The organism is Caballeronia sp. SEWSISQ10-4 2 (assembly GCF_030464885.1).
Classification (GTDB): Bacteria; Pseudomonadota; Gammaproteobacteria; order Burkholderiales; family Burkholderiaceae; genus Caballeronia.
In genome coordinates this window covers 1-55,954 of sequence record NZ_JALPRJ010000052.1, presented here as the reverse complement: position 1 = coordinate 55,954, position 55,954 = coordinate 1, and the positions used below count along the sequence as shown (strand labels likewise).

Annotated in this window: 58 protein-coding genes and 1 pseudogene (1 of these 59 cut by a window edge); 28 read left to right on the top strand and 31 right to left on the bottom strand. The window is 61.7% G+C overall.

Going from position 1 to position 55,954, the window contains the following annotated elements; genetic code table 11:
• The 7 genes from M0D69_RS29500 to M0D69_RS29470 form a co-directional block, all read right to left on the bottom strand.
• Positions 1-848, bottom strand: partial view of a hypothetical protein gene (locus M0D69_RS29500; RefSeq protein ID WP_301785393.1) — the 5' portion only. The gene continues 208 nt to the left of window position 1, outside the view; 848 of the gene's 1,056 nt are visible here — the first part of the coding sequence; it begins with the start codon at positions 846-848; its stop codon lies off the left edge, out of view.
• Positions 848-1,489: a hypothetical protein gene (locus M0D69_RS29495; protein ID WP_301785392.1), complete on the bottom strand. Its 642-nt coding sequence runs from the start codon at positions 1,487-1,489 to the stop codon at positions 848-850. The genes M0D69_RS29500 and M0D69_RS29495 overlap by 1 nt, the downstream gene beginning before the upstream one ends.
• Before the next feature lie 402 nt (positions 1,490-1,891).
• Positions 1,892-2,419, bottom strand: a complete 528-nt coding sequence (locus M0D69_RS29490; RefSeq protein ID WP_301785391.1) for a hypothetical protein — start codon at positions 2,417-2,419, stop codon at positions 1,892-1,894.
• 5 nt (positions 2,420-2,424) lie between these two features.
• Complete coding sequence (locus M0D69_RS29485) at positions 2,425-2,781, bottom strand: hypothetical protein (protein WP_301785390.1); 357 nt, start codon at positions 2,779-2,781, stop codon at positions 2,425-2,427.
• The gene (locus M0D69_RS29480) at positions 2,778-3,515 is read right to left on the bottom strand and encodes a TIGR04255 family protein (protein WP_301785389.1); all 738 of its coding nucleotides are present in this window, start codon (positions 3,513-3,515) and stop codon (positions 2,778-2,780) included. The genes M0D69_RS29485 and M0D69_RS29480 overlap by 4 nt, the downstream gene beginning before the upstream one ends.
• A gap of 64 nt (positions 3,516-3,579) precedes the next feature.
• Positions 3,580-3,804, bottom strand: coding sequence for a CopG family transcriptional regulator (locus M0D69_RS29475; RefSeq protein ID WP_301785388.1), 225 nt, complete (start codon positions 3,802-3,804; stop codon positions 3,580-3,582).
• Positions 3,805-4,054: 250 nt separating this feature from the next.
• On the bottom strand, positions 4,055-4,273 hold the full coding sequence (locus M0D69_RS29470) for a hypothetical protein (RefSeq protein ID WP_301785387.1): 219 nt from the start codon (positions 4,271-4,273) through the stop codon (positions 4,055-4,057).
• 206 nt (positions 4,274-4,479) lie between these two features.
• Here M0D69_RS29470 and M0D69_RS29465 point away from each other — a divergent pair, with 206 nt between their 5' ends.
• The gene (locus tag M0D69_RS29465) at positions 4,480-4,854 is read left to right on the top strand and encodes a helix-turn-helix transcriptional regulator (protein WP_301785386.1); all 375 of its coding nucleotides are present in this window, start codon (positions 4,480-4,482) and stop codon (positions 4,852-4,854) included.
• 62 nt (positions 4,855-4,916) lie between these two features.
• A complete protein-coding gene (locus M0D69_RS29460) occupies positions 4,917-6,119 on the top strand; it encodes a type II toxin-antitoxin system HipA family toxin (RefSeq protein WP_301785385.1) in 1,203 nt (400 codons plus the stop codon).
• A gap of 21 nt (positions 6,120-6,140) precedes the next feature.
• On the opposite strand, the gene M0D69_RS29455 is transcribed toward M0D69_RS29460, so the two are convergent.
• Positions 6,141-7,226, bottom strand: coding sequence for an aromatic ring-hydroxylating dioxygenase subunit alpha (locus M0D69_RS29455; RefSeq protein ID WP_301785384.1), 1,086 nt, complete (start codon positions 7,224-7,226; stop codon positions 6,141-6,143).
• A gap of 46 nt (positions 7,227-7,272) precedes the next feature.
• On the opposite strand from M0D69_RS29455, the gene M0D69_RS29450 reads away from it, so the two are divergent.
• Entirely contained in the window at positions 7,273-7,515 is a 243-nt protein-coding gene (locus M0D69_RS29450) for a hypothetical protein (protein WP_301785383.1), read from the top strand.
• Entirely contained in the window at positions 7,499-8,590 is a 1,092-nt protein-coding gene (locus tag M0D69_RS29445) for a GGDEF domain-containing protein (protein WP_301785382.1), read from the top strand. Before M0D69_RS29450 ends, M0D69_RS29445 begins: the two co-directional genes overlap by 17 nt.
• Before the next feature lie 21 nt (positions 8,591-8,611).
• Here M0D69_RS29445 and M0D69_RS29440 read toward each other — a convergent pair whose 3' ends face one another.
• From M0D69_RS29440 to flhF, 3 genes are read right to left on the bottom strand one after another with little or no spacing between them, the layout of a single operon-like run.
• Positions 8,612-9,343, bottom strand: coding sequence for an RNA polymerase sigma factor FliA (locus M0D69_RS29440; protein ID WP_047895160.1), 732 nt, complete (start codon positions 9,341-9,343; stop codon positions 8,612-8,614).
• 30 nt (positions 9,344-9,373) lie between these two features.
• A complete protein-coding gene (locus tag M0D69_RS29435) occupies positions 9,374-10,306 on the bottom strand; it encodes a MinD/ParA family protein (protein WP_301785381.1) in 933 nt (310 codons plus the stop codon).
• Positions 10,299-11,996: a flagellar biosynthesis protein FlhF gene (gene flhF, locus M0D69_RS29430; protein ID WP_301785380.1), complete on the bottom strand. Its 1,698-nt coding sequence runs from the start codon at positions 11,994-11,996 to the stop codon at positions 10,299-10,301. The genes M0D69_RS29435 and flhF overlap by 8 nt, the downstream gene beginning before the upstream one ends.
• A gap of 547 nt (positions 11,997-12,543) precedes the next feature.
• Here flhF and M0D69_RS29425 point away from each other — a divergent pair.
• The 3 genes and pseudogenes from M0D69_RS29425 to M0D69_RS43885 form a co-directional block, all read left to right on the top strand.
• Entirely contained in the window at positions 12,544-13,212 is a 669-nt protein-coding gene (locus M0D69_RS29425) for a cysteine hydrolase family protein (protein ID WP_301785379.1), read from the top strand.
• A gap of 17 nt (positions 13,213-13,229) precedes the next feature.
• Positions 13,230-13,739 carry a hypothetical protein gene (locus M0D69_RS29420; protein WP_301785378.1) on the top strand — a complete coding sequence of 170 codons (510 nt, stop codon included), beginning with the start codon at positions 13,230-13,232 and terminating at the stop codon, positions 13,737-13,739.
• A 3-nt stretch (positions 13,740-13,742) separates the two neighbouring features.
• A pseudogene (locus M0D69_RS43885) lies at positions 13,743-14,063 on the top strand (DUF2877 domain-containing protein); the annotation flags it as partial.
• Positions 14,064-14,120: 57 nt separating this feature from the next.
• Here the strand turns inward: M0D69_RS43885 and flhA are convergent.
• The 5 genes from flhA to flgA all read right to left on the bottom strand — a co-directional run bounded on the left by flhA (position 14,121) and on the right by flgA (position 20,327).
• The gene (gene flhA / locus M0D69_RS29415; RefSeq protein ID WP_301785377.1) at positions 14,121-16,223 is read right to left on the bottom strand and encodes a flagellar biosynthesis protein FlhA; all 2,103 of its coding nucleotides are present in this window, start codon (positions 16,221-16,223) and stop codon (positions 14,121-14,123) included.
• Positions 16,220-17,440, bottom strand: coding sequence for a flagellar biosynthesis protein FlhB (gene flhB, locus M0D69_RS29410; protein WP_301785376.1), 1,221 nt, complete (start codon positions 17,438-17,440; stop codon positions 16,220-16,222). The genes flhA and flhB overlap by 4 nt, the downstream gene beginning before the upstream one ends.
• Positions 17,441-17,700: 260 nt before the next feature.
• Complete coding sequence (locus tag M0D69_RS29405; protein ID WP_301785375.1) at positions 17,701-18,144, bottom strand: flagella synthesis protein FlgN; 444 nt, start codon at positions 18,142-18,144, stop codon at positions 17,701-17,703.
• Positions 18,145-18,304: 160 nt separating this feature from the next.
• Complete coding sequence (gene flgM, locus M0D69_RS29400; protein WP_301785374.1) at positions 18,305-18,634, bottom strand: flagellar biosynthesis anti-sigma factor FlgM; 330 nt, start codon at positions 18,632-18,634, stop codon at positions 18,305-18,307.
• 190 nt (positions 18,635-18,824) lie between these two features.
• Positions 18,825-20,327, bottom strand: a complete 1,503-nt coding sequence (flgA, locus tag M0D69_RS29395; RefSeq protein WP_301785373.1) for a flagellar basal body P-ring formation chaperone FlgA — start codon at positions 20,325-20,327, stop codon at positions 18,825-18,827.
• 306 nt (positions 20,328-20,633) lie between these two features.
• On the opposite strand from flgA, the gene flgB reads away from it, so the two are divergent.
• The 13 genes from flgB to M0D69_RS29330 all read left to right on the top strand — a co-directional run bounded on the left by flgB (position 20,634) and on the right by M0D69_RS29330 (position 34,126).
• Positions 20,634-21,125 (top strand): flagellar basal body rod protein FlgB, encoded by a 492-nt coding sequence (flgB, locus tag M0D69_RS29390; protein ID WP_301785372.1) that lies wholly within the window; start codon positions 20,634-20,636, stop codon positions 21,123-21,125.
• Positions 21,126-21,165: 40 nt separating this feature from the next.
• The gene (gene flgC / locus M0D69_RS29385; RefSeq protein ID WP_301785371.1) at positions 21,166-21,591 is read left to right on the top strand and encodes a flagellar basal body rod protein FlgC; all 426 of its coding nucleotides are present in this window, start codon (positions 21,166-21,168) and stop codon (positions 21,589-21,591) included.
• A 10-nt stretch (positions 21,592-21,601) separates the two neighbouring features.
• Complete coding sequence (locus M0D69_RS29380) at positions 21,602-22,336, top strand: flagellar hook assembly protein FlgD (RefSeq protein ID WP_301785370.1); 735 nt, start codon at positions 21,602-21,604, stop codon at positions 22,334-22,336.
• Positions 22,337-22,378: 42 nt separating this feature from the next.
• Complete coding sequence (flgE, locus tag M0D69_RS29375; RefSeq protein ID WP_301785369.1) at positions 22,379-23,638, top strand: flagellar hook protein FlgE; 1,260 nt, start codon at positions 22,379-22,381, stop codon at positions 23,636-23,638.
• A gap of 34 nt (positions 23,639-23,672) precedes the next feature.
• Entirely contained in the window at positions 23,673-24,428 is a 756-nt protein-coding gene (flgF, locus tag M0D69_RS29370) for a flagellar basal-body rod protein FlgF (protein WP_301785368.1), read from the top strand.
• Between the two features lie 24 nt (positions 24,429-24,452).
• Positions 24,453-25,241, top strand: a complete 789-nt coding sequence (flgG, locus tag M0D69_RS29365; RefSeq protein ID WP_301785366.1) for a flagellar basal-body rod protein FlgG — start codon at positions 24,453-24,455, stop codon at positions 25,239-25,241.
• Between the two features lie 46 nt (positions 25,242-25,287).
• Positions 25,288-25,971 (top strand): flagellar basal body L-ring protein FlgH, encoded by a 684-nt coding sequence (locus M0D69_RS29360; protein ID WP_301785365.1) that lies wholly within the window; start codon positions 25,288-25,290, stop codon positions 25,969-25,971.
• A 2-nt stretch (positions 25,972-25,973) separates the two neighbouring features.
• Complete coding sequence (locus M0D69_RS29355) at positions 25,974-27,092, top strand: flagellar basal body P-ring protein FlgI (RefSeq protein ID WP_301785364.1); 1,119 nt, start codon at positions 25,974-25,976, stop codon at positions 27,090-27,092.
• 13 nt (positions 27,093-27,105) lie between these two features.
• Complete coding sequence (flgJ, locus tag M0D69_RS29350; RefSeq protein WP_301785363.1) at positions 27,106-28,122, top strand: flagellar assembly peptidoglycan hydrolase FlgJ; 1,017 nt, start codon at positions 27,106-27,108, stop codon at positions 28,120-28,122.
• 392 nt (positions 28,123-28,514) lie between these two features.
• Positions 28,515-29,270, top strand: a complete 756-nt coding sequence (locus M0D69_RS29345) for a flagellar brake protein (protein WP_301785362.1) — start codon at positions 28,515-28,517, stop codon at positions 29,268-29,270.
• Between the two features lie 298 nt (positions 29,271-29,568).
• The gene (gene flgK, locus M0D69_RS29340) at positions 29,569-31,518 is read left to right on the top strand and encodes a flagellar hook-associated protein FlgK (protein ID WP_301785361.1); all 1,950 of its coding nucleotides are present in this window, start codon (positions 29,569-29,571) and stop codon (positions 31,516-31,518) included.
• Between the two features lie 10 nt (positions 31,519-31,528).
• The gene (flgL, locus tag M0D69_RS29335; protein ID WP_301785360.1) at positions 31,529-32,803 is read left to right on the top strand and encodes a flagellar hook-associated protein FlgL; all 1,275 of its coding nucleotides are present in this window, start codon (positions 31,529-31,531) and stop codon (positions 32,801-32,803) included.
• A gap of 207 nt (positions 32,804-33,010) precedes the next feature.
• The gene (locus M0D69_RS29330) at positions 33,011-34,126 is read left to right on the top strand and encodes a Fic family protein (RefSeq protein WP_301785359.1); all 1,116 of its coding nucleotides are present in this window, start codon (positions 33,011-33,013) and stop codon (positions 34,124-34,126) included.
• 16 nt (positions 34,127-34,142) lie between these two features.
• Here M0D69_RS29330 and fliR read toward each other — a convergent pair whose 3' ends face one another.
• The 13 genes from fliR to fliF all read right to left on the bottom strand — a co-directional run bounded on the left by fliR (position 34,143) and on the right by fliF (position 46,246).
• Positions 34,143-34,934, bottom strand: a complete 792-nt coding sequence (gene fliR, locus M0D69_RS29325) for a flagellar biosynthetic protein FliR (protein ID WP_301785358.1) — start codon at positions 34,932-34,934, stop codon at positions 34,143-34,145.
• 2 nt (positions 34,935-34,936) lie between these two features.
• Positions 34,937-35,206, bottom strand: coding sequence for a flagellar biosynthesis protein FliQ (gene fliQ / locus M0D69_RS29320; protein WP_062084878.1), 270 nt, complete (start codon positions 35,204-35,206; stop codon positions 34,937-34,939).
• A 22-nt stretch (positions 35,207-35,228) separates the two neighbouring features.
• Entirely contained in the window at positions 35,229-36,005 is a 777-nt protein-coding gene (gene fliP, locus M0D69_RS29315) for a flagellar type III secretion system pore protein FliP (RefSeq protein ID WP_301785357.1), read from the bottom strand.
• The gene (gene fliO / locus M0D69_RS29310) at positions 36,005-36,523 is read right to left on the bottom strand and encodes a flagellar biosynthetic protein FliO (RefSeq protein ID WP_301785356.1); all 519 of its coding nucleotides are present in this window, start codon (positions 36,521-36,523) and stop codon (positions 36,005-36,007) included. The genes fliP and fliO overlap by 1 nt, the downstream gene beginning before the upstream one ends.
• Complete coding sequence (gene fliN / locus M0D69_RS29305) at positions 36,520-36,957, bottom strand: flagellar motor switch protein FliN (protein ID WP_301785355.1); 438 nt, start codon at positions 36,955-36,957, stop codon at positions 36,520-36,522. The genes fliO and fliN overlap by 4 nt, the downstream gene beginning before the upstream one ends.
• Positions 36,950-37,948: a flagellar motor switch protein FliM gene (fliM, locus tag M0D69_RS29300; RefSeq protein WP_301785354.1), complete on the bottom strand. Its 999-nt coding sequence runs from the start codon at positions 37,946-37,948 to the stop codon at positions 36,950-36,952. The genes fliN and fliM overlap by 8 nt, the downstream gene beginning before the upstream one ends.
• 92 nt (positions 37,949-38,040) lie before the next feature.
• Positions 38,041-38,532: a flagellar basal body-associated protein FliL gene (fliL, locus tag M0D69_RS29295; RefSeq protein ID WP_301785353.1), complete on the bottom strand. Its 492-nt coding sequence runs from the start codon at positions 38,530-38,532 to the stop codon at positions 38,041-38,043.
• Between the two features lie 612 nt (positions 38,533-39,144).
• The gene (locus M0D69_RS29290) at positions 39,145-40,683 is read right to left on the bottom strand and encodes a flagellar hook-length control protein FliK (protein ID WP_301785352.1); all 1,539 of its coding nucleotides are present in this window, start codon (positions 40,681-40,683) and stop codon (positions 39,145-39,147) included.
• A gap of 114 nt (positions 40,684-40,797) precedes the next feature.
• Complete coding sequence (gene fliJ / locus M0D69_RS29285) at positions 40,798-41,247, bottom strand: flagellar export protein FliJ (protein WP_301785351.1); 450 nt, start codon at positions 41,245-41,247, stop codon at positions 40,798-40,800.
• A 24-nt stretch (positions 41,248-41,271) separates the two neighbouring features.
• A complete protein-coding gene (gene fliI, locus M0D69_RS29280) occupies positions 41,272-42,819 on the bottom strand; it encodes a flagellar protein export ATPase FliI (RefSeq protein ID WP_301785350.1) in 1,548 nt (515 codons plus the stop codon).
• Positions 42,813-43,487, bottom strand: coding sequence for a flagellar assembly protein FliH (gene fliH, locus M0D69_RS29275; protein ID WP_301785349.1), 675 nt, complete (start codon positions 43,485-43,487; stop codon positions 42,813-42,815). The genes fliI and fliH overlap by 7 nt, the downstream gene beginning before the upstream one ends.
• A complete protein-coding gene (gene fliG, locus M0D69_RS29270; RefSeq protein WP_301785348.1) occupies positions 43,480-44,475 on the bottom strand; it encodes a flagellar motor switch protein FliG in 996 nt (331 codons plus the stop codon). Before fliG ends, fliH begins: the two co-directional genes overlap by 8 nt.
• Positions 44,465-46,246 carry a flagellar basal-body MS-ring/collar protein FliF gene (gene fliF, locus M0D69_RS29265; RefSeq protein ID WP_301785347.1) on the bottom strand — a complete coding sequence of 594 codons (1,782 nt, stop codon included), beginning with the start codon at positions 46,244-46,246 and terminating at the stop codon, positions 44,465-44,467. The genes fliG and fliF overlap by 11 nt, the downstream gene beginning before the upstream one ends.
• 334 nt (positions 46,247-46,580) lie before the next feature.
• On the opposite strand from fliF, the gene fliE reads away from it, so the two are divergent.
• The 5 genes from fliE to M0D69_RS29240 all read left to right on the top strand — a co-directional run bounded on the left by fliE (position 46,581) and on the right by M0D69_RS29240 (position 49,774).
• Positions 46,581-46,931: a flagellar hook-basal body complex protein FliE gene (gene fliE, locus M0D69_RS29260; RefSeq protein ID WP_047895124.1), complete on the top strand. Its 351-nt coding sequence runs from the start codon at positions 46,581-46,583 to the stop codon at positions 46,929-46,931.
• 305 nt (positions 46,932-47,236) lie between these two features.
• A complete protein-coding gene (fliS, locus tag M0D69_RS29255; RefSeq protein WP_122175545.1) occupies positions 47,237-47,650 on the top strand; it encodes a flagellar export chaperone FliS in 414 nt (137 codons plus the stop codon).
• A gap of 24 nt (positions 47,651-47,674) precedes the next feature.
• A complete protein-coding gene (locus M0D69_RS29250; RefSeq protein WP_301785346.1) occupies positions 47,675-48,007 on the top strand; it encodes a flagellar protein FliT in 333 nt (110 codons plus the stop codon).
• Between the two features lie 79 nt (positions 48,008-48,086).
• The gene (locus tag M0D69_RS29245; RefSeq protein WP_301785345.1) at positions 48,087-49,436 is read left to right on the top strand and encodes a flagellar hook-length control protein FliK; all 1,350 of its coding nucleotides are present in this window, start codon (positions 48,087-48,089) and stop codon (positions 49,434-49,436) included.
• Positions 49,433-49,774 (top strand): EscU/YscU/HrcU family type III secretion system export apparatus switch protein, encoded by a 342-nt coding sequence (locus tag M0D69_RS29240; RefSeq protein WP_301785344.1) that lies wholly within the window; start codon positions 49,433-49,435, stop codon positions 49,772-49,774. Before M0D69_RS29245 ends, M0D69_RS29240 begins: the two co-directional genes overlap by 4 nt.
• A 33-nt stretch (positions 49,775-49,807) precedes the next feature.
• Here the strand turns inward: M0D69_RS29240 and M0D69_RS29235 are convergent, their stop codons facing one another.
• The gene (locus M0D69_RS29235; protein ID WP_301785343.1) at positions 49,808-51,499 is read right to left on the bottom strand and encodes an isovaleryl-CoA dehydrogenase; all 1,692 of its coding nucleotides are present in this window, start codon (positions 51,497-51,499) and stop codon (positions 49,808-49,810) included.
• A 239-nt stretch (positions 51,500-51,738) separates the two neighbouring features.
• On the opposite strand from M0D69_RS29235, the gene M0D69_RS29230 reads away from it, so the two are divergent.
• The gene (locus M0D69_RS29230; protein WP_301785342.1) at positions 51,739-53,379 is read left to right on the top strand and encodes an OmpA family protein; all 1,641 of its coding nucleotides are present in this window, start codon (positions 51,739-51,741) and stop codon (positions 53,377-53,379) included.
• A 125-nt stretch (positions 53,380-53,504) separates the two neighbouring features.
• On the opposite strand, the gene M0D69_RS29225 is transcribed toward M0D69_RS29230, so the two are convergent.
• Complete coding sequence (locus M0D69_RS29225) at positions 53,505-54,458, bottom strand: LysR family transcriptional regulator (protein WP_301785341.1); 954 nt, start codon at positions 54,456-54,458, stop codon at positions 53,505-53,507.
• A 121-nt stretch (positions 54,459-54,579) separates the two neighbouring features.
• On the opposite strand from M0D69_RS29225, the gene M0D69_RS29220 reads away from it, so the two are divergent.
• Positions 54,580-55,047: a CidA/LrgA family protein gene (locus tag M0D69_RS29220; RefSeq protein ID WP_301785340.1), complete on the top strand. Its 468-nt coding sequence runs from the start codon at positions 54,580-54,582 to the stop codon at positions 55,045-55,047.
• A gap of 25 nt (positions 55,048-55,072) precedes the next feature.
• The gene (locus M0D69_RS29215; protein WP_301785339.1) at positions 55,073-55,795 is read left to right on the top strand and encodes an LrgB family protein; all 723 of its coding nucleotides are present in this window, start codon (positions 55,073-55,075) and stop codon (positions 55,793-55,795) included.
• Positions 55,796-55,954: the final 159 nt, after the last annotated feature.

The following is a 55,954-nucleotide window of genomic DNA, read 5'->3' as shown; positions in this document are numbered from 1 at the left end:
TAGGTTTCGCGGGCGCAGGGTGTCTCGTAAACGAATACGATCGTCGTAGGCGACCACGATTCGATGTCGTAGTCCACCTCGTCGACCGTGAGGAGGTTGGTCCCTTTCCCGGTGATTTCCGCGCGCGCCTCCACGCAGCGGTTGTCCGCTTTGGTGCATGTGATCTTGGATGCCTGGAGCGGATCGCCCAGCTTTGAACCCTCTCCCAGCGGCCCATCTCGCGTCCAACTCCCTTCGGCAATAACCGTGTCGCCTTGGTCTATCACCATCGCCTTTACTGGACTGGGGCTTACTGGCACCAGCGTATCCACGTAGAGGCCCATCAGGTAGGTCAGGCCGAATAGAGCCGCGCAGACGCTCACCAGACCTCCGGCGACGACGAAGACCTTTCTGGGTCGGGACATTGATTTCCAGGGAAGGACGACGGGTAAGCCTATCGCCAGCGCACGACCAAGGCCGATGAGCACATAAGCGAAAATCCATGCGAACGGAAGCGGAGCCAGCGCAACTATCGCGGCGTTGGCGGTATCCCCCTCCATCGACATAGCAACGTTATCTGACTTCTCTTTGTCGCACTCGGATAGATCCGCGCTGTGGGCCAGGTTCTTGCTATCGGCGCAGACGTTGTATGCAAATGAGGCGGAACTCTGGGCACTCTGGAGATCCCTGTTGTGCGTGTGAACTGCCGCACCTATTGCCCAAGCGATCGACAAGACAATGCCGACCTTCTGCCAAGTCGCAAGCCTTCCCATAGCACCCCTGACGTTTGCCCGATTCTTCTGGCGGAAATGATACTTCAATGCTGCGCGGCCAGACTCAGACCCTTGCCGGGGCAGCAAGATGGCCATTAACGTTCGACATTAGGAGTTAGACCCAGCGTTTCGATGAATTGCTCCGGGTCGTGCAAGGGCGGACGCTGTTCGATGTGCGGTAAGTATCGCGATGAGTCTGGTCCCCAGTCGAAGTACAACCCTACGCCAGGTCTATCCAGTTGGGCGGCAAGGTCCGGCGTGACTTCGAGCGGCTGGGAGAAAAGCAGCTTATGCGCCTTGTCACCCACGAGGCGAGTGTGCACGCCAAGCTGATAATGTCCCGCCAACCACTTGAAGTGGCTTCCGTCTTCCGGCATGAGGAAATGATGATTGGCGGCGACGCCAGTCTCGCCGACGAAGAGGCCACTACCTCTAACAAGTTTGTTGGTCTCGCCATGCACCCAGATATTGAAGTTCTGGTGGGTTTCGGATCGCGAAAGCGAGATATGCATACTCTCAATGATTCGCCCGCGCTTCGAGGTGGCGAAGAGCAATGTCCGCAGATAGATCTTTGGATTTCCGTCGCGGCCGCCTGGACGTGGCATGTCGGGGCCGAAATATATGACCGTTGGCTGAGTCATTCGCACTGTGCCGCGGCGAAACAACGTCAACCACGCCGTGATCGCAGAGACGGCAAGGGCCAAGACTGAGACTGTGAGCGCGATAGGGTCGGTCATGCGGAGTCCAACTTAGTATTAGAGGGAGTTTCCACCGAATAAAGTGAGACTCGCCGCCGCATGGTCTGTGCAAACAAGGCCAGCTTACTCGACCAGCGGGCATTTTATCCCACTAAGCGGGCTAGACCCGGCGACGAACTCTCGTTGCCGACCGCACCTCGCGTTCACGCAATTCTCTGAGACGTCAATGGATTCCAAAAATTTTCCGCGCCGCGCGCGAGATGACCCCGTCTTCGTTCTGTCGCAGTCCCCTCCCCGCCTGCGGGCTGCTCTTTACTCGCCGGTTTTAATGCGCTGTGGAAAGATGCAAATGTGCCACCTAGCGGGCCGAAAGGCCAATCTAGGCACACTGAAAAGTGTTGCAATTTGATGCGCGTCCGGTGGCCTTTGCCGCTGGATACGCTACTTGAATTGGGGAATTTGCGAGGGCAAGCCGACACGCATAAAGTACCGCGCGAAGGCTTGTGAAAAATGCTCGAGGAAAGGGGAATCGAGACGCCATCTCGTGCCTGCGCTATCTGCTCTTTTGGCCAGATAGCCCGTCGGCAGGCTAAAAATTTGGCCAAAGTCGACCACCAGCGCTCCTTGGTTTTCGCTAGGATCAGCGGGGGAACCTAGAAGATGCAGACCCTCTATTCTGCCTTTGCGAACTTCTTCCCAGCGCCCTTTGTTTTTGAAGGCTGGATTTTGTTCCTCGAATTCGGCGAGGGTGTACGCAGGGCACATGGCGACCAGTTCGACCTTGCCATTCTCTAAGTCGCAGCTCTGCGTCACGATGATCAGATTTGCTTCTCCGACGGGCACGGTTTCGCCTGAGCCTTCGCCACCCGAACCGAAGTCATCCCCGAATTGGGGCACAAGACATTTTTCTAGCAAATCGCCTTGCGCCAATGTCGGCCCCTTGATTTCAATCCAAAACGGCTTAGTCATCGGCGCTACTCGTCCAACAAGAACGTTCGCGGTTTGATCTTACCGATGTGCTTGAAAGTGGCCGTCACGGAGAACGCCGGCTTTACGTGAACATGGTTGTACGAAACCATTTCCTCCGCCTCGCTCTCAGCCGCCAGGTGTTCGCCCAACTGCGCCAGCTCAAGGGCAACCGCCAGAACCTGCTCAGATTCGCGGCTATGACCTTGCGTTGTCGCACCGCGACTGAAGAAACTGCGTACCACCTTACGGACTTTTGCAGCTTCTGGGCCTTGCGCGGGTGCCGTTTTACGAACCGCCCTGGTGTGCGTGGGCGTCGGAGCGGCACGGCCTGATTCTGCACCTTGAACATAACATGTCGTCATTTGAATAATCTCCTGGCTTCTTCAGTGATGCTTGCCTCAAATACTCTGTTCTTCGCTTGCCGCAGTTGCTCCAACAACGCCCATAGCTGGTCCTCGTCGACCGGTAAGTCAACCGTTCGAAAAATGTCTATGTCGAGCACGATCGAAACAACGTCAGGTTTGGCGGGCTCGATGATCGTTTGGTTAATAATCGCTTCACATTTGATTTCCGTGAGCGGAATCATCAGGTGCATAAAATAGCCCGAAAGACCCTCCGGCAGGTCCGGCGAGAGTTGAGGCGCCGTTCGCAAGTAGTCGCCAAAGCTTTTCAGAGGCAGCGGGATGTCGATTCGGTTGACGTAACGGACAGCCACCCGCGTGATCGCAGTGGGCTTTGCCACAGTGCAATACTTGTCCCATAAACGACGCGCTTCGCTACAAAATTCAGCCCAATGCGGGTAGGGCGCCAACCTGCTAAAAGTGTAGCCAGTGGTCCGCGCCTGGTAAATCTGCTTGCCGTCCGGACTGCGATAGAGATGCCCCAAAGGTTGCGCCGACGCGGTAGCAACCGGCGCCATTTCCGGGCTGAAAAACAATGCCCCGGTGGCGGCGTTCAACTTCTCAGACGACGGATACTTAGCTTCTTCGCCTAAATGAGTCTGCCCAAGCGTGTCAACAGTGACAGGCGTAGCAACCTGAATGTCGATGACTGCCTCCGTAATCGGGGCATTGGGATAACGATCGTCAGATGTCATGCGCTTCGCTATCGGCCATGGCGGTTGTATCGGGTTGACGATACCAAGCATTGGCACGTTGCCATCACTTACGATCCATGTCGGACGGATCAAGAGAGCTGCTTGCAACTGACCAACGGCTCGCCACATATTGTTCTGCCGCGTCCCGGACGATCCATGCCAAAGATACCTTCTTCTCTTTGGCGATTCGTTCAAGGTTAGCGTAAAGGTCAATGGGGAAGCTCACCGATGCCCGCAATGTCTTAGGCTCGATTTTCGCCTTGCCTTGTCGCTTGACTTCGGTCGCCACTATTTACCCCGGCCCGATGGATGCACCACGTTACACCACAGTGATGCAAAGGACCAGTAGTTTGTCCATTTCTCGAGCCCCTCGTTCCATACCAGGAAGCCGCGGTTGTAGGCGGCCTGCAGCGCCGAATGAGTACAACTACGAGCGGCACGAGCTGCGATGCGCGGTAGGTAAGCCCCGAGTCTACTGCAGCTAAATTACACCCAGGGTGATCCGTTTTGATCTGGATTTGCCTTGTGCAGCCTTGGTTTTACACTTCGCAAGTTGTGTAAGGCATTGATTTTAAAGGGGACTGCTGGCGCTTGTACTTCTCCGAAGGCAGGGGTTGCTGGTTCGATCCCAGCCGGGCGCACCAAGAATTCTGATTTTCTGCTGCAATCATCCGCTGCTTACGAAGCAAACCCCAGAGGTCGGCAATAGCGTCGACATACCCTTCTGCGTAAGAAAGCACTGCTGCGTTCGCTTTCATCGATGTCGCTCAATACGCTCGCTTCGTAAACCCCCCATGGCTTCCCCGAGAGTTAGTTTTCTGTACGATATCTTAGTCAAATAGCGTCTTAGAGTCTTGAATATCGGACAAACAACGCTTCTGTCGCCGCGATATGAGTACTCCAAAAATTGCAATAACGTCCGATACTTTTGACAAAAAGTGCCATTCCGCCTAATCTATCGGACATGCCTCGCACCTTTCAACACCCATTTCCCGCCGTAGAAAAGCAGCTCCGTGCGCTAGCCGAGCGGTTAAAGCTCGCCCGCCTCAGGCGCGGGATATCGACTTCGCTGTTCGCCGAACGACTAGGCGTGTCACGCGATACGCTAAACCGTCTGGAAAAGGGCGATGGAAACATCGCGATAAGCACCTACATGCGCGCGCTTCGAGTCCTCGGGCTGGACGCAGACATGGATGCCGTCGCACGCGACGACGAACTCGGCCGCAAGCTGCAAGACTTGAACCTCCCCGTTCGCATTTCGCGTCCCAAAGGCACGCGCGCGAAGGAGTCTGCCGCGCCTAAAAAAGCGGCATCGAAAACGCCTTCAGCGGAACCGTAATGAGCGCCAGAAAGACGCGAGAGTCATTTGAAGTGTTTTTGGACAGCTCGGAGCTCGGTGGTTTGGATCAGATCGGCACGCTCTACCGGCAGGCCGAGCGCACGGACTTGCCCGCACCCTTTGCCTACACGCAAGCGTGGTTGGACAGCCGCAAGGCGTTCATGCTGGATCCGCGCCTGGAGCTTTATTCCGACGAGCAATATCCGCCGAACAAGGCTGTGACGTTCGGCATCTTCATGGACTCTGCCCCAGACCGTTGGGGCCGCGTATTGATGGAGCGCCGTGAAGCCGTTCAAGCCGATAAGCACGACCGGCCGATGCGCACATTGCAAGAAATTGACTTCCTGCTGGGTGTCCACGATTTGACGCGCGTCGGGGCCTTGCGCTTTCGGGACGAGAACAAAGTCTTCCAGGACGATAGTGCCAACGCAGCGCCGCCGGTCACGGATTTGGGAACGTTGGCGAGCATTGCGATTCGCATCGAAGACGTCGGTATTGAAAAAATGCCGGAGTACGAACAATGGCTGGCAATGCTGATTGCTCCAGGTACGTCGCTCGGCGGTGCACGGCCTAAAGCCAACTTTACCAATCTGGGAAACGAGCTATGGATCGCCAAGTTCCCGGCCAAGGACGACCGCTATGACGTCGGTGCCTGGGAATATCTGGTTCATGGTCTGGCGAGGAGCGCGGGCATCTGGGTACCCAAATCGGAGTTGAAGTATGTGGGCACCGGCTATGCAACGTTTTGCGTCGAGCGCTTTGACCGGAGCAAAGGCAGCCGGCGGATGTACGCGTCTGCCATGACCATGCTGGAGCGCCGGGATGGCGACACGAACGCAGGGTATCCGGATCTGGCCGAATTCCTGTCAGACGGTGGCGCACAGGGACATATAGGTGGCGATCTGGAACAGCTGTTCAGGCGGCTGGTGTTCAACGTGCTGATTGGAAATCGCGACGACCATCTGCGCAATCACGGATTTATACGAGAGCCTACCGGCTGGCGGTTGTCCCCCGCGTTCGATATGAACCCGAACGCAAGCAAGCTGGAGCATACGTTGAGCATTGACGGGAAAAGCGCTGCGCCTGATATGAACGCTGTACTCGATACGGCGGCGTTCTATCGGCTGACCGAAGGTGAGGCCGAACAGGTCATAGCGGACATCCGGAAAGTGGTCGCAACATGGCGCGACGAGGCGGCCCGACTGAAATTATCGCGTCAGGAAATACAGCGTATGGAACCGGTCTTTGCCCGCTTCAATCATTAGCGCACGTTACAAGCGGCCGACTCACTGTGCCCGAACCGTCCCATACCCAAACCCGCACCCCATCAAATACCTCCGATACCCCACCGACAGCCGATCACAAACCTGATGCAATTCAGCATTCGGATCGAGCGGCAGCCGCTTGGGCCATTGCGACTCCACAATCGGTGTGTCCTGCATCAATATCCGCATATTGAAGTCGTACAGCTCCTGATCGGAGTGCGTGAGTTCATCCTCGAACACCGACACGAGCCACGCGCGGGTTTCCGTTTCACTCACCGGCGACGCCACGAGCAACAAATGCAACGCACCTTCACCGCGCTGCGCCACCTTCGACAAACTCACCACCAACGGCCGTTTCACGCGATACACATATTCAATATCCACTCCTTCCTGTCCCGGCAATCCCGCCGGTTGCCAGAAACGGCACTGCCGCGCCTCCAGCCCGCCATCCGTTTCAATCACTTCGTAATCCTGCACTTCCGCATGCGATGCATCGCCGAGAATACCGGTGTGCACGAACGGGAAGTGCGCCATATCGAGGAAATTTTCGACCACGCGCGGCGCCGATGAACGCACCGTCTGAGCCGCGAGATTGATCCTGCGCGCGCCGGGCGTGTCGTACTCCGGAAAGAAATCGAGTGGACGAGAAGGTTCGCCGAGACACGTCCACACCGCGCCGTATTTCTCCTCCGCGCGATACGTCCGCGCGCATGCGCGCTTCGTGCGGCGTATCGACGGATTGGCGGGAATGTGGATGCACTGGCCGTCGGCGTCGTAGCGCCAGCCGTGATAAGGACACGCCAGCAAACCGTCCGTCACCGTGCCCAACGATAATTGCGCCCCGCGATGCGGACAGACATCGCGCCAGACGTGGACATCGGTGGAAATATCGGGACCGCCCGCATCATCGTCAGCCTCCGATGCATTGCGCCAGACCACCAGCCGTTCACCCGCCACGACAAACCCGCGCGACTGCCCGGCGGGCACATCGGCGCTATTACATACAGGCAGCCATTCGCCAAGCAAAGCAGCATCGGGCGCGGCGCCAGAAGTGCCGAGCGTGTCACTCACGTCGTTATAGGAAGAAGCAGGTTCGAAGGGTCGCATCGAGTGGCAATAAGCACGCGTAGTAAATGACGATTAAAAAGACAACATGAAACGCTACCTCTGCGCCACGCCGAAACGCAAGCCGCCAAAACTCCGCGCCGCGCTGAACCCGCTGAATATCAATCTGCCACCCAGCCGCCGGATAGTGCGGTTTTCAGCCACTTTTCGACGACGCAGTACGATTGCAATTCTGCGCTACGCAGTCACTGCAGAAAACGCGGCATCGATCGGGACTTCAGGATTCACTGGAATCACTATCAGGGAGACTCAGAATGGGGCAGGCGAATGACCCCGTGCAGCGGCCGCGCGGTTATGTGTGGTCCCATAATCTCGACCCGGAAAAAGAGCAGGCGACGCTGAGAGTCATACTGGGCGGCCTCGCACTGGCCGTCTATGGCGCGCTGGCGTGGTCCGGCTCAACACCCGCCGTCATCGCCAGCTTCCACGCGCTCACGCTCTATCTGATCTACGGCGTCGCGACCCGGTTAATCATCAGCAGAATGCAACGGCAGTCGAACCTGCGCCTTGCGTTCACGACCGTCGCGGATCAAGCGCTCCTCGCGGTCACCCTCGGCGCCGGCGGAGCATTCGCGCTGCCCATGCTCTGGGCCGTCTTCCTTTTTCTGATCGGCGCAGGCGGACGCTACGGCAAGCGCGCGCTGGCGCTGTCGTGTGGAACGGCTCTCGTCGGGATCGTCGCGTTGTCTGTCTTGCAACCGTGGTGGATGCTCAACCGCCCAGCGGCGCTCGGGATCGGCTTGAGCGTGCTCGGGGCGTCGGTGTATCTCGGCGTGCTGATCGGCCGGCTCGGCAGCGCGAACCGCGACCTCGCGCTCAAGGCGGGCACCGACCCGCTCACGGGTCTGAGCAACCGCTACATGCTGGAGCAGACTATCGGCCGGGCGGTGATGGCGATATCGACGGGACAGGAAGGCGCGACCGCGCTGCTGCTGATCGATCTCGACGGTTTCAAGGAGGTCAACGATACCTTCGGCCACGAAGTCGGCGACCTCGTGCTGCAAACGTTCGCGGCGCTGCTCGCGAGAAGGATGCGGACCACCGACACGGTCGCGCGGCTCGGCGGCGATGAATTCGTCGTGCTGGCGCGTCACGTGACGGGAGCCGGCGCCGTGCAGACGGTGGCAAACAGCGTGCACGCGGTGCTGGCGGAAATGACGTCGGTGCAGGACCGGGTGGTGAATGTATCGGCGAGTATTGGCGCGTGCCTGATTTCGCCGGACCTGACGCCGGGTTATACGGATATTGCCGTGCTGATGCGCGCAGCCGATCGCGCGATGTATCGCGCGAAGGCGCTCGGCAAAGGCCAGACAGTCTTCGCCGAAAGCGCGGATTTCGATACCTGATCCGCTCTCACGCGCAGGACTTCAAGCTTCCACGCCCGACCACGCTTGCTCCCGCAACTTCGCCCGCAGCCGCGCGACGGCCTGGCTATGCAACTGGCACACGCGCGATTCGCTGACTTCCATCACGGCGCCGATTTCCCGCAGATTCAAGCCCTTCTCGTAATACAGGCTCATCAGCAGCTTTTCACGCTCGGGCAATTTATCGATGGCATCCACCAGCGCCGAGCGCAAGCTGCCATCAAGCAGCGCAGAAAGCGGATCGGCTTTGTCGACGCAATAACGGTCGAGAAACGGCTCGTCATCGGAAGAACGGTCGAAGTCTTCGTAGTAGATCAACTGGCTGCCATGCAGATCCTGCAGCATGGTCTGATATTCACCGAGCGGCATGTTGAGATGCTCGGCAATTTCCTGTTCGCTGGCCGATCGACCGAGATGCTGCTCGACCTTGTGCACCGCCGATTCCACTTCGCGCGACGTCTTGCGCATGCTGCGCGGCAGCCAGTCGTTGGCGCGCAACTCGTCGAGCATCGCGCCGCGAATCCGCTGGCTGGCGTAGGTCTCGAATTGAGCGCCCTGATCTTCCTTATAGCGGCTCGCCGCATCCAGCAAGCCGATCATGCCGGCCTGGATCAGGTCGTCGAGATCGACGCTCGCGGGCATCTTCGCGACGAGCTGCAGTCCGAGCCGGCGCACCAGCGGCGCGTAGCGGGTAAGAACCTCGGACTGTGACAGTTTTCCCTGGGCGTTATACATCGCATTCACCTTGTTCCTTCTCTTGCGGCATCACACGGACGCGGGGCTGCTCATCGCAAGCTGCATCAATGGCGTTTCGGTGCGGCGTACCGCGCCGGAGTTGATCGAACGCTCCATCCCGTGCTGCGTTTCCATTCGCACGGGTTGCACGGGCCATTCAAATTGCGACGCTTGCGGCATCGGCCAGTACTGCAATTCGGCGGCAATCTGCCGATAATCGCGGGCGGCGGCCGTCGCCGGAAAGGCTTCTACCGCGCAGCGCGACAGCTCGTGTGCGCGCGCCACGCGCGGATCTTCGGCCACGCAACCTGCCGGCATGAGCTGCACCGCGAGGTAGCGGCTTGCGACGCCCGCGAGGTTATCGAAGGCGAGTTGCGCATCGGCGCCGTTCTTCACGTGATTCACGACAATCCGGAACCGCCCGATGGCATGCGCGTAATGCAGACGCTTGATGCAGGCGTACGCCTCGGTGATCGCGGCGGGTGCTACGCGCGTCACGATCACGAAGTCGTGCGCCTGCGCTGCCAGTGAAGACAGCGCGCCGCTGCGATCCAGTTGGGTATCGATCAGGACGACGTCGGCGGGACCGTCGAGCAACACCCGGCAATGCGCGGCGTCCTGGCTGATGCGTTCGTCACGAGGCGCGGCGATGACCGAAAAGCCGAACGGCGTACGCGTGACCGCATCCTGCAAAAAGCGCTTGCCGGACAACACGGCGGCCAGTGCGCCGGTGGCGGGCACCTTGGCGAGCCGGCTCGCCGACATCTCGTTCTGGCGTTCATCGATGACCAGCACGTCCTTGCCTTGCGCGGCGAGGGCGGCGGCCAGATTCACGACCGTCGACGTATTGCCGGTTCCCCCTAATCCACCTGCCGGGGCGCCGCACACCGCAACGACCCTAGAGCCGTTGCGTGTCAGCAGACGGCGCAAGCCTTCAGCCTGATCGGACACGAACTTATCCAAAGTGAACCTCATGCAGTTCGGTGGAAGCGCGCGCGGAGAGCGCGGACAGGAGCGGCGGCACGTCGTCGTCTTGCGGCACGAATGGCGAGCCGTCGCGCGGGATACAGAACGCGCTTTTAATCAGGAAGCGCTTGGTCGCGACGTACAGGTTTTCCGGGACCTTCTGACCCGTCGATACGTAATGCACCGGCAGCTTGTAGCGGATCACGGTGTCGAGCACGCCGCCCAGATTCGTGGCTTCGTCGAGCTTGGTCAGGATGCAGCCCGCGAGCGGCGGCTGGTCGGGCGTGCTCTGGTATGCCTGCACGACTTCGTTCAAGGTATCGCCATGGCTGGTTGCGTTCAGCAGCAGCAGGCGCTGCACCGGATGGCCGGCGCCGCACAACATCGCGATATGGTCGGAGACGGTACGGTCGCGCTGGCTCATGCCGATGGTGTCGATCAGCACGATATGTTTATTGCGCAGCTCGGAGAGCGCGAGTTGCAGGTCGGCCGCGTCTTTCACCGCATGCACCGATACCCCGAGGATCTTGCCGAAAATGCGCAGTTGTTCGTGCGCGCCGATCCGGTAGCTGTCGGTGGTGAGCAGCGCGACCTTGCTGGCGCCGAAGCGCATCACGCAGCGTGCGGCGAGCTTGGCGGTGGTCGTGGTCTTGCCCACGCCCGTCGGGCCCATCAGCGCGAATACGCCGCCGCGGCTCATCATCGATTCTTCGCTGTCCATGACGGGCAGGTTGTTCTCGAGCACTTGCTGAACCCACTGCATCGACGCTTCTGCGTGTTCGATCTCCGGCATGTTGTCGATCACCATGCGGACCAGTTGCGCCGAGAAACCGGCGGCGAACAAGCGTTTGGTCAGCGCGGCGTGATTGGGGCTGCGGCGCTGGCGATCGCCCCACAGCAAGCCGGCGAAGTGCTCTTCCATCATGCCGCGCATCGACGAAAGTTCATGCATGACGGTGTCGTTCACGACTTGCTCCATGCGTACGCGGATGGCTTCAGTGACCGCCGCCGCAGCCGACGCCGGCAGGCCCGCGAATGCGCCTTCCTGCATCGAGCTGGCGCTCTGCGCTGCCGGCGGCTGGGTTTGCGTTTGCAGTTGCGCGATTTTTTGTTCCGCGCGGCGGGCAGCAGCCTGGGCCGCATCGCGGGTCCATCCGGGAGCGTCTGCCGGGTCTTGCGGCGTGACGGGCACGGGATTGCCCATTCCCTTCGCAATTGCCGTCGATGCGCTCAGCGCACGTTGCGGCGCACCCTCGGCCGCCGATTGCGCGACCCGGCGCGCATGTTCGATCAGCCAGGGATTCGATTCGGCCATCGTGCGCGAGGCGTCGTCCGGCTGTTCTTCGGGCTGCAAGTCGTCCAGCGGCTCGGGATTGGCGCCGAACACTGACGAAAAGACATCGCCGCTGGCGTACGGGTTGGCATTCGAATAAGACTGTGAATGAGGCTGTGAAGCCGACTGCGCAGGCACCTGGTTTCCGGCCGATGCCCTCAGCTTCATCTCGCGATGCTGAGCGGCTGCTTTCGGGGAGATTTTCGCGAGATCGCCGTCCGCGACCGCCACGATCTCGACGCTACCGTCTTCCGTTACCCGGTTCGACAACACCACCGCATCGGGGCCCAGTGCCTCACGGACGAGCCGGAACGCGTCGCGACTCGTGGCACCGATGAATTTGCGGATGTTCATTTACCCCCCGATGAGCTCGCGCTCACGTTGATCTGTTGCGGTTGACCGGTTGCGTCACGTCTTGGGCGACGTACCGTTTTCCTGTGAATGAATTATTGCAAGGGACGTTGGCGGGCCATCGGCTGATAAGAGCCGGGAAAGCGGGGTAATTCGCGAGATCGATGCTGGAGGCGGAGGGCGGGTTCCCTCGTTGATGCAAACATCAGATGATTGTGTTACCGAGTATTTCTGGATGATGCGACGGTAAGAAAAGACTTCTTGAGGCGTTTCAACTCTCGCCTCGTTATCCGGTTTCAGAGTCCGGCCGATTATTTCGTATTCCGCTTTATTGTTGGGAAAAGGGGGCGGCAAATCATGAGTAATTAATTTGTTTGAGTTTTAGAAATGATTTTCACGCTATACGAAAATGAATGAACAATGCGTGGATCGATGAAATATCTGTCGTGCATGGAGAGGAGGATTCATATAATAATTCGAAGAAAAATCAAATAATTTGCAATATTGAAATGAACGTTTCACGTTCAGAAATTAATCAAGGAATATCAGAATGCTTCAGAAATTGTTTCGCGCGGACCCATTTTCGTTACCGTTCGATGCGCAAACGACCGCACTGGTCATAATCGATATGCAACGCGATTTTGTTGAGCCGGGGGGATTGGGGGAGGCATTGGGAAACAACGTCTCGCTGGTGCGCGGCGCAATTGTTTCAAGCTGGAAGGTGTTGAAAGCAGCGCGTGATGGGAAGCTGCTGGTCATTCACACACGCGAGGGTTACCGAGCCGATCTGGCGGATTGTCCGCCTTCGAAACTGACGCGCGGCGGCAAGACATTCATCGGTGCCGATGGTCCCATGGGCCGCGTTCTGATTCGCGGCGAAGCGGGCCACGACATCATTCCCGAGCTTTACCCGGCGCTGGGCGAACCCATTATCGATAAACCCGGCAAGGGCGCGTTCCATGAAACCGACTTGCAGTTGATTCTGCAAAACCATTCGATCAGGACGCTCATTGTCTACGGCGTGTGCACTGAAGACAGTGTGACCACGACCGTTCGCGAAGCCAATGACCGGGGTTACGAATGCATTATCCCGGCGGATTGTGTCGGTTCGTATTTCCCCGAATTCCAGAAGTCCTCAATCGACATGATCAAGGCGCAGGGCGCGATGTCCGGTTGGGTAAGCGACGCCGCAGCTATTGTCGACGGCTTGCGCGGCTGACGCCGCCTGGACCTGGCATGCGACTTATCACTTTCACCGTGTGCTCGATCGGGTATCTGGCGGAACATGGGCCGCGCGAGACGCTGCGCTTCTGGGTCCACAGCCGCTTTCCGCATGCGTTGAATCTGTCATCGGCAGGCGGCGAGTGGCTGACCTTGCTCAGTCCGCGTTGTCAGAACCTGCCGACGGCCATTCGGCTCGAAACCCCTCCCGGCTGGGATTGGAGTCATCAGTCGTACTCGCGGCAGCCCATCACGCTGGAGAACAACGAGTTGCGCGGCGCGCTATGGCGCGCGGATCTGAGTCGCGCGCCATGCTGGCGGCCGGGGGCGCGAAGAATACATGATGGCCATGCGTTGAACGCTGTGCTGGCGGCTTATCCGGCGCTGGCCAGTCAGTTGTCGCAGTATTGCCTGCTGCGGGAGGTGCGCAGCAGTTTGCAGTTGCTGCCTGGCGGGCCATCGATCGGACGCGTGCCTCGCCTAAATTCTGGCGATGCGAGCGTGGCGCTGGAAGGAGGGGTATAGGAGCTGATTGGATACGGCTCGGGACAGACGCCCGCCGGCGACGATTACCTGTTTGGTTATCTCGCGGCCTTGTGGCCCTGGCAGCATAGGGAGCCTGTAGCCGCGCACCTGAAGCTATTGCGCCCGGCGATAAAAAATCAGCTTCACCGGACCACGGCCATGGGGCGCCATTATCTGAGCCTTGCGTTGCAGGGACACTATTCGCAATCCATCGATCATTTGACGACCATGCTGATCAGCGGAAAGCCGCCGGCGGATGTGGCGTTTGCGGCAATCGGCGTCATGCAGTCCGGATCGTCATCCGGCGCCGAGTGTCTTGCCGGCTTTTTGCACGGGATCAGGACGCTCGAGAAAGTGGCGCAGGAGGAAATGAGCTGCGCTTTACCCTTGCGCGCCAATCAGGTTCACGACCTTGATGTTTCTCGTGTCCGGGACTTCCGCGTAGGACAGCACCTTCAACTGCGGCAAGCTTCTTCTCAGGAACCGGGCGAGCATCGCTCGCAACGAGTGCTGGACCAGAAGCACCGGCGGCAATCCTATGTTCTGCTGACGCGTGATCGCGCTTTGCGTCGAGTTCAATAGTGTCTGCGCCAAGCCGGGTTCCAGTCCGGGATTCGCACCGGTTGCCAACGCCTGCGACAACACCCGCTCCAGCGCCGGGTCCAGTCCCATCACCTGCAACTCTCCGCTGCCCGGATACCACTGCTGCGTAATCGCCCGGCCCAGGGACAAACGCACCGCCGCCGTCAGGTCGTGCGCATCCGCAATCTTTGGCGCATGTTCTTGCAACGCGTCCAGGATCGTGCGCATATCGCGGATCGGAACGCCTTCCTCGAGCAAGTTCTGCAGAACCTTCTGCAAGGTGGTCAGCGCCAGCGTCTTCGGCACCAGATCGTCGATCAACGAAGGCGTGTCCTTCCCGACGCGCTCCAGCAACGCCTGCACTTCCTGGCGGCCCAGCAATTCCGCGGCGTGCGTGACCACCAGATGGTTGAGGTGGGTCGCCACCACGGTGCTTGCATCGACAACGGTGTAGCCATACACCTGCGCCTGTTCACGCAAGTTCGTATCGATCCACACGGCCGGCAAGCCAAACGCCGGATCTTGTGTCGGATTTCCCGGCAAGGCCGCCGAGACCTGGCCCGGGTTGATCGCAAGCCACTGGCCAGGGAATGCTTCCCCAACGCCCACTTCCACACCCTTCAGCGCGATCCGATAACCGTTCGGACGCAATTCCAGGTTGTCGCGGATATGGATCACCGGCGGCAAGAAACCAATTTCCTGCGCGAACTTCTTGCGAATACCCTTGATCCGTTTCAACAACTCGCCGTCGGCATTGCGGTCAACCAGCGGTATCAGCCGATACCCCACCTCGAGCCCCAACGGATCAATCATCGCGACGTCGTCCCAGCTCGCTTCCGTATTTTCGATGGGTGCAGCAGCAGCGGGCACGAGGTCGGTCACCGCGCCAGCCTTCTTCTTCGCCTGGATGCGCTGGTTCATCGAACGCGCGGCGTACACCAGGCCGCCGCCCAGCAGCAAGAACGCAAAATGCGGCATGCCGGGAATCAACCCCATGATCCCGATGATCACGCCCGTAATCATCAACACGCGCGGATTGTTGAATAACTGCCCGGTCAACTGCGTGCCGATGTCCTCTTCCGTCGCCACCCGCGACACGATCACGCCCGCAGCCGTCGAAATGATCAGCGAGGGAATCTGCGCGACGAGGCCATCGCCGATGGTCAGCAACGTGTAGTTCGTGGCGGCGTGCGCGAAGTCCATGTCGTGCTGGAGCATCCCGACAATCAAGCCGCCCACGATGTTGATCACCATGATCATCAAGCCGGCGATGGCGTCGCCGCGCACGAACTTGCTCGCGCCGTCCATGGAGCCGTAGAACTCGGCTTCCTGCGCGACCTGCAAGCGACGCTTGCGGGCCTGATCTTCGTTGATGAGGCCGGCGTTCAGGTCGGCATCGATGGCCATCTGCTTGCCCGGCATGGCGTCGAGGGTGAAGCGTGCGCCCACTTCGGCGATCCGCCCCGCGCCCTTGGTGATCACCATGAAGTTGATGATCATCAGGATCACGAACACAACGATACCAACCGCGAAATTTCCGCCCACCAGGAAATGGCCGAACGATTCGATCACCTGCCCGGCGGCGTCGGGACCGGTGTGGCCTTCGAGCAGCACGATCCGCGTGGAGGCCACATTCAGCGACAAACGCAGCAGCGTGGAGAACAGCAGCACGCTTGGGAACGCGGCGAAGTCGAGCGGTTTCTGCGTGTACATGCTGACCAGCAGCACCATCACGGACAGCGCGATGTTGAACGTGAACAGCAAGTCGAGCAAAAAGGCCGGCAACGGCAAGATCATCATGCCGAGGATCATGCAGATCAGCACCGGCCCGGCGAGAGCCCGCAAATTCTGCGATCCCAGTGCGTCGGGGCGCTTGGAGAAAAATCCGGCGCGCGCGTTCATGCTGTGCTTCCTTTCATCGGGTCATTTCCGGGTGGTTCTTTCGCGAGTGCTTCGGCGGCTTCCTGATCGGCTTCGGCTTCCGGGACGCTGCCTTTGTCGAGTTCGGGAGGAACCTCGAGGTTCTCGGGTTCGTCCGGCTTCGTACCGCCGTCTTTCTTGAACTTGCGCAACTGATACACCCACGCCAGCACCTGCGCGACGGCGCCATACAGCGCGCCCGGAATCTCGCGGTCGATGTCCACGTTGTGATACAGCGCCCGTGCAAGCGGCGGCGCTTCGAGCAGCGGCACGTTGTGTTCACGCGCCAGTTCGCGAATACGCGTGGCGACGAGATTCACGCCTTTCGCGACAACCTTCGGCGCGCGCATTTCGCCATCGGCATATTTCAGCGCAACGGCGAAGTGGGTCGGGTTGGTAACGATCACGTCGGCGGTCGGCACGGCGGTCATCATCCGGCGACGCGCCGCGGCGCGCTGCTGCGCACGAATGCGGGCCTTCACCGCCGGATCACCATCGCTTTCACGATGCTCGCGTTTCACCTCTTCCTTGCTCATGCGCAGCTTCTTGGCATGCGTCCAGAGCTGGTAGGGGACATCGAGCGCGGCGACGACAAACAATCCGGCGATCGCCATGCCGCAGCACACGATGAGCAGATGCATGGCGTCGGCGAGCGCGAGGGAAAGTGGCTTCGTGACGAGGCCGAGTACTTCGTCCTTGCGGCTCCACATTGCCCGGCCGGCGAGTCCGCCGACCACGAGCGTCTTGAGGATCGACATGCCGAGCGCAATCGGCCCTTGCGACGAGAAGATCTTGCCAAGACCGCTGATGGGGTTCAGGCGGCTGAAATTGGGCGCCATCGGTTTGGTGCTGAGCAGCCAGCCGCCGAGCGCCATTGGCGCGCAGATGGCGGCCAGGCCCGTTAATGCGAGCACCGGAAGCAAGGCCATGAAACCTTCCTTGCCGGCAGCGGCTGCGCCAATCAGCATCTGGTTGGTATCGAGGACGGTGTTGTGATTGAACGTGAACGCGCCGCGCAAGATGGCCTGCATATGCTGGCTGATAGGACCGGACAGGCCCCAGATGCCAAAGAATCCCGCCGCCAGCAATGCAAACGACGTGAGTTCCCGCGAGCGCGCGACCTGACCTTCCTCCCGCGCCTTTTCGATGCGCTTGGGAGTGGCTGATTCGGTCTTTTCGACGTCGCTCTCTTCTGCCACTTCGCTTCACTCCGGTCCTGCGGGACTTCGGGGGTTGTAGTCCGATCGCTGCGGGGCTTCATAGAAGCCCTGACGCATTGATCCAGTGGAGCGATTATTGCGAAAAGCAGCAAGCGGCCATCGCTTGATCAGGGCGGAGAAACGGCGGTAATTCGGGCGATGGGGCGTGCACGACGCCCCGTGCGGCGGCGCGAAACGAAAAACGCGCCGGTCCTTGGGCAGGAACCGGCGCGCAGTACAGCGCATTTGCATTGACGAATCTACACCCCGTAAATCCCCGGCACGCGGCCATCGGGACCATAGAAGGCCGACTTGGGCGGCGCCAGGGTGAGCGCGGCGAGCGCATTGCGGTTGTATTCCATGCGCGAGCGGATCAGCACGCCAATGTCGTTATTGCCCCGCCGCGCACGCCCCGCCGCCGCCAGCAATTCCTGCCAATGAGCGCTCAACGCTTCGTTGCCGGTGACGGCTTGCTCCATGCCGACAAAACCCTTCGGCAAGCCGAGCGCACCAAGTTGCTCGTCGCGCTGGCGTTCCAGTGCGGCAAGCTGCTCAGTCAAGGCAGTTTTTCGTTCGATGATCGAAGGCAGCGTATCGAGCGGCGAGGCCGCCGTGAGCGCTTTCCCTTCGTGGGCAAGAAGTGACTCGAACGCCTGAACGGCAGCGGTTTCGTCGATCACAGTGGCAAGCAGGGCGTCTTTCATGGGCGACTCGCTAAAAACACCGGCCCGCTTTCATAGCGGTACCAAGGTCGAAAAAAGCCGCCCGGCGCTGCATCGTTGAAACGATGCGTCTATCTGAAACTTATTGTCCACGTGTCGCTGGCTCGCTCCGGGCGTCGCCTGCGATACGTAGCCGTTATGTTCAGCCGCCGGCCGGCGGGGTACGCGTTTGCATCAATTCATGTGCGCTGCTGAGCATGCCGTTGGCGACCGCGCCCGAATCGACCTTGTAGCTGCCGTCGTTCAGCGCGGCCTTGATCGACGCGACTTTCGCCGTATCGATGTCCGAGGTGCCCGACGTGCGCAAATCCGTCGATAACGCCGACAAGCTCACCGTCGAATGCGGACTGCCGGTGCTGGCAGTGCTGCTTCCGGTCGTGCTGGTGCCTTGCGCGTCGGCTTGCGCCGTGCGCTGCTGTGCAGCTTCTTGCAAAGCTGCGATCTGAGTAGTGTTGCTGGAATCGATTTTCACGATGGTCTTCCCTGACGATGTGATCCCTTTATCGGCGCACCCACGTAAAAACTTTAACCTTCCCGCCGCCCGGAACCCGCGCCAGCCAGTCTCATTTCCCGCTCAGCCTTACCAGGCAAGCCGAATAAGGAATTGCAACAATTTGAAACAAGTGAGGGATAACCCACATAGGCGGTTTCCGGATTGTTTTTCAAAGCTGGATCTCCACCGTCGAAGCGTCTTTCGCGACGCCGGAAATGATCTGTCCCCCGGCTGTTTTGACACGAACCTGCTGGCCGGGCGCGGCGTTATTCATGGCGCTGCCTTCGGCCGATATTGAAAAGCCCGCGCCGTTTGTCACTACGTGCACGGTCTGGCCGATCACGATGGCGCCCGCGCCGCGCAGCATGTCGGTGCGCAGCGGCAGGCCTGCTGCGAGCCGCGACAGCGTCACCGCACCAACCGCCTGTGACGGATCCGTGACGATGGCTTGCGGCATGGTCGTGAGGTCGCCGTCGCGGGGAATCAGGTCGGCGGCGCTCAGCACTTCGCCGGGCGCCACGGCGCGCGCGGCGAGGTAATACGTGGCCATCACCGAGACGCGTGCCTGCAGGTAGAGCGTCCACGGCCGCTCGCCGGAGCAGCGTACGCCGACGGTGGTGCGGCCCCAGAGGCGCGAGCCCGCGGGAAGGAACGGTTCGAGCGTCGAGCATGCCGCGAGGCCGCGCGGAAAGACCGGCGTGACGGTGATGTCTGCCTTGCCGGGCAAACCCGCCGCCTGCTGCGTCAGGAAGGCGAGCGCGGCAGCGCGGATGGAGTCGCCGTCCTGGGTGAGCTGATTGGATCCGTCGGCCGTGGCCGGCGTGGGTTGGAGCGGGGCGCGGATGGCTGCGGCGGGGCGCATCGAAACGGGCATCATGCCGGCGACCGGCGTTGCGGGCGCGGCAGCAATCGGCCTGGCCTGAAAGCCTCGCGTGGCAATGCGCGTGGCGCCTTGAGCCGATGCGCCGCCGTCGGGCGTGACGACCACGGGCATCACGTCGCGCGACGAGGCGGTTGCCTGGATCGTGACGCGCGGCAGGGTATCGGTGGCTGCGGCCGGAGTGCGGACGTTATTTCCAACGTTACTAATATTAGTAGCCGCTTTGGGCTCGCCATTGCCCGGGATCTCGATCAAACCACCGGCATCGGGCGCATCGTTCGATGCAGTGCTCCGGCTCGGCGACATCGCCAGCTTGGGCGCCGTGGCGGTCTTCGCCTCGCCCGGACCCGGAATCACGATCAAACCGCTGGAAGACGAGGATGCATCGGCGGCGTCGGCGTGGGCATCGAGTGCGAGCGCGGCTGCGCGCATGGCGGCATCGGCTGCGTTGGCCGCTGCGGCGTAGCCAGCCGGTCGCGACGCTTTCGCCGGCTGAGCGGGGCTCGCGGGCTGGTTAGTGTTGGTGGTCGCGTTCGGGTCCACCGACATGCCCGCGCTTTTTGCCATGGCGACGACGGCGGCCGGATTCGTTTCAGCGGGACCGGCAATCATGATCGTGCCGCCCGTGTCCTGCGCATGCGCAGTCGTCACGCCAGCGGCCGCGAGGGCGAACGCAATCACACAAACCGCAAGCGCGGGATGGCGAGACACGCCAGCGCCGGTTTTCACCAGGCCGTTCGCGGCCAGGCGATGAACCGCCGGCTTACGAGCAGGCGCAGCGAAGCTGTGCATTGTGTTTCTCCCAAACAAAACCCGCGAATCCGGCAAACCAAAAACGAGAAACCGCTCATCCAACGTCGAGGAATTCCTCAAATGATCAACCCACGAGACGAATTTTAGATTTCGGCGGGTAAAGGCAAGCGTCGAATAGAGGCCGGCTTTCCCTGTTATTCGTCTGATTGCATCTTGCGTCTCGCTCCTAAGATTCGTCTCATGCAAAAGTCTTTGATGACCGCGCTTGGCTCCAGCGCCTGGCTTCATCGACGGTGAAACATCGCAGACAAGATCCGAAGCATCCGAAGCTGAAGGAGGACCGCCATGCTGGACAAACTCGACAAGGAATTTGCCTTCGGCCGCGAAGCGCTGGATGTGCGCGCGTACCGGCAGGAGTTGCTGTCGTCGAATATTGCGAACGCCGACACCCCGGGCTACAAGGCGCGCGACGTCGATTTCTCCAGCGCCCTCGCAGGCGCGCTGAAAAAGACTGGCGCGACGGCGGACCCGACAGCTTCCGGCACGGCGCAGCTCCAAATGGCGCAGCCGGTAACCGTCTCGGCTGGCGCCGGGCTCGCGACGACATCGGCGGGACATATGTCCGGCAATACGACGCTCACAGCAAGCGGTGGCAGCACCGACGACTACGGCCGTCTCGCGTACCGGATTCCGAGCCAGCCGGCGCTGGACGGCAACACCGTCGACATGGATTCGGAGCGGGTCCAGTTCGCGGACAACGCGCTGCATTACGAAGCCGGCATGACCGTTCTGTCGGGGCAGATCAAGACGATGCTCTCGGCGATCACGTCGAACTGACCGCCCCCAGCGCCTAACAGGCAAGCCACGAGGAGAAGCAATGCCCTCTTTACTGAACATCTTCAACGTAGCCGGTTCGGCGATGTCCGCCCAGGCGCAGCGCCTGAACGTGACCGCCTCGAACCTGGCGAACGCGGACAGCACGACGGGCCCGGACGGCCAGCCGTACAAGGCGAAGCAGGTGGTGTTCGCCGTCGATCCGCTCGGCGGCGCGCGCACGGCGTCCGGCCAGCAAGTGGGCGGCGTGCAGGTGACGGGCGTGATCGACGACCCGACGCCGATGAAAACCAGCTACGACCCGAGCAATCCCGCAGCAAACACGGACGGCTACGTGACCATGCCGAACGTCGATCCCGTGCAGGAAATGGTCAACATGATTTCGGCGTCTCGTTCGTATCAGGCGAATGTGGAAACGCTCAATACCGCCAAGCAGCTGATGCTTAAGACCCTGACGATCGGAACCTGAGGACAATCCCGTGACAACCAACACTACGATCGGCAACACCGGCACGACGATGTCGCAGACGTTGCTCAACACCATGAACGGCACGACGAGCTCGTCGAGTTCATCGGCGGCGAGTTCGAGCTCCAGCGCGACCGGCGGTCAGTCGGCATCGGACCTGCAGAACACATTCCTGACCTTGCTCGTCACGCAGCTCAAGAACCAGGACCCGACCAACCCGGCCGACAGCTCGCAGATGACTTCGCAACTCGCGCAGATCAGCACGGTGTCGGGTATCGGCCAGCTCAACACATCGCTGAGCTCGCTCGCGACGCAGTTGTCGGCAGGACAGTCGGCACAGGCTGCGTCGCTGATCGGTGCGACCGTGCTCGCCCCGGGCAACACCATCACCGTGAGCGGCGGCAAGGCCACCAGCTTCGGCGCGCAGACGGCGAACGCGCTCGGCGACATGACGGTGAGTGTCACGAACAGCGCCGGCCAGGTGGTGCAGACGATCGACCTCGGGCCGCAGTCCGCGGGCGTGGTGCCGATCACAGGCTGGACGCCAACTGACAAGACCGGCGCGACACTTCCCGACGGCACCTACACCATTTCGGCGGCAGGCACGATCAACGGCGCAGCAGCTACGGCGACCGCGCTGTCCGCTTCGACCGTGCAGAGCGTGGTGCAGCAGGGCGACGGCACGACGGGTGTCATGCTTTCAACTGGCAAGTCGGTTCCGTTGACCAGCATCGCATCGATTCTCTAAGCCCTTATTCATTAGCTCACTCTTCTAGAAGCGGAGACCGTCATGGGTTACCAACAAGGTTTATCTGGTTTGTCCGGCGCGTCGAACGACCTCGATGTGATCGGCAACAACATTGCCAACGCGAACACCGTCGGCTTCAAACAAGGCCAGGCGCAGTTCGCCGATATGTACGCGAACTCGGTGGCCACCGCCGTGAACAACCAGATCGGCATCGGTTCGCAGATGTCGGAAGTGCAGCAGCAGTTCGGCCAAGGCACGATCACCACGACGAGCCAGGCGCTGGATGTCGCGATCAACGGCAATGGCTTTTTCCAGATGTCGGCTAATGGCGCGACCGTCTACTCGCGCAATGGCGTTTTCAACCTCGCGTCCAACGGCACGATCGTCAACGCCCAGGGCCAGACGCTGATGGGTTATGCAGCCAATGCGCAGGGCATCATCAGCAGCGCGTCGACGGTGCCGCTTGTCGTGCCGAACTCGAATCTGCCGCCGTCGGCCACGAAGAACGTGAGTTTTGCGTTCAACCTGAACTCGCAGGCCACCGTGCCGAGCGCAACGCCGTTCAACGCGACCGACTCGACCACCTACAACGCCACCAGCTCGATCAACGTCAACGACTCGCTCGGCGGCACGCATGCCGTGAACGTGTATTTCGTCAAGCAGTCGACGGGATCGTGGGAGGCGTATGCCACCACCGGCACGGCCAACACGCCGGTCACCGGAACCGCGACCGGCACGGCCGGCGATCTCGGCAAGGTCACGTTCGACTCATCGGGCAACCTAATTCCGACGCCGCCCGCCACCGCCATTGCGCCGTTCGCCTTTTCGATTCCGGATGCCGCGTCCAACGTCGCCGGGGCCGTGCAGACGATGTCGATGTCATTCGCCGGCACAACCCAGTACGGCGCGACGACGGGCCTCGTGAGCAGCAGCCAGGACGGCTATTCATCGAGCGAACTGGCCGGCTTTTCGGTCAACACGGACGGCACGCTGACGGGCACGTACACGAACGGCAAGACGCAAGCGCTCGGTCAGATCGCGCTGGCTACGTTCGCGAACCAGAACGGCTTGCAGAACCTCGGCGGCAACAACTTCCAGCAGACCGCGGCATCGGGCGTGGCGCAGGTGTCGGTGCCCGGTTCGACCAACCACGGTTCGCTGCAAGGCGGCGCGGTGGAAAACTCGAACGTCGACCTGACCAACTCGCTCGTGGACCTGATCACGGCGCAGCGCAATTACCAGGCGAACGCGCAGACCATCAAGACGCAGCAAGCCGTCGACCAGACGCTCATCAACCTGTAAGCGCCGCCGCAGGCCGGGCACAAGAGAGTCACACATGGATCGACTGATCTATACCGCGATGAGCGGCGCCGCGCAGGCGCTCGAGCAGCAGAGCGTCACAGCGAACAACCTCGCGAACGCGTCGACGACGGGGTTTCGTGCGCAGCTTTCCGCGTTTCGACAAGTGCCGATGAATTTCGAGGGCAACGCGGCCGGGGACGCAAGCACACGCACCTTCGTGCTGTCGTCCACGCCGAGCGCCGATTACACGCCCGGTCCGATCCAGCAGACCGGCAATCCGCTCGATGTCGCCATCCAGGGTCCGGGCTGGCTTTCGGTGCAGACGGCCGACGGCTCGGAGGCGTACACGCGCGCCGGCAATCTGCATGTCGATGCCAACGGCCAGCTGGTGACGGCGAACAACCTGCCGGTGCTCGGCAATAGCGGCCCGATGTCCATTCCGCCCGGCGCGGCGGTCACGATCGGCAAGGACGGCACGGTGAACGCGCTGATTCCGGGCGACCCGCCGACAGCGATCGCAACCGTTGACCAGTTAAAGCTCGTCAATCCCGATGCGACGACCATGGCGCGCGGCGACGACGGTCTGTTTCGCACCGCAGACGGCCAGCCCGCCGACGCCGATCCCGCGGTGGCGGTGGCCCCGGCGTCGCTGGAAGGCAGTAACGTGAATGCGGTGTCCGCGATGGTCGACATGATCACCAACGCCCGCCAGTTCCAGATGCAGACCAAGTTGCTCGATTCGGCGAACCAGAACGATCAGTCGGCTAACAAGCTGCTCGACTTCAGTTAATCCGCAGCTCACAGGATAAAAACCATGAACCGCTCTCTTTACATCGCCGCGACCGGCATGAATGCACAGCAGTCGCAGATGGACGTGATCTCGAACAATCTCGCCAACGTCGCCACGAACGGCTTCAAAGGTTCGCGCGCGGTGTTCGAGGACTTGCTGTATCAGACGGTCCGCCAGCCGGGCGCGAACTCGACGCAGCAGACCGAACTGGCATCGGGCAGCCAGATCGGCACCGGCGTGCAACAGGTCGCAACCGAGCGCCTCTACACGCAGGGCAATCTGCAGCAGACCGGTAACTCGAAGGACGTCGCCATCAACGGCAACGGCTTTTTCCAGGTGACGATGCCCGACGGCACGACGGCCTACACCCGCGACGGTTCGTTCCAGACCAATGCGCAAGGCCAGATGGTCACGTCGAGCGGTTATCCGGTGAGCCCGGCCATCACGATCCCCACGACCGCGACCGGCATGACGATCGGCTCGGACGGCACGGTCACGGTCACGCAGCAGGGCAGCGCGGCCAACACCACCGTAGGCCAGTTGCAACTCGCGACCTTCATCAACCCAGCCGGCCTCGACGCGCGCGGTGAGAACCTGTTCGCGGAAACTGCTTCGTCCGGGAACGCCAACGTCGTGACGCCGGGCCTGAACGGCGCGGGCCAGTTGCAACAGGGTTACGTGGAGTCGTCGAATGTGAACGTGGTCCAGGAGCTGGTGAACATGATCCAGACCCAGCGCGCCTATGAAATCAACAGCAAGGCGGTGACCACGTCGGATCAGATGCTGCAAACGCTGAGCCAGATGCAGGTTTAAGCGGTATCGCCCGCATCAGCGGCGTCATTGCCGAAGGATCACGAAGATGTCATCACTTATCTCACGTACTCGCAGCGCGTCGGTGCTGGCGCTGGTCGCGCTGGCGGCCTGCGCGCTCGTGCCCAGAGAGCCGATCACCCAGCAGCCGATGACCGCGCGGCCGCCGGCGGCGCCGCTCAATTCGGCGTCGCCTGGCGCGATCTACAACGCGGGCTACGCGGGACGGCCGCTGTTCGAGGACCAGCGTCCGCGCAATACCGGCGACATCATCACCATCGTGATCGCGGAAAACGTCAATGCGACGAAGTCGTCGGCGGCGGCGGCGGCGCGCAACGCCAGCGAGGCGTTCGCCGTGCCGGTCACGCCAGGCATCTTCGGCGGCCTCTTCCACAACACCAACCTGAGCGCCAGCGGCTCAAGCGGCTTTAATGGCACAGGCGGCGCGAGCGCGGCCAATACCTTCAACGGCACGCTGACAGTCACTGTCACTGGTGTCCTGCCCAACGGCAACCTGGAAGTGAGCGGCGAGAAGCAGATGCTTATCAACCAGGGCAACGAATTCGTGCGCTTCTCGGGCGTCGTCAATCCGACCACCATCTCCGGCACCAACACGGTCTTTTCCACCCAGGTGGCGGACGCGAAGATCGAATACTCGGCGAAGGGCTATATCGACGAGGCGCAAAACATGGGCTGGCTCCAGCGCTTCTTTCTCAACCTGGCGCCTTTCTGATCATGAAACTCGTTCTTCGCTTCGTTCTCTTTGCGCTGGCGCTCGCTGCTGCACTTCCGCAGGCCGCGCAGGCGGAGCGCCTCAAGGACCTGGTCTCGTTCCAGGGCGTGCGTGACAATCCGCTGATCGGCTACGGCCTCATAGTGGGTCTCGACGGCACCGGCGACCAGACCACCCAGACGCCGTTCACCACGCAAAGCTTGGTGAACATGCTCGGCAACCTCGGCATTACGCTGAATTCGTCGACCACGCAGAACATGCAGTTGAAAAACGTCGCGGCCGTGATGGTGACGGCCGTGCTGCCGCCGTTCGCGCGGCCGGGTGAAGCCATCGACGTGACGGTGTCGTCGCTGGGCAATGCCAAGAGCCTGCGCGGCGGCACGTTGCTGATGGCGCCGCTCAAAGGCGCCGACGGCCAGGTCTACGCCATGGCGCAGGGCAATCTCGCGGTCGGCGGCGCGGGCGCGAGCGCCAACGGCAGCCGGGTCCAGGTCAACCAGCTCGCGGTGGGCCGCATTCCGTCTGGCGCGATCGTCGAACGGGCTGTGCCTGCTGCCGTGACGCAAGCCGGCGGCGTGATGACGATGGAACTCAACACCCTGGACTTCGACACCGCGCAGAAGATCGTTGCGGCGGTGAACAACGATTTCGGCACGGGCACGGCGATGGCGCTCGACGGCCGCACGATCCAGTTGCGCGCCCCGACGGATCCGTCCCAAGTGGTCTCGTTCATGGCGCAATTGCAGAATATCGACGTCAGGCCGTCGCAGGCCGCAGCCAAGGTGATCGTCAACGCGCGCACGGGTTCCATCGTGATGAACCAGATGGTCACGCTGCAGAACTGCGCGGTTGCACACGGCAATCTGTCGGTGGTGATCAACACGCAGACGGCCGTGAGCCAGCCGGGTCCGTTCTCGAACGGCCAGACCGTGGCCGCGCGGCAGTCGAGCATCCAGATGAAGCAGGACTCGGGCGCGCTCAAGACGGTCGCGGCAAGCGCGACGCTCGCGGACGTCGTCAAGGCGTTGAATGCCCTCGGCGCGACGCCGGCGGATTTGATTTCGATTCTGCAATCGATGAAAGCGGCGGGTGCGTTGCGCGCCGATCTCGAAGTTATCTAAAGGCGACAAGGCCATGAACACAAACGGGACCGGTACCGCAAACAACGCACTGTCATTGACGAACACGGCGGACACGAACAGCGGCCTGAATTCGCTGTCGAACCGGTTTGCGCTCGACGTGCAGGGTTTTGACGCCATGCGCGCCCAGGCCAACGCCGCACCACAGCAGGGTTTGAAGGCGGCGGCCAAGCAGTTCGACGCAGTGTTCACGCAGATGATGCTCAAAAGCATGCGAGAGGCCACGCCGTCCGACAGTCCCTTCGATTCGCACGACAGCGCGACTTTCACGTCGATGCTCGATCAGCAGCTCGCGCAGAACGTGGGCGCGAAGGGCATTGGCGTAGCCGACATGATGCTCAAGCAGCTCATGCGCAACGCTGGCGCCACCACCTCGGCGGACGGAGCGGGCGCGAGCGGCGACAGCAGCGCGAATGCCGGCAACATGGCCGCGATGAACGCAATGGCGAAGGCCTATGCCAACGCGGCAGGGTCGTCGGCGTCGTCGAAAGCTTCGCTCAGCGGCAGCGGCTATAGCGCCGACAGCGCGCTGACGCCGCCCGCGCGCGGTGTCGGCTCGGACAAGGTCGCCTCGTTCGTCGACCGTCTGGCCGCGCCCGCGCAGGCCGCCAGCTCGGCGACCGGGATCCCGGCGCGGTTTATCATCGGCCAGGCGGCGCTCGAGTCCGGCTGGGGCAAACGGGAGATCAAGAACAGCGACGGCAGCTCGACCCACAACGTGTTTGGCATCAAGGCGACCAGCGACTGGACCGGCAAGACCGTAAGCGCGGTAACTACGGAGTACGTGCACGGCAAAGCGCAGAAAGTGGTGGAAAAATTCCGCTCCTACGACTCGTACGAAGACGCGCTCACCGACTACGCCAGCGTGCTCAAGAGCAATCCGCGCTACGCGCCGGTCGTGGAAGCCTCACGCGACGCCGCCGGTTTTGCGCACGGCATGCAGAAAGCGGGCTACGCAACCGACCCGCAATACGCTAAAAAGTTGATTTCGATCATGCGGCACATTGCTTGAGCGAGTGCGAGCCGGCGCACCTTTTGCTGCATCTAATTTAGGTAAACAAAACGTATTACGAGTAATGTGTCAAAAGCGACGGGGCCAATGTCGCAATAAAAGAAGATGCAGGCTGACGGCGAGGAACGGGCGCATGGTGCGCCCGGAAGGCAGCCGGCCGGGCCGCATCGAAACGGAGAGAAAGTGCTGGTTCGTTTCTATTTGCGCGCTTTGCGAACGTTTTCGGCCGCCAGATGCGACGTTAGGGATGTTTTTTTACAGTCAACCCTAAATATTTCAGCCTGGTTGCCGCTAAATGGAACACCGAAGTGCCGGATCCGCAGGGTCCGGTTGGACGCTCGAAAAGTCCTGCGGACGCAGACGCGAGCGAGCAAACGAACACGGCTAGCCTTATGAACATGAATCAGTCGAACGGTCCCGACATCGCAGACGACGAGTCCGAGCTTCCCGATTTCGGCCGGCGCAATCCGCTGGAGATCGGTGTTTCCCTACGCAACCTTGTTAATCGGGCCGATTTCCTGACTGTCGATCATGGCCAGGGGCAGATCGTTACCCGCCTGCTCGACGTGAAGCCGGCCGCGCGTACGTTTGTCTTCGATTGGGGTGGCATCCCCGAGCAGAACCACGCCATGCTCAGGTCGGAAAACCTGATGTTTCACGCGAGTCCTGATGGGATTCGCGTCGAATTCGCCACCGGCACGCCGCGTGAAATCGTTTTCGACGGTCGCCCGGCATTTGAAGCGGACTTTCCGCCGGTGCTGTTCTACATGCAGCGTCGCGAGTATTTCCGCGTGGAAGCGCCGGTGCTCGATCCGTACATTTGCAGTGGCGAACTGCCGAACGGCGAGCGTTTTCGCTTTGAAGTGAACGACCTGTCGCTGGGCGGCGTTGCGCTGCGAACCATGGACGAGCGGGTTGCATCCATGGAAGTCGGCTTGATCCTGCAGTCCGTGGAGTTGCATTTCAGCAATCCCGGCAAGGTGGTGCTCGATTTGCAGCTGATGTCGAATCGCAAGACGGTGAATTCGAAGGGCGATCTGCGCTACACGCTCGGCTTCAAATTCATGAGCCTGCCGGGGTCGGCGGAAAACACGCTGCAGCGGTTGATTACGCAACTGGAGATAAAGCGCCGCTCCCTGGCGCGGTGAAGTAAATGGCGGCGGCAAGCTCCGCGCTTGCCTGTGCTTCCGCCCACGCCTCTGCATCCAACCTCTTCCATCCGGCGAACTGACGCCCAATCCCCTCGTTGCTTCACCGATTGCCCCGATTAACCCCGGTGAATAATCCGTCATGGCGCAGTGCGCCCGCGGGTGTTATCGGAGGCGGTACTACGCACGCGCTGATTCGCCGCGCCGGGATTCAACTTTTTCTGCAATCGGCCGATATACACCCGTTGTCGTCAAACAATGGCGGCCCGGGCTTCATGCCTTTACCAGGATTCCTTGCATGTCCCTATTCGATATTGGCGTGAGTGGTCTCAATTCAGCCCAATGGGGATTGACCACCACCGGACAGAACATCAGCAACGCCGCCACGCCGGGTTACACCCAGGAGAAGCCGGTGTACCAGGAGGCGTCGGGGCAATACACGACCTCGGGCTACATGGGGTCCGGGGTCAATACGGCGACCGTCTCGCGTTCGTACAGCGACTTCCTGACCAAGGCGCTCAATAGCGCGCAGTCCAACAGCAGTTCGCTGAACACCTACTATTCGATGTTGTCGCAGCTGAACAACCTCGTCGGCGATCCGACGACGGGTATCGGCGCGGGCATCACCAGCTATTTCACCAGCCTGCAGTCGGTGGCGAACAACCCCGGCACGACGTCCACGCGGCAGTCGCTGATGAGCAGCGCCCAATCGCTCGCCAACCAGGTGAACGCCGCCGCCACGACGTACAACCAGCTGCGCACCGGCGTCAACCAGCAGCTCACCAGCGCGGTCACGCAGATCAACAGCTACACCAATCAGATCGCCACGCTGAATGGCCAGATTGCCTCCGCGAGCTCGCAAGGTCAGCCGCCGAACCAACTGCTCGATGCACGCGATCAGGCGGTAGCGAATCTGAGCCAGCTGACGAGCGTGCACGTCAACACCGTCGACGGTGCTTATAACGTTTCTATCGGCACGGGCCAGCCGCTGGTCTCGGGCACGACGGCTTATCAACTGCAAGCGGTGACGTCGACCTCGGACCCGAGCGAGTTGTCGATTGCGTATGCATCGCCTAATGGCACCCCGCTCACGCCTGCGACCACCCAGTACTTGCCGGACTCCACCTTCGGCGGCGGCTCGGTGGGCGGTTTGCTCGCGTTCCGCAGCCAGTCGCTCGATCCCGCGCAGGCGCAGCTCGGCTCGCTCGCGACCAGCTTCGCCGCGCAAATGAACCAGCAAAACTCGCTGGGCATCGACCTGAATGGCAATCCGGGCACGGCGCTGTTTTCGGTCGGCAGCCCGACCGTCTACTCGAATTCGCGCAACACGGGCAATGCCCAGCTGAGCGTATCGATTGCCAATCCGACCCAGGCCCCCAGCGGCAACTACACGTTGTCCTACAACGGGACGAGTTACACGGTCACCGACCGCGCGAGCGGCGCGGCACTCGGCACGCTCACGCCCACGGCGGCCGGCGTGGCCAGCGGCACGGTGGCGGGGCTGAATATCTCGGTGGCGAGCGGCGCCATGAACGCCGGCGATTCGTTCACCATCGAGCCGACGAGCGGCTCGCTCGGGAACTTCTCGCTCGCTACCACGAATCCGACCGCGATTGCGGCGGCTTCCCCGGCGGTGGCATCGGCGGGAGCCAGCAATGCCGGAACCGCGAACATCTCGGCGGCGACCGTGGCCGCGGGTTATTCAATCCCGAGCAGCATGACGCTGACGTACAACGCGACCACCCAGCAAATGACGTCGAACGTGGCCGTCACGCTGCCGAGCAGTACGGTTGTTCCGGCGGGTACGCCGTTCGCCTACAACCCGGCCCTAGGTCTTACCGTGTCCAACGGCACGGGCGTCAGCGCGACGATCAGCGGCACGCCGGCAAGCAACGACACGTTCACGATCGCGGCGAACACGGGCGGCACGAGCGACGGCAGCAACGCACTTGCGATGGCGAACCTCGGCTCGGTGAAGTCGCTGAACGGCGGCACGGATTCGTTGACGAGCGCGTACGCGAACTACGTCAACCAGATCGGCAACGAGACCAACAATCTCCAGAGTTCGAGTACGTCGGCGACCGCGGTGCTGACTCAGGCGACATCGGCGCAACAGTCGGTGTCGGGCGTGAACCTGAATGAAGAAGCGGCCAACCTGATTCAGTACCAGCAGTTGTACCAGGCCAACAGCAAGGTCATCCAGACCGCTTCCACGCTGTTCTCGACGCTGCTCGGCATTTTCAACTGAGGTTTTCACGATGCGCATCTCCAGCTCGCAGTACTTCACGTTGAACGTCGAGACGATGAACAATCAGCAGGCATCGCTCGCCAACATGTACGCACAGATCTCATCGGGCAAGGCCCTGCAGACCGCCGCCGACAATCCGCTCGGCGCGGCGCAGGCCGTGGCCCTCAGCTCGCAAGCGGCCAACCTCGCGCAATACACGACCAACCAGTCGTCCGCGATGACCTCGCTGCAGCAGGAAGACTCCACGCTCACCAGCGTGACGAACGTGATGCAGAGCATCCAGTCGCTGGTAGTGAACGCCGGCAACGGCACGCTCAACGACACCGACCGCACCTCGCTCGCGACCCAGCTCCAGGGTTATCGCAGCACCTTGATGACGCTCGCCAACACCACCGACAGCAACGGCAACTACATCTTCGCCGGCTTTCAGGGCGGCTCGAAGCCATTCAGCGACAACCCCTCGGGCGTTGGCGCGAGCTACTCGGGCGGTCCCGGCCAACGAGTGGTGCAGATTTCCGATACCCGCACGATCAACGTAGCCGATCCGGGTTCGGCGATCTTCCAAAGCGTGTCGTCGAACGAAAGCAGCCCGGTTTCGTCGGGGGCGTCGGCGAATACGGGGTCCGGCACGATCAGTCCGGTCAGTGTGACCAACAGCAGCGATCCCGCCAACGCGTCGACCTACACCATCACTTTCGGGACCACGACCACCGGTACGCCTCCCACGACCACGACCTTCAGCTCGTACTCGGTTACGGCCCTGGATCCGACAACGGGCACGACCACGACGGTGACGCCGCCGACGGCCTATACGGCCGGGGGCAACATCACGGTCGGCTCGCAGACCGTGGCTATTTCCGGCACGCCGGCACCGGGCGATACGTTTACCGTGGCGCCGGCGAACACCGGCAACACCAGCGACACGGACATTTTCACGACGCTCGATTCGCTGGTGAACGCGCTGAAGCAGCCCGCCGAGAGCACGGCTGCACAGGCGACGTTGCAAAACGCGCTGACCACGGCGGGAACGAAGATCAGCAACACGTACAACAACGTGCTGACGACGCAGACGGCAGTTGGCGGCCGCTCGCAGGAAGTGACGGCGACGCAGACCGCGACGCAGACGACGTCGACGCAGACAGCCAGCAACCTGTCGGATCTGGTCAGCGTCAATTTGCCCAGCGCGATCAGCCAGTACGAGATGACGCAGAACTCGCTGCAGGCCGCGCAGCAGGCGTTTGCACAGATTCAAAAAATGTCACTGTTCAACTATTTGACGGGTTGATCGCCGGGGGGCAAGCAGGGAAGGAATTGATGTGGGTTGTAGGATGTGTTTTGGGCCGCCCGGCTTAAGGGCGGCCCTTTTTATTGGACGATGCGGATGCGCCCAAGAACCGACCTCTGGCCGCATGCGGAGATTAGCCGTCTTATTCACCGCTTTTTATGCGGTGAATAAATCACCCTTTGCGGCGATGACGCTCATGATCACCGCATGAAACGCGGAGAATGGACTTACATCTGGGAACATCCGGACTGGCCGGTCTGGCGCTATGAGCTGTCGGTCATCGCCGGGCCGCTGGCCGCGGTCAGCCGCGCCCAGGGTTTGCTGCTCGGCCGCCTCGCCGACGTCGGCATGACCCTGCGCAATCAGGCGAGTCTGGCCGCGCTCACCGAGGACGTGCTCAAGACCAGCGAGATCGAGGGTGAACGGCTCAATGCCGATTCAGTTCGATCGTCTATTGCGCGCCGGCTCGGCGTGGATATCGGGGCGCTTGCGCCGGTCGACCGGCATGTGGAAGGTGTGGTTGAAATGGTGCTCGACGCAACTGCGCATTGCAACGCACCGCTGACCGGGGAGCGCTTGTTCGGGTGGCACGCGGCTCTGTTTCCGACCGGCTTCAGCGCTATGTCGCGGATCCAGACCGGCGCATGGCGTAACGACACGCATGGCCCCATGCAGGTTATATCCGGCCCCGTCGGCCGTCAGCGTGTTCATTTCGAGGCACCGCCCGCCGACCGTCTCGACGCCGAGACAACGCGGTTTCTCGAGTGGGTCAATCACGACTCCAACCCGTCTCCGGTTCTCAAGGCAGGGCTGGCGCATCTGTGGTTCGTCACGCTGCATCCGTTCGACGACAGCAACGGCCGTATCGCCCGGGCGGTGGGCGATTTGCTGCTCGCCCGCGCCGATGGCAGTCCGCAGCGTTTCTACAGCCTGTCGGCGCAGATCCAGTCGGAACGCCACGGTTACTACGACATCCTGGAGCGCACGCAGCGCGGATCGCTCGATGTGACCGCGTGGCTTGCCTGGTTCCTCGACGCGCTCCATCGTGCTGTGGACAACGCCCAGCACACCGTGAACGCGGTGCTGGTCAAGACGCGTTTCTGGCAACGCTGGGCCGCTGCGCCGTTCAACGAGCGGCAGATCAAGCTGCTGAACCGGCTGCTGGATGGTTTCGACGGCAAGCTGACCACCAGCAAGTGGGCAGCGATCGCGACGTGTTCGCCCGATACCGCCTTGCGCGACATCGGCGAACTGGTGGCGCTTGGGGTTCTGCGGAGGTCAGTATCGGGTGGACGCAGCACCGCGTACGAGCTGGCTGATTGACTGGTGCCGCCGACAGCTACATCGCCGCCGCGACGCGCCCCATCTGGTCGATACCATTCTCGAAGACGCGCTGAAAGAACGGGATCAGGTTGGGGATCATCAGCTGGATCAGCAGGAAGCCGACCAGCATGGTGACCGGAAAGCCTACCTGGAAGATCCCGATCTGCGGCGCCGCGCGATTCAGGATCCCGAGCGACAGGTTGGCAATCAGCAAGGCGGCCACCACCGGCAGCGACAGCAGCAAGCCCGTCGAAAACACGCTCACGCCATACGCCGCGATCGTCTGCCAGCCGCGTGCATGCACGGCCGCACCCAGCACGTTCGCGCTCACCGGCACGTTTTGAAACGTCTGCACGAGGGCGCTGATCATTTGCAGATGGCCGTCGAAGACGAGGAACGCGAGCATCGCGATGGTGTTCAGATACCGCGATATCACCACCGAATTCCCGCCTTGACGCGGGTCGTAAAGCATCGCAAAACCGAGCCCCATTTGCATGCCGATAAACTCGCCCGCGGCATCGATAGTGGCGAACGCAATCTGCATCGTCATGCCGAGCGCAGCGCCGATCAGGAACTGATTGACGATGATCAGCACGCCATCGGCGGAAAACACGGTCACTTGCGGCACCACGCCGATAGTCGGCGCCACGATCAGTGCCATGAACCCCGCGAGCGCCACTTTGACGCGGATCGGAATGGCCTGGTGGCCGAGCATCGGCGCGGTCGCAATCAACGCGAGAATGCGTGTGAACGGCCAGAGGAACGACGTCAGCCAGACATTGAGCTGCGCGTAAGTGACGGAGAACATCGTCAGCCGGTGATGGCGGGCGTGATGGTGAAAACGTGGCGCATGTAATCGAGCAGCGTTTCCAGCATCCACGGCCCGGCGATCACAAGCGTGAGCGCCACCGCGAGCAATTTCGGAATGAACGAGAGCGTGCTTTCGTTGATCTGCGTGGCGGCCTGGAACAAGCTCACCACCAGGCCGACTACCAGCGCAACGAGCAGCAGCGGAGCCGCGAGCAACAGCGCCACGTACATGGCCTGGTGCGCGATCGACATGACGGATTCGGGTGTCATCGTGTAGGTCTCAGTCTCTGCTCTAGGATACGAAGCTCTGCGCCAGCGAGCCGATCAGCAACTGCCAGCCGTCGACGAGCACAAACAGCATCAGTTTGAACGGCAGCGAGATGGTGGACGGCGACACCATCATCATGCCCATCGACATCAGCACGCTCGCCACCACCATGTCGATGATGAGAAACGGAATGAAGATGGTGAAACCGATCTGGAAGCCGGTCTTGAGCTCGCTCGTCACGAACGACGGCACCAGCAACGAGAGAGGCACGTCTTCGGGACCGTTCATCGGCGCCGCTTTCGAGATCCGGGCGAACAGCGCGAGATCGGCTTCGCGGGTCTGGCGCAGCATGAACTGCTTGAATGGCGCGACGCCGCGCGTCATGGCCTGGTCCATCGTGATCGTGCCGTCGGAGAACGGCTTGTACGCGTCGTTATAGGCACGATCAAGCACAGGCGACATCACGAACAGCGAGAGAAACAGTGCGAGCCCGACGAGCACCTGGTTGGGCGGCGTGCTGGTCGTGCCAAGCGCCTGCCGCAACAGCGACAACACAATGATGATGCGCGTGAAGCTCGTCATCATCAGCACCATGGCCGGCAGGAACGACAGCATGGTGAGCAGCAGCATCGTCTGGACGCTGAGCGAATACGTCGTGCCGCCGTTCGGGCCAGGGCTGGTGTTGAACGCGGGAAGTCCTGCGGTGCTTTGGGCGAAAGCGGTGTAGGGAAGGGCGGCGATCAGGACAGGTACCAACAGCTTCACCAGTCTTACGCACTGCGCAAAAAAACGAGCCTGCATTACTTGCTCCCGCCTGCGAACTTTTGCAGACGTTTGGTCGCTTCACCGGCGAGGGCATCGCGAAAACGTTGACCGAAAGTGCCTTGCAGTGCCTGGCCCTCGGGCGTAGCGCCGGCTTCCACGCCGTTGAGTTCCACCGATCCCGCCGGCATGGTGTGCAGCAGCCGCACGTTGCCGGGCGCCGCGCCGAGCACGAGCCATGTATCGCCGATCTCCACCACCGAGACGCGCTCCTTGTTTCCAAGGGATGCGCCGCCAATCACCTTCACCAGGCCCGTGCGTTTGCTGCCTGCCACGCCAAACTTGCGCGCGAGCCACGCGCAGCCGAACACGAACGCGATCACGATCGCCAGTCCGAGCAGCGTCTGCAGCACCGCGCCTACGCCGAGCGACGGCACGGCCGTGCCCGCGCCGACACCCGATGCAATCTGCGCCGCGTGATTGACGGCGTTCATGTCGGCGGCGTGCGCGCTCAATGCTGCGGCGAGCGTCGTGAAAGCGACGGCCAAGCGTTTCATCGATTCAACTTCCTGATGCGTTCGGACGGCGTGATGATGTCGGTGAGGCGGATACCGAACTTGTCGTTGACCACCACCACTTCGCCCTGCGCGATCAGGCAGCCGTTCACCAGCACGTCCATCGGTTCGCCGGCGAGACCGTCGAGCTCCACCACCGAACCCTGCGCCAGTTGCAGCAGGTTGCGGATCGCGATCTTGGTGCGCCCGAGTTCCACCGTCATCTGCACGGGGATATCGAGGATCATGTCGATGTCATTACGCGTCGATGGCGCTTCGACTTTCGACAAGGGCTGGAACAATCCCGCCGATGACCCCGCTGCCGGCGTTTCATTGCCGTTCTGCTCGGCCAGCGCGCTCGCCCAGTCGTCCATGCCGAAGTCCTCGCCCTTGAGCGGATTGGACGGCAGCGTGCCCGGTTCAGTTACGTCACTCATATCCACCTTCCTTCATCGTGTCGGTTGCGCTGATCATCTTCTGGACGCGCAACGCGTATTGACCATTGAAAATTCCGTAGCCGCATTCCATCACTGGCACGCCGTCCACTTTTGCCGTGACCATTTCCGGCACATCGATGGGCAGGACATCGCCCGCTCGCATGTTTAGAATCTTTTCGAAGGTCGTGCCGATCTCCGCCAGATCCACCGTGAGCTCCACTTCGGCCGCCTGCACTTGCTGCGACAACACGCGAATCCAGCGGCGATCCACTTCGAGCGCTTCGCCTTGAATGGGCGAGGAGAGGATGTCGCGGATCGGTTCGATCATCGAATACGGCATGCAGATGTGCAGCGTGCCGCCGGTCGTGCCGAATTCGATAGAGAACTGGGTGACGATCACGATCTCGTTCGGCGTGGCCACGTTTGCGAATTGCGTGTGCATTTCCGAGCGCACGTATTCGAAGTTGAGCGAACGCACGCTTTTCCACGACGCCGCGTAGTGTTCGAAAACGAGGTTCAGCAGCTTGCTGATGATGCGCTGCTCGGTCTGCGTGAACTCGCGGCCTTCCACGCGCGTGTGGAAACGGCCGTCGCCGCCGAAGAGGTTGTCGACGACAAAGAACACCAGGTTCGGATCGAACACGAACAGCGACGTGCCGCGCAAGGGCTTCACGTGAACCAGGTTCAGGTTCGTCGGGATCGGCAGGTTGCGGGTGAACTCGCTGTACTTCTGCACCTTCACCGGACCGACGGAGATTTCCGCCGAACGCCGCATGAAGTTGAAGATGCCCACGCGCAAGAGGCGCGCGAAGCGGTCGTTGATGATTTCCAGGCCGGGCATCCGGCCCCGGACGATGCGTTCCTGCGTCGCGAGGTTGTAAGGGCGTACGCCGTGATGGCGCGTGTCGTCCGCGACTGCGTCGACTTCCCCGGTGACGCCCTTGAGCAGGGCATCCACCTCCTCCTGCGACATGAACTCTTCGTGGCCCATGAGTGTTCCTTGGTTCCTGTACCCGGTTGCTTGGTGCTGGCGTCGGCGGTCGCGTTAGCGTTTGCGGCTTAAGGCGAGGTTTGTCGCGCCGATTATTGAACGACGAATTCCGTGAACAAGACTTCCTGCACATGCGCTGGATTGTCAGCCGTGCCGCCCGTCTTTTGGACCGTCTCCAACAGCTCTTTCGCGAGCTCACGCTTGCCGTCGATTCCCGCCAGATCGTCCGGCCGCTTCGCCGAGAGCAACATCAGAATGTGGCTGCGAACCTCGGGCATGCGCTCGGTCAGCGCGGCTTGCGCTTTCTGATCCGACAGCTTGAGCGTCAAGCCGATCCGCAGGTAATGCATGGCGTCGTCGGATTGAAGGTTGACCGTCATCGACTCCAGCGGGAAAAACACCGGCGGTGCGGCAGGGGCAGCTTTCGCCGGCTCATGCGAAGCGGATCTGTGCAGGTAGTAGTAAGCACCAGCCCCGCCGGCGCCCAGCAAAACGATAAGGCCCGCCGCGATCAATAAGGTGCGCTTCAGCCTGCCGCCCTTCACGGTGACGATGGGTTGTTGAGTTGCGGTGGTGCTTGCCATGATTGCGGACCTCTTTCTGTAGCCTGAATTGTTGGCGAAAGTGAGGCTCCGTGATGGCTCGAACAGAAGGGGTTATTAGGGCTAACTCGTGAGTTTGGGTTTTGCTCGCGCCGGTGCACGGGTTGGGTTTGCTTGCGCTTGCTGGGTGGAATTTGCTCTTGGCGGGGGTATACAGGCGAGATTTTTTGCCGGCGGCCGATGGGAGGCGGTGCCAGGCGGGTGGTGGCGGGTTGGCGCTTTCGGCCTTAGTGGTCTGCGTGAGTTAGCGGATTTTTTTATCACTGTTAGCCACTGTGCGTGGCAGCACGTCATTTCTTTGCAAACGCGCAAAGAAACGAAGCAAAGAAACGCGTTTCCAACCATCGGTAAGTGAGTGTCCCTAGCGTGCAGACCCCAGTTTTTGGCACCTGATAGCACGGTGCTCGCCAGACTCGATAATGTCTGAAACCCTCCTTCTCGCGAATCCCGACACGAACACGCTTCGACACCAACGCTCTCGGGCAAGCACCATGTCCCGCGAACCAACACCGCCCCCTACCCCTACTTCATGGGGCCGGCGGCCATGCCTTCTCATACGGTCACTTACGTTTACGCTTTGAGTAGCGCGCCCGCTCAAGCAAACGTATCCACCAATCCAACCTGGCGACGCACCGGCACGCTGACGGTGTTCATCGAATCAATACTTCCTGCATCGGCTTCGCCACGGCCGCCTCTACCCGCATTCGACGACGCTCCGCCATCCTGCTGCCCCGACTGCCGTCCCGCGAAACCGTCGCTGACGCTGGCGCTGCCCAAACCAATTCCGCTCGCCTGCATCGCTTCACGCAAAGTCGGTAACGCCGCTTCCACCGCCGCCCGAACCTGCTCATGGGTCGAAACAAACAACGCATGCGCATGGTTGTCCGTGACCTGCAACACCACCTGCAATGGCCCCAAATCCTTCGGATTCAACGTCAGTTCAGCACTCTGCTGATGTCCGTTCGACAGGAACACCACCTTCTGACTGAACGCTTCATCCCAGCCACTCGACCCGACATGCGGCGCAATCGCAGCGCTGCTGGCAGCCGTCGCCGCGCTCTGTGCCGGAGCACTGCCCGCCGTCGCCATCGCCGCTTGGAACGAACCTGAGTGCGCCGCCGCGTCGGCGGTGGCTTTGTAGGCAGCACTGCCGTCATCGGCTTGCGTCGATGCAGCAAGCGCTGTGGCATCGGCAGCTTGCTGAGCTGCGGGCGCCGCGCCAGTTGGCGGCGTCATCGACGCAGCGCTTCTGCCATCGCCCGCGAATGCAGTCAGCGGGATCGCGCGGCCCGCTGTCTGGGAATTACCGATGCCGCCCGCAGCAGCGTTCGCGCCATTGGCCACGTTTGCGCTACTTGCGGTATTTGCGACATTTGCCACTACGGCTGCAGCCGCAGCTGCCGCATCGGGTGACAGCGTCGCAGGGCTCTGCGTATTCGCTAACTGGGCAAGCGCAGCTTGCAATGCGTCCGCGGCCGTCTTGGCATCGCTGGACTTGTTCTTCGGGTTGGTGGCGTCGGCGGAAGACGTCGCGTTCGCAGCTTCCGCATTCATCGCCGCAGTCGCCGGGTCGCTAGCCGCCGCAGCGGGATCGGCCGCTATGCCGGCACGGGCTTTCAACATCGCCGCGTTGTTCGCCGCAGCGATCGCAGCAGCCGTCGTCGCAGCGGCATCCGGCTGCGCCTTCGCCGCGTCGGCCTGGGTCGCCTGGGCCGACTTATCCGCAGCGGCGGTGTTATCCATCGATGACTGCGATGACGCCGCCGCCGTAGCCGATGCCTGCGCCTGATCGGCTGTCGACGCCGCCGAAGACGAAGACGAGGACGCCGCGGAAGACGCGGAAGACGCAGAAGATGAAGACGCCGCCGATGCCTGCGTCTGATCCGCTGCTGCCTGCGTCTGATCCGCACTGGCAGCCTGATCCGCCGTCGCTTTAGCCTGGACAGTTGAAGTATCGTCGGGCTTGGGCGCGTCGTGAACGCTGCCTTGCCCCGCCGACGCCGCCGCAGCAGCCTTCGCCGCCTGAGCCTGCGCTTGCACCCGCGCTTGAGCGGCTGCGTCGTCGTTCGCCTTGGTGGTTATGCTTTGTAGCGTCGATTCAAACGATGCCGTGGAGTCATCGCGTGCGGACATTACGGCCGCGTTCCGGGACTGGGCGGCCGTGAGGCTGAGCAGCATACTGGCAGAATTAACGGACGACATACGTGACCCCTTGTATCGTGTATGCGATAAAGATCGCTAAAAACTTCATGCCTTTTCGGCGCGCATCCGCAGGATCTTGGAGGCGTGCTCATCGGAATCGCGCTGTTCGATCCGCGCCTCTTGCTTCGCCTTCACAGCCTCGCCGCGCGCGGCCAGCACTTCATAAGAACCCAGCTTCTGCTTGCGCTGCTGCCATTCCGGTTTCGCCGCTTCCAGCCGCTGGTTCGCGGTGACGAGCAACACCCGCTGCTGGTTGATGGCGGAATCGAGGGTATCGACGAATGCCTGGAAATTGCGCAGCGTCTGAGCAGTCGTGCCTTCCTGCGCCGACGCCGTAAAGCGCGCGTGATACTCGTCGCGATACGTCACCAGCGAGTTCAACTGCATCTCGACCTCGTCGCGCTCCTGCTGGAGCTTGCCGAGCTTTTTCGTCGTGGCTTCCAGCTCTTCTTGCGCGAGGTTGATCAATGTATTGATCGGCAGATGGTTGGACATGGACGTCAGATTCCTCAATTATCTTTATTCGAACAACTCGTCGAGTTGGGCAAGGCTAGGTTCAAACATGGCCTGCTCACGAAATCCTTGCTGCAAAAACGCTTCTATTCGCGGATACAGCACAATCGCCCGATCAAGCAACGCATCCCTTCCCGTGGAATACGCGCCGACGTTGATCAAATCTCGATTGCGCTGGTAACGCGACAACATCTGCTTGAATAAACGCACCCGGTCCAGGTGCTTGTCGTCGATCAGCGCGGTCATCGCCCGGCTAATGGACGCTTCTATATCGATGGCCGGATAGTGCCCCGCTTCGGCCAACGACCGCGACAACACAATATGGCCGTCGAGAATGGCACGCGCTGAATCGGCGATAGGATCTTGCTGATCGTCCCCTTCCGTCAAGACCGTATAAAAAGCCGTAATCGATCCCGCACCTTCCCGGCCGTTCCCCGTACGTTCCACCAACGCCGGCAGCTTGGCGAATACAGACGGCGGATAGCCTTTGGTGGCGGGCGGTTCACCGATCGCCAGCGCAATTTCGCGCTGCGCCATGGCGTAGCGCGTGAGCGAATCCATCAGCAGCAGTACGTGTTTGCCCTGATCCCGAAAATATTCGGCCAGCGAGGTTGCGTAGGTCGCGCCCTGCATGCGCAGGATCGGCGAGACATCGGCGGGCGCCGCGACTACGACCGAGCGCGCGAGACCATCTTCGCCAAGAATCTGCTCGATGAATTCCTTCACCTCGCGGCCCCGTTCGCCAATCAACCCGATCACGATCACTTCGGCGCTCGTATAACGCGCCATGGTGCCGAGCAGCACGGACTTGCCCACACCCGAGCCTGCGAACAGGCCCATGCGCTGGCCGCGTCCCACGGTCAGCAGCGCGTTGATCGCGCGCACGCCGACGTCGAGCACCTTGTGGATCGGCTCGCGATTGAGCGGGTTGATGGTCGGCGCGGTCAGCGGCGCATCGACTTTCGAGCCGAGTGGCCCGAGCCCGTCGAGCGGCTTGCCCGATGCATCGACTACCCGGCCGAGCATTTCCCAGCCGACCGGCAGACGCTTGGCGCCGGCCATCGGATCATTGATCGGTGCGCTTTCCAGCGGATACACACGCGCTCCGGGCAGCAGGCCGGAGACTTCGGTGGTCGGCATGAGGAACAGCTTGTCGCCGGAGAATCCGACGACTTCGGCTTCGGCCATCGGGATCGAACTGCCGGCCGGCAACTCGATCATGCATTCCGAACCCACGCCGAGTTTCAATCCGACCGCTTCCAATACCAGGCCGGCTGCGCGCGTCAGACGTCCGCACGCACGCAGCGGTTTCGAAATCTGGCTGCGCGCCTTGCTCGCTTCAAGCTGCGCGCGCCAGCCGTCCAGATGCGGGTTGTTCGCCATATCGGCGAGTTCGACGATGGTCTGAGCCGCGATCTCTTCGGCAGTCGGTTCGGCGTCGCCGTCGGCGAGCGGCCCGAACGACGCGCGCGCCAGTTCCTGTTCAAGTTCGCTCAAACCTTCCTGGGTGACCCGGCGCGCAGCACTCGTAGCGGCATGGGCAGTGTTCACCATGGTTGTGACCTCCCGAGCGCCGCCGCCACGCGCTCCCAGCGCGTGACATTGGTTGCATCGATTTCGCCGCTTGCAGCTTGCGCCCGGCAACCACCGCGCTCAATATCCGGATCCGTCCTGACCGCCCATCCGGTGGCCTGCAGTTCTTCCAGCAAATACGCTTCCACGATGGGCAGATCCGCCGGATTGACCGTCAGATACGGTGCGCCGGCCAGCGCCGGTTCGGCTGCGATCACCGAGCGTGCGACCGCCAGCACGGCGGTCGGATCGAGTGTCAGATGTTGCGATACCACCTGCTGTGCGATGTCCAGCGCCAGCGCCGTCAGCGCTTCGGCGACCACAGCGTCGGCGGCTTGCAGCGCGGTTTTGAAGGCATCGGCCATCGATGCCAGCCGCGCGGCTTCTGCCCGCGCGTCACGGCGGCCTTCTTCCACGCCTTTCTCATAACCCTGGTCGTAACCGGCCTTGTAGCCCATTGCCTGACCCGCCACATGGCCCGATGCCAGTCCTTGCGCGTGCGCTTCGTCGCGAACACGGCGCAAATGCTTCTCGAGCGCGGCTTGATCGGCGGCGCTGCGATCGACCGGAACCGGATCGAACGACGCCATCTCCCAGCGCTGATAGGCGGACATGCGAGCCTTCTTGGCGGCTTCGGCAGCGTCAGACATATGCGTCCTCGGCCTTGCCGCCTAACTGGATCTGGCCGGATTCGGCCAGGTTGCGCACGATCTGCAGGATCTTGCGCTGCTGCGTTTCGACTTCCGAGAGCCGCACCGGGCCGCGCGAGTCGAGATCTTCGGCCAGCAGTTCGGCGGCGCGCTGCGACATGTTCGAGAGGAACTTCTGGCGCAGCGGCGGTTGGGCGCCTTTCAGCGAGACGATCAGCGTTTCGGATTCCACTTCTTTCAGCAGCAACTGGATTGCGCGGTCTTCAAGTTCGAGCAGGTTTTCGAACACAAACATTTGATCGATGATCTTCTGCGCCAGTTCCGGGTCGAACTCCTTCACGTTTTCGATCACGGACTCTTCGTGCGCCGTCGACATGAAGTTGAGGATTTCCGCCGCCGTGCGGATGCCGCCCATCGGCGCACGTTTCAGGTTGTCGCTGCCGGAGAGCAGCGCGGTCAGGACGTCGTCGAGTTCGCGCAGCGCGGCCGGCTGAATACCGTCGAGCGTGGCAATGCGCAGCAGCACGTCGTTGCGCAAACGTTCAGTCATCAGCGCCACGATCTCGGATGCCTGATCGCGGTCCAGGTGAACCAGGATCGTCGCAATGATTTGCGGATGCTCGTTCTTGATCAGTTCTGACACTGCAGCCGAATCCATCCACTTCAGGCCTTCAATGCCGCTGGTGTCGCTGCCCTGCAGAATCCGGTCGATCAGCGCGCCGGCCTTGGTTTCGCCAAGCGCCTTGGTCAGCACCGTCCGGATGTATTCGCTCGAATCGAGCGACAGCGCCGTGTGCTGTTCGGCTTCCTGAACGAACTCGGTCATCACGTTATCGAGTTGTTCGCGCGTCACGTTTTTCAACGTCGCCATGGTCGCGCCGATCTTCTGCACCTCGCGCGGTCCGAGGTACTTGAACACTTCCGCCGCTTCGGATTCGCCGATCGACATCAGCAGGAGCGCGGCTTTATTGAGGCCTTCAGCGTTCATCTGACACCCAGTTCTTGACGACCGTCGCGACGATTCTCGGGTCCTGGCGCGCGACCATGCGCGCGTAGTCGAGATTGCGTTCGAACTTGGCCTTGTTGCTTTCGTGACCGAGCAAACTGACCTCGGCATCCTTTTCGTCTTCTTCCAGCGATTTCGGCATGGACGGTCCGTCGAGCAGCGACAGGTCGTCCGGTGCGCCGAGCGCAGCCGGCGTCGGCGGTGACGGCGGCGGGAAAGCGCGGCGCACCGCCGGCTTCACCATGCTGAAGTACAGGAACAACGCCACTGCGCCGATGCCCAGATACTTCGCGAGCTGGATTGCGCGCGCGATCATCTCCGGGGTGCGCCACCACGGCACGTCGGGAACCACGGTCGTATCCGTCAGGAAGGTGCTGTTGACCACGTTCACCGAATCGCCACGCTTTTCGTCGTAGCCCATCGCGTCTTTCACCAGTTGCTGCACTTGCGTGAGCTTGTCGGCGGACAGCGGCTGCATGGTCGCGATGCCCTTGGCATCGACTTGTTTCTGGTAATTCACCACCACCGCGACGGAAAGGCGCTTGATGCCGCCCATCGGCTGCTCGTAGTGGCGCACGGTGCGATCGACTTCGTAATTCGTCGTGGTGTCCTTGCGGACGTTGACCGGCGCGGTTTTCGCGTCCGCACCGCTGGCGGCTGCGTCGATGGGCGCGGAGGCCGCGGCCGGCGGCTGGTTCGACAGCGCGCCCGGCACGCCGCCCACGCTGGCGCCGCCGCCATCTTTGGATTCACTCGATTGCTGGCTGCGGATCGCGGTGTTTTGCGGGTTGGCGTTCGGACCGTAGCTTTCGGCCGTCTGCTCAAGCTTCGAGAAGTCGATATCCGCGCTCACCTGCGAGTGGGCGTTACCCGCACCGAACAGCGGCGCGAGGATTGCATCGATGCGTCCCTGGGTGTTGCGCTCGATCTGCTGCACATATTTCAGTTGTGACGCGTCCAGGCCGTTCGCCGTGCTTTGCTGCGTGAGCAGATTGCCGTCCTGATCGACGATGGTCACGTTCTTCACCGGCATGTCCGGCACGCCCGACGACACCATATGCTGGATCGCGAGGATCTGGCCCTCGTCGAGCGCGCGGCCGGGATAGAGATTTAGCATCACCGACGCGGTCGGCAGTTCCTTTTCGCGCACGAACACGCTCGGCTTCGGAATGGCGAGATGCACGCGGGCTTCACGCACCGACGAAATCGACGCGATGGTCTTTTCCAGCTCGCCTTCCAGCGCGCGCTGATAGTTGACCTGTTCGGCGAACTGGCTGATGCCGAACTTCTGGTTGTCCATCAGTTCAAAGCCCACCGAGCCGTTCTTCGGCAAACCCTGCGACGCGAGGCGCAAGCGCGTCTCGTGCACCGCGTCGCTCGGCACCAGGATCGCGCCGCCGGATTCGGCAATCTTGTAGGGGATATTGCCTTGCTGCAGCGCAGCGACGATCGCCCCGCCGTCGCGGTCGGAGAGATTGCTGAACAACACCCGGTAATCCGGCTGGCGCGACCACATCACGAGACCCGCCACGACCACGGCGAGAATCGCCACGGCGATGATCAACGGCATGCGCGGGTTATTGCGGAACTGGTTGAGCATCGGCATGCGCGGGCCAAAGCCGCCGCCGAAGTCCGCGCCGCCCGCGTAGCCGGTCCCGCCCGTGCTCGCGGCGATCGACCCGGCAGCGCCTGGCTGCGCGCCAGTCAGACCCATGCGGGCGTCCGGGTTGATCAGGTTGGTGGTGGAATCCATGCTTCGAAACTCTCCGAGTCTTGCGTTTTCTGCGAAGTGTGCCGGCGTCGGCCGAGCGCACTGCAGGCACTTTCATGAGAGGAATTATCCGTAAGCAGGATTTAGTTGATCCAACGAATAGAAGCGAGTTTTGGTTTCCTTTCCCTGCTTTGAGAAATGACGCTGCTGCTAGACTTTTTCCTAATCGGTCAGGCCATATGGCGAACCGCCCAGGCTCCGGCGCAGACGCCGGCCTGAGGCCCGGGACAGGCCCCGGTTCGAATTGTCCCAGAAGCACCGCCGTCCATATGTTGCCGCCGATTTTCAGTTCCTTTCCGTTCCTTCTGGAGACACTATGAATGCTCCCATCAGCCCGTTGAGTTCGGCGCTCCAGCAAATGCAGACCATGGCGACGCAAGCGGCGGGCGGTGCCGGCAATGTCGCGAGCGGCAGCGTCGTGCCCGAATCCGGTGCAGCGAGCGCTGGCAGTTTCGCCGACGCGCTGAAGTCGTCCCTCGACAACATCAGCAGCAGCCAGATGAAAGCGGGTAAAGAGGCGCAAGCGTTTGAAATCGGCGCGCCAAACGTTTCGCTGAACGACGTGATGGTCGACTCCCAGAAGGCCAACGTGGGATTCCAGTTCGGCTTGCAGGTCCGCAACAAGCTGGTCTCGGCCTACAACGACATCATGAACATCTCTGTCTGAGCACTGCACCGCCGGCTTTTCGCACCATCGATCTTCCGACCGTTTCCTTTTCTGGAATTCGTTGTGACGCAAAGCACGCCTAAAGCTTTTGCCACTTTCTCCGATAACCCGGATAGCAGCACGATAAACGGTCAGACAAATAAAAAGGTCGGGACCTGTTCGTCGGCATCGGTTCATCACGGTTCCCGTCAATAAGTGCGCTGGCGTGCAGCGCCTTTGCGCGAAACGCACATGAAACGACGGAACCATGGGACCAGAGTAAGGCGCTGAAGTGCCAACTCTGGTCGACACAAGGAGAGGGTCGGATGTTTTCCCAGGGACACGGTGGAGCCAACGCCTACGCACGCGTCGGCGTTCAGACAGGGGTAATGGGCGCGAGCCCGCACAGGCTGGTTGTCATGCTGTATCAAGGTGCGCGGCAGGCCGTCGCCCAAGCCCGGATGCACCTGCAGCAGGGCAATATCGCGGCGCGCGGGGAGGCGATCACGAAGGCGATCAGCATTATCGAAAGCGGTTTGCAGCCGGCGCTTAACAAGGACGCCGGCGGTGAGATCGCGGCACGCCTGGACGCGCTCTATACGTATATGTCGCACCGGTTGCTGGAGGCGAATGTGCGCCACAGCGAAGAGGTGCTGGTAGAGATCGATGGCCTACTCGCGACGCTCGAGGAAGCCTGGATGGCGATTGCGCCCGAAGCAGCAAAAATGGCTGCGGCGTGACGCCGCGAAACATGCTTGCACATAATGAAAACCACACAAGAATATTTCGCTCATTACGAAGCGATTGCCGCACTTTCTGCATGCATGCTGGCCGCTGCGCGCAGCGGGGAATGGGGTGAACTGAAGACGATGCAGAGCGCCTATCGCGACTTGATCGACGGTCTGAGGGAGGCTGATCCCAGTTCCGAACTGGATGACATCGCACGGGCTCGCAAGCTTGAGCTGGTGCGCCGGATTCTTGCCGATGACGCCGCCATTCGCGACCTCACCGCCCCCAGCCTCGCGCGGTTGTCCGCTGCGTTGTTCACTGTGAACAGGCCCGTGCGAGTTTTGAAGAAGATGATCGGGCTGCGCTAGACGCGTTTTACGCGTTCGCGGCTCGTTGAAGACCAGTGGCCGGCCAATGCGGCTGGACTGGTGACCCGAGGAAACTGGCATGCCTGGACTGGACTCCGCGATCGCTGCGCTGCTTGCCAGCCGCACCGACATGCTGCTGTCCGCGCTCAATACGCAGACCAGTTCGACCGCTCCTCAAGCCAATACATCGCAACTTTCAGTCGATACCCCGCGCGTCGCCGCGCCGGCATCCGCCATCAACGCGTATGCCGCGCCGGGGCCGTCGACGCAGACCGCGCTCAGCGAAATCGCACGCACGCTCGACGCCATTTCGCGTTTTGGCGGCAGCGCCACGCCCGCCTTGCTCGGCAATATGCCGTTGTGGCCGACTGCGCCACGCATCGTCCAGGCTGCCAGCGCGTTCGAGAGCCTGTCCGGATCCTTGTTTTCCTCGAGTTCGGCGAGTGCCGCGGGCGCGGTCAATCCGCCCGCAACGCCCTTGCCGGCGACGGTTCTCGCAGGAATGCTGGCCAGGACCGTTGCGGACAGCGGACTTTTCTACGAAAACCATATCGCGCAGTGGCTGGGCGGACAACGTTCGCTCGCGTCGCTGAGCAATGAGCCGCAGGCTCGGACGGACAGATCGGCCAGCGGATTACCGTCCGGCTCCTTCGCGCAGCCGGCCGCAGCGGCTGCCGAAGTCTGGATCGACGAAACGCTGCTTCCGCCTACGTTCGCCGCCGATAACCCCAATCCGATGAATTCCGCGCGTCCCGTGCCGACGCCACAGACGCCGCAGCAAGCGGCAGCGCTGGCGGCGTCGGTGCGTGAGATGCCGGCCAGCGTGTTTTCATCGTCGGCGCCGGCGTCCTCGGGAGCAAGCACGGGTACGCAGTCTTCAGCCGCGCATGTCCAGGATTCGGCCGTGCAGGCGGCGCTTGCCTCCGGCATTCATCCATCGACTATTCCACTCGTGCGCCAGCAGCTCGACGTGCTTGCCTCCGATCAGTTTCGCTGGGCCGGCGAAGCGTGGCCGGGCGCGAAGTTCGAGTGGCAAATCCAGCCGCAAAATCATGGGCCGCAGGAACGCGATGCGTATCAGGATCAGAACGGCGGCGCGATCGACGCGGATCGCGCGTGGCACACGCGAGTCACGCTGACGTTGCCGACGCTCGGCAATGTGGACGCCGATCTGGTGCTCACGGGCAACCAGTTGGTGGTGCGAATGAATGCGAGCGAGGGTGGCGCGGCCCGTCTCGCCGCCGATGGTGACCATTTCCGGCAGCAAATCGATGCAGCGGGACTGCAGCTTGCCGGGCTGACGGTGCGCGCGCGGGACTCGCTGGCGGAATCGGCGGCTGGTCCGGCGCTCCCTCATTTCACCGACGTTGCCAGCGCGGCGGGTTTACCGGCATCAACATCGACACCGCCAGGCCGGAGCAGCACGTGAGCTCGCGCAGAGATTCGCGCAAGCAGGCCACCGCGCTCACTTATGACACGCACAATGGCGACGCCGCGCCGCGCGTGGTCGCGAAGGGCTACGGGCTCGTCGCGGAAATGATCGTGCAGCGCGCAAAAGATGCAGGCCTGTACGTGCATGAATCCCCGGAGATGGTGTCGCTGCTGATGCAGGTCGACCTGGACTCGCGCATTCCGCCCGCGCTTTATCAGGCGGTGGCGGAATTGCTCGCGTGGTTGTATCGGCTGGAGAATGGAGTGGAGGAAGGGCCACCGCCCGAAGTGGACCCCACCATTCCGGTCCGCAAGGGGCGTGGCCGCACCGCTTGATTCATCTAGAGTTGAATTACTTCGCCATCCTGGCTATCCCGCAAACGCGCGCTCGATAACCGCGCTGAAGTCGAGCGTTGCAGGTAGCGTTCCGTACACGCGATTAGCCGAACCGCTGGCATCGCCGAGACGGGTTTCGATAAACGCCGCCGCCACGTCCGCCGGCGCGTGCTGCGCGAGCAGAACCCCTTGCGCCGTCAGCACCAGTTGCTGCGCAATCCCCCGCGCCGATGTCTCGCGTGTGGCTGGATCGCCGCGCAGCATGGCGAGCAGCGTTTTCAATGCATTGCCGAGCACGCGATGTTCACTCGCCACCGACTGCCATGAATCGAACAGCGCGCGGGCTGCATCGGGCTCGCGTTCGAACGCCCGCAGCACGTCGAGGCACATCACATTCCCCGATCCCTCCCAGATCGAATTCACCGGTGCCTCGCGATAAAACCGCGCCATCGGACCTGTTTCGACATAGCCGTTGCCGCCCCAGACTTCCATCGCCTCACCGGTGAATTCGAGCGCGCGTTTGCAGACCCAAAACTTCGCCGCCGGGGTCACGATGCGACGCCACGCGCGCTCTTCCGGCCGCTCCGAATGCTCGAACGCGCCGGCGAGCCGCATGAACAGCACCGTTGCCGCTTCGGATTCCAGCGCGAGGTCGGCGAGGACGTTGCGCATCAGCGGCTGGTCGATGAGTTTCGCGCCGAAGACCCGCCTGTGCCGCGCGTGATGAAGGGCCTGGATCAGCGCGGCGCGCATCAACGCGGCGCTGCCGATCACGCAATCGAGGCGCGTGAAGTTTGCCATTTCGATGATCGTAGGTACGCCGCGCCCTTCGTCGCCGATCATCACGCCGTAAGCGTCGAGGAATTCGACTTCGCTGCTTACGTTCGAGCGGTTGCCGAGCTTGTCCTTGAGCTGCTGGACCTGCACGGCGTTTTTCGATCCATCCGGCGCGAAACGCGGGACATAGAAGCAGGAAATCGGGCCGCTTTCCTGAAGGCTTTCACCGGTACGCGCCAATACGAGATGAGCATCGCACTGCGGCGCGGAAAAGAACCACTTATGGCCGATCAGCCGATATTCGCCGCCTCGTCCGCCGCCGCCTGTCGCGATTGCTCGAGTCCGATTGCTGCGCACGTCCGAGCCGCCTTGTTTTTCGGTCATGCCCATGCCGATCATCATCGATTGTTTGCCGGCGCCGAGCGGGATATCGCGTGGATCATGTTGCCGCGAAAGCAATTGCGCCTGCAGGCTGGCGTACAACGCGGGCTCTTGCTGCAGCACGGGAATGCTCGCGAACGTCATTGTCAGCGGGCACAGCGAGCCGCTTTCCAGTTGCGCGTGGAGGAAATATCCGGCGGCGCGCGCGGCCATCGCGCCGGGCTTCGGCATGGCGGATTCGAACGGCAGCGAGTGCAGGCCCTGTTCGCGCAACATTGAAAGCAGCGTATGCCAGGCGGGATGGAATTCGATTGCATCGATGCGTTCGCCGCGCGCGTTGAACGGATGGTGCTCGGGTGCATGCCGGTTGGCGAGGTCGGCGAGCGCGAGTACGTCGGGATGCGTGAGAGCGAGACCGTCGCGGGTGAGCGCGTCGAGATGCCAGGCGGCGCCTTCGCGCTGAATGGCGCCGACGAGCGCAGGGTCAGTCGTGAGCGCGTTGTAACGTTCGAGTGGCGGCGTCTGGTTGGTGACTTCGTGCGTCTGGCCGTAGGTGGGTGAATTCATCGCTTGCCTCCGTCTGAGGTTTTAGTTTGCTCCGGTGCGGTGATATTCGCAAAGAGGGCTTCCCGCTATCCCTTTCGCAAACCAAACAAGACATCTTGAGAATCGTCTCAAATCTTCTGTCTTGAGGTATTTCCGATTTTTAGTCGGAACTCCTTATTTACTCGATACCGAACCTATACTCAGCGCCGCCCAATTGGGGCCGCAGGTGCAATCACGCAAGTAAGGAAAAGGCAATTCAAATGAGCATTAAGGTCATTCAGCTAGTACAGGGCGCTTTGACCGAAAGCGTGTTGCAACAACTCGCTACAAAACTGGGTGTCGCCCCCGAAGCGGCGAAACGCGTGGTCGGCATGATCGCGCCGGCACTGGTCGGATCGCTGATGAACAAGGCTGCATCGCCCGAAGGCGCGCGCAGCTTGTTCGCGTCGATCCTGTCGCAGGATTCGAATGCGAATATCGTCGATATGCTGCCGCAACTCGTCCACGGCGATGGCCTGCAGTTGCTGCTCGCATCGGGCACGCGGCTTTTCAGCGGCGTGTCGTCGGAAGAACGCGTCAACGCGCTGAGCAACGCCGTGGCCACGAAAACGGGCGTATCGGTTGGCGCCACGCACGCACTCAGCGGCATTGTCATGACCACGCTGTTCGGCGTGCTCAAGCATTACTTCACGAAGGTCGACGGTGCTGTCGGCCAGTTGCCTACGCTGCTCGGCCATCAGTTGCCGATGGTGAAAGCCAGCATGACGGAAGATATCGCCGGCGCGCTGGGTCTGGGTGGCGCGGGCAGTTTCCTGTCCGGCGTTGGGGCGCAGATGAAAGCGGTGTCGTCGCATCTCGGCCATCCGTCGACGGTCGTCGGCACATCGCCGGCCGTGAATGCATCGCTCGACCGGATCGTGGTGGAAGAGAAGGCAAGGTCGAAGAAATGGTGGTGGCTGGCTGTGGCTGTCGCGATCGCATTGCTCGCGCTGTTGTTCGGCCGTAGCCGCGTCAACCAGCAACCGCTTGCAACCGCACCCGCTGCGGCTCCGGTGGTTTCGTCCACACCGGTGGCTGCCGCCGAACCGGCTCCGCCACCCGCTGCCGCACCGGCACCCACGAAGGACGCGCTGCTGACGTTCACCGTCGACAAGCTCGACGCACCGACCATTCACGCAACGGTCGGCAGCGAAGAAGAGAAGGCCAAGCTGCTCGCCGCACCGACGGCGAAATTCGGTGCGGACCATCTGAACGCAGCCATTGCCGTGGACCCGGACACCAAGCAGGCTAGCTGGCTCGACAAGCTCGACGGGCTGTTGCCGCTGATGCAATTGCCGGGCGCGGAAGCCAGGTTGTCGGGCGAGAAGATCGAGTTGAGCGGGTCGGCAGCCGATGCACGCAACGGCTGGATGGACAAGCTGAAGACGTTGTTCGGCGCGGGCTTTGCCATCGGCACCTTCGACGTCAAGCAAGCGGTCGAAACCGCGAAGGAATCGTTCATGAGCGCGCTCTCGTCGTTGAGCGACGATTGCTCTGCCGCCGATGTCGCCAAAGTGTTGAACCTGCAAGTGATCAACTTTCGCACCGGTTCCGATGTGCCGCCGCAAGACGCACAACTGGCGCAGGCCAAATCGGCAGAAGTGCTGAAGGCGTGCGAGACGAAGAGCAAGACCGTGAAACTGAACGTGGGCGGTTATTCGGACAATGTCGGCCCGGCGAGCACAAATCTGGCGTTGTCGAAGAAGCGGGCGGAAGCAGTGCGCGCGTTCCTCGTGAAGCATGGCGTCTCTGCTGACTCGCTGACGGTGCAAGGTTTCGGCGATGCCCACCCGGTCGCGGACAACGCAACGGCCAGCGGACGTTTCGCGAACCGCCGGATCGACTTCGCTGTGCAGGAGTGATTGTGTGACCGGAGGCGTTGAGATCCGGTACTGACGTGGCAATACAAAACACCCCGTCCCGCGCAAGCGGGACGGGGTGTTTTCCCGTGCGTAGCCGGGCCGTTTGCGAGCCCTTTGCGTGCCCTTTACCGCGGCGCGGCGTTGCGCACGCGTGCCGGAAACCGTTCCGCCGGTCCTTGCAGGAAGTCATCGCCGAGATTGGCCGGTAGTGTTTGCCGCACGACCTCGAGCCAGGCGCGCGCCGCGTTCGACAAATAGCCGTTACGCCGCCAGCCCACGGCCATATCCCAATGGATTTCCGGCGCGACCACCGGCCGGCAGGTGAACGCGCTGATATCGAGTCGCCGGCAATACGGCGCGGGCAGCAATGCAATGCCGACACCCGCCTGCACCAGCGCCGCCATGAAATCCCAGTGCCCGCTGCGCCCCACGATAGTCGGCGTGAATCCCGCCTCGCGGCAAGCGTTGAGCACGAGATCCGATAACGCCAGACTTTCGCCGTAGAAAACGAACGGTTCTTGCGCGAGATCGGCGAGCGGCACGTCCACCGAGGCATCCCATCGCGAGCCTTTTGGCGCGACGAGCCAGAGCAACTGACGGCTGACCGGCAAAACGTCGAACGTGGCGAGATCGACGGGCTGTAGCACGCCGCCAAGTTCCAGTTCACCGTCTATCAACGCCGCCTCGATCGCCTTCGAGCCGCGCTCGAACAGCTTCAACTCCACCTTCGGATAGTGTTTCTTGAACGCGGCGATGGCTGGCGTGAACAGTGTTCCGCCCATCGGAGGAATGCCGATAGTCAGCGTGCCGCGCCCGAGTTTGCCGAGATCGTTGAGTTCGGCTTCGAGCTGCGCGTGCGCCGCGAGCACTTCCAGTCCGCGCTGATAGACGATCTGGCCGGCGTCGGTGAGCACCATCTGGCGGCTTTCGCGCAGCAGCAGCGGCGAACCGATTTCGTCTTCGAGCGACTTCACCATCTTGCTGATGGTCGGCTGCGTGACGAACATTTTTTCTGCCGCCGCAGTGAAGCTTTTTTGCTTCACGACCTCGACGAAATACCGCAGCGATCGCAATTCCATACATACCCCCTGAATTCCAAATTGGAATGTACTTGATAAGTTTAAGTCATTTTTTTTATGTTGCGGTGCACGCTATATTCAAGTACACGTTAACCCTTATAAGTCTGCAGAAAGGTCCGCCATGATCATTCTCGCCGCCGTTTTACCTCTATCCACCTTGTTCGCCGGTTCCCGCGCCACGTTTGGCCGGGTTGCGCGCATCGCCATGCAGAGCGCGGGTCTCGCCGGAATCTGGCTGCTTGCCGATTTCGCCGCGCGCACTTTGCATTTGCCCGTGCCGGGCGGCGTTGTCGGCTTGCTGGTGCTGCTCGCGCTGTTGTTCTGCGGCGGTATTGCGCCGCGCTGGGTCAAGGCGGGCGCGGACTGGCTGCTCGGCGACATGCTGCTGTTTTTCATCCCGGCCGCAGTCGCCGCGGTTCAATACGGCGGCTTGTTTCGGGAAGATGGCTGGCGCCTGGCGCTGGTTGTAGTGTTTGGCACGTTGATGGTGATGGTGGCGGTGGCATTCGCCGTCGAACAGGCTTCGAAGCTCGAGCGCCGGTTGGAACTGCGTCGCGTGACGAGCGCACGGCACGCGGCACGGGCTTGATGACTGCTTTGTGAACCCGGACGCGATGACACACTTCTACGAATCCCTTTTCGCCGACGACGCCGCGCGTCTCATCGCGGCGGGTTGCTTCGTGCTGACGGTCGCGTTGTATTTCGTGTCGAAGCGCGTCTATGCGCGCTTTCGTCAGCCGTGGCTCACGCCGCTGCTCACGGTGCCGGTTGTGCTCGTGGCCATCGTCCTGGGCGCGCGCATTCCGTACCCCGTTGATTTCGCCGATACCCGCTGGCTGATGTGGCTACTCGGCCCGGCCACGGTCGCGTTTGCCGTACCTATCTTCGAATATCGGCATCTGCTGAAGAAGCATTGGCTGTCGTTATCGGTGGGCGTGACGGTTGGGATTCTGGTCGCGGTCGGCGGCTCGTTGGCACTCGCAAAACTGCTGCATTTATCGCCGGAATTGCAGCGCAGCCTGGCTACGCGCTCGGTATCCACGCCATTTGCGCTCGCCGTCTCCGACAGACTCCACGCGCCGAAGGATCTGACAGCCTTGTTTGTGATTGCGACCGGCGTGGTCGGCATGTTGTTCGGTGAAATTGTGCTGGCGCTCGTGCCATTGCGTTCGCGACTGGCGCGCGGTGCGCTTTTTGGCGCGGCGGCACATGGCGTGGGCACGGCGAAAGCGCGCGAACTCGGCAGTGAGGAGGGCGTGGTCGCCAGCCTGACGATGATGATCGCGGGTGTGGTGATGGTTTTGCTGGCGCCGTTATTGTCGTTTTTGCCGTTTTAGCCGAACGGGGCGGCTTTTTGGTGGTCGGGTTTGTGGCTGTGGGTTTGGGTTTATGCAGGGTTGCTGCTTTCTGCGCCCATGGCCGGTCGGTCTTAGCTGTTCTCTTTATCACTATTAGCCACTGTGCGTGGCGGCACGTCATTTCTTTGTCCAACGGCG

What these genes read in the sequence shown, in the direction of transcription:
- fliI (WP_301785350.1), bottom strand. Translation starts at nt 42,819, where the DNA reads ATGGTGAACACTGCCCATGCCGCTACGAGTGCTGCGCGCCGGGTCACC.
- fliL (WP_301785353.1), bottom strand. Translation starts at nt 38,532, where the DNA reads ATGGCAAGCACCACCGCAACTCAACAACCCATCGTCACCGTGAAGGGC.
- M0D69_RS29225 (WP_301785341.1), bottom strand. Translation starts at nt 54,458, where the DNA reads ATGGAATTGCGATCGCTGCGGTATTTCGTCGAGGTCGTGAAGCAAAAA.
- fliF (WP_301785347.1), bottom strand. Translation starts at nt 46,246, where the DNA reads ATGGATTCCACCACCAACCTGATCAACCCGGACGCCCGCATGGGTCTG.
- M0D69_RS29290 (WP_301785352.1), bottom strand. Translation starts at nt 40,683, where the DNA reads ATGTCCGCACGCGATGACTCCACGGCATCGTTTGAATCGACGCTACAA.
- flhA (WP_301785377.1), bottom strand. Translation starts at nt 16,223, where the DNA reads ATGAACGCGCGCGCCGGATTTTTCTCCAAGCGCCCCGACGCACTGGGA.
- M0D69_RS29220 (WP_301785340.1), top strand. Translation starts at nt 54,580, where the DNA reads ATGATCATTCTCGCCGCCGTTTTACCTCTATCCACCTTGTTCGCCGGT.
- M0D69_RS29445 (WP_301785382.1), top strand. Translation starts at nt 7,499, where the DNA reads ATGGGGCAGGCGAATGACCCCGTGCAGCGGCCGCGCGGTTATGTGTGG.
- M0D69_RS29440 (WP_047895160.1), bottom strand. Translation starts at nt 9,343, where the DNA reads ATGTATAACGCCCAGGGAAAACTGTCACAGTCCGAGGTTCTTACCCGC.
- M0D69_RS29330 (WP_301785359.1), top strand. Translation starts at nt 33,011, where the DNA reads ATGAAACGCGGAGAATGGACTTACATCTGGGAACATCCGGACTGGCCG.
- flgA (WP_301785373.1), bottom strand. Translation starts at nt 20,327, where the DNA reads ATGCACAGCTTCGCTGCGCCTGCTCGTAAGCCGGCGGTTCATCGCCTG.
- fliM (WP_301785354.1), bottom strand. Translation starts at nt 37,948, where the DNA reads ATGGGCCACGAAGAGTTCATGTCGCAGGAGGAGGTGGATGCCCTGCTC.
- flgJ (WP_301785363.1), top strand. Translation starts at nt 27,106, where the DNA reads ATGAACACAAACGGGACCGGTACCGCAAACAACGCACTGTCATTGACG.
- M0D69_RS29230 (WP_301785342.1), top strand. Translation starts at nt 51,739, where the DNA reads ATGAGCATTAAGGTCATTCAGCTAGTACAGGGCGCTTTGACCGAAAGC.
- M0D69_RS29405 (WP_301785375.1), bottom strand. Translation starts at nt 18,144, where the DNA reads ATGAAAGACGCCCTGCTTGCCACTGTGATCGACGAAACCGCTGCCGTT.
- flgG (WP_301785366.1), top strand. Translation starts at nt 24,453, where the DNA reads ATGAACCGCTCTCTTTACATCGCCGCGACCGGCATGAATGCACAGCAG.
- M0D69_RS29490 (WP_301785391.1), bottom strand. Translation starts at nt 2,419, where the DNA reads ATGACTAAGCCGTTTTGGATTGAAATCAAGGGGCCGACATTGGCGCAA.
- M0D69_RS29470 (WP_301785387.1), bottom strand. Translation starts at nt 4,273, where the DNA reads ATGAAAGCGAACGCAGCAGTGCTTTCTTACGCAGAAGGGTATGTCGAC.
- M0D69_RS29355 (WP_301785364.1), top strand. Translation starts at nt 25,974, where the DNA reads ATGAAACTCGTTCTTCGCTTCGTTCTCTTTGCGCTGGCGCTCGCTGCT.
- M0D69_RS29250 (WP_301785346.1), top strand. Translation starts at nt 47,675, where the DNA reads ATGAAAACCACACAAGAATATTTCGCTCATTACGAAGCGATTGCCGCA.
- M0D69_RS29450 (WP_301785383.1), top strand. Translation starts at nt 7,273, where the DNA reads ATGAAACGCTACCTCTGCGCCACGCCGAAACGCAAGCCGCCAAAACTC.
- flgE (WP_301785369.1), top strand. Translation starts at nt 22,379, where the DNA reads ATGGGTTACCAACAAGGTTTATCTGGTTTGTCCGGCGCGTCGAACGAC.
- flgL (WP_301785360.1), top strand. Translation starts at nt 31,529, where the DNA reads ATGCGCATCTCCAGCTCGCAGTACTTCACGTTGAACGTCGAGACGATG.
- fliG (WP_301785348.1), bottom strand. Translation starts at nt 44,475, where the DNA reads ATGAACGCTGAAGGCCTCAATAAAGCCGCGCTCCTGCTGATGTCGATC.
- fliH (WP_301785349.1), bottom strand. Translation starts at nt 43,487, where the DNA reads ATGTCTGACGCTGCCGAAGCCGCCAAGAAGGCTCGCATGTCCGCCTAT.
- fliR (WP_301785358.1), bottom strand. Translation starts at nt 34,934, where the DNA reads ATGTTCTCCGTCACTTACGCGCAGCTCAATGTCTGGCTGACGTCGTTC.
- fliN (WP_301785355.1), bottom strand. Translation starts at nt 36,957, where the DNA reads ATGAGTGACGTAACTGAACCGGGCACGCTGCCGTCCAATCCGCTCAAG.
- M0D69_RS29485 (WP_301785390.1), bottom strand. Translation starts at nt 2,781, where the DNA reads ATGACGACATGTTATGTTCAAGGTGCAGAATCAGGCCGTGCCGCTCCG.
- M0D69_RS29495 (WP_301785392.1), bottom strand. Translation starts at nt 1,489, where the DNA reads ATGACCGACCCTATCGCGCTCACAGTCTCAGTCTTGGCCCTTGCCGTC.
- flgB (WP_301785372.1), top strand. Translation starts at nt 20,634, where the DNA reads ATGCTGGACAAACTCGACAAGGAATTTGCCTTCGGCCGCGAAGCGCTG.
- M0D69_RS29420 (WP_301785378.1), top strand. Translation starts at nt 13,230, where the DNA reads ATGCGACTTATCACTTTCACCGTGTGCTCGATCGGGTATCTGGCGGAA.
- M0D69_RS29245 (WP_301785345.1), top strand. Translation starts at nt 48,087, where the DNA reads ATGCCTGGACTGGACTCCGCGATCGCTGCGCTGCTTGCCAGCCGCACC.
- flgF (WP_301785368.1), top strand. Translation starts at nt 23,673, where the DNA reads ATGGATCGACTGATCTATACCGCGATGAGCGGCGCCGCGCAGGCGCTC.
- fliP (WP_301785357.1), bottom strand. Translation starts at nt 36,005, where the DNA reads ATGCAGGCTCGTTTTTTTGCGCAGTGCGTAAGACTGGTGAAGCTGTTG.
- M0D69_RS29345 (WP_301785362.1), top strand. Translation starts at nt 28,515, where the DNA reads ATGAACATGAATCAGTCGAACGGTCCCGACATCGCAGACGACGAGTCC.
- M0D69_RS29215 (WP_301785339.1), top strand. Translation starts at nt 55,073, where the DNA reads ATGACACACTTCTACGAATCCCTTTTCGCCGACGACGCCGCGCGTCTC.
- M0D69_RS29235 (WP_301785343.1), bottom strand. Translation starts at nt 51,499, where the DNA reads ATGAATTCACCCACCTACGGCCAGACGCACGAAGTCACCAACCAGACG.
- M0D69_RS29360 (WP_301785365.1), top strand. Translation starts at nt 25,288, where the DNA reads ATGTCATCACTTATCTCACGTACTCGCAGCGCGTCGGTGCTGGCGCTG.
- fliJ (WP_301785351.1), bottom strand. Translation starts at nt 41,247, where the DNA reads ATGTCCAACCATCTGCCGATCAATACATTGATCAACCTCGCGCAAGAA.
- M0D69_RS29455 (WP_301785384.1), bottom strand. Translation starts at nt 7,226, where the DNA reads ATGCGACCCTTCGAACCTGCTTCTTCCTATAACGACGTGAGTGACACG.
- M0D69_RS29465 (WP_301785386.1), top strand. Translation starts at nt 4,480, where the DNA reads ATGCCTCGCACCTTTCAACACCCATTTCCCGCCGTAGAAAAGCAGCTC.
- M0D69_RS29480 (WP_301785389.1), bottom strand. Translation starts at nt 3,515, where the DNA reads ATGACATCTGACGATCGTTATCCCAATGCCCCGATTACGGAGGCAGTC.
- flgK (WP_301785361.1), top strand. Translation starts at nt 29,569, where the DNA reads ATGTCCCTATTCGATATTGGCGTGAGTGGTCTCAATTCAGCCCAATGG.
- fliS (WP_122175545.1), top strand. Translation starts at nt 47,237, where the DNA reads ATGTTTTCCCAGGGACACGGTGGAGCCAACGCCTACGCACGCGTCGGC.
- M0D69_RS29425 (WP_301785379.1), top strand. Translation starts at nt 12,544, where the DNA reads ATGCTTCAGAAATTGTTTCGCGCGGACCCATTTTCGTTACCGTTCGAT.
- fliO (WP_301785356.1), bottom strand. Translation starts at nt 36,523, where the DNA reads ATGAAACGCTTGGCCGTCGCTTTCACGACGCTCGCCGCAGCATTGAGC.
- flgC (WP_301785371.1), top strand. Translation starts at nt 21,166, where the DNA reads ATGCCCTCTTTACTGAACATCTTCAACGTAGCCGGTTCGGCGATGTCC.
- fliQ (WP_062084878.1), bottom strand. Translation starts at nt 35,206, where the DNA reads ATGACACCCGAATCCGTCATGTCGATCGCGCACCAGGCCATGTACGTG.
- fliE (WP_047895124.1), top strand. Translation starts at nt 46,581, where the DNA reads ATGAATGCTCCCATCAGCCCGTTGAGTTCGGCGCTCCAGCAAATGCAG.
- flhF (WP_301785380.1), bottom strand. Translation starts at nt 11,996, where the DNA reads ATGAACATCCGCAAATTCATCGGTGCCACGAGTCGCGACGCGTTCCGG.